General features: G+C 68.7%; 48 protein-coding genes (2 of these 48 cut by a window edge). 20 read left to right on the top strand and 28 right to left on the bottom strand.

Going from position 1 to position 57671, the window contains the following annotated elements; translation table 11 throughout:
• The 13 genes from U5N23_RS01260 to def form a co-directional block, all read right to left on the bottom strand.
• Positions 1-555, bottom strand: partial view of a class I SAM-dependent methyltransferase gene (locus U5N23_RS01260; RefSeq protein ID WP_322591060.1) — the 5' portion only. The gene continues 75 nt to the left of window position 1, outside the view; only the first 555 of its 630 coding nucleotides appear in the window; it begins with the start codon at positions 553-555; its stop codon lies off the left edge, out of view.
• Between the two features lie 88 nt (positions 556-643).
• Positions 644-1219 (bottom strand): hypothetical protein, encoded by a 576-nt coding sequence (locus tag U5N23_RS01255; protein WP_322591059.1) that lies wholly within the window; start codon positions 1217-1219, stop codon positions 644-646.
• Positions 1220-1340: 121 nt separating this feature from the next.
• The gene (locus U5N23_RS01250) at positions 1341-2093 is read right to left on the bottom strand and encodes a tyrosine-protein phosphatase (protein ID WP_322591058.1); all 753 of its coding nucleotides are present in this window, start codon (positions 2091-2093) and stop codon (positions 1341-1343) included.
• A 118-nt stretch (positions 2094-2211) separates the two neighbouring features.
• Positions 2212-3216 (bottom strand): succinylglutamate desuccinylase/aspartoacylase domain-containing protein, encoded by a 1005-nt coding sequence (locus tag U5N23_RS01245; RefSeq protein ID WP_322591057.1) that lies wholly within the window; start codon positions 3214-3216, stop codon positions 2212-2214.
• A gap of 5 nt (positions 3217-3221) precedes the next feature.
• On the bottom strand, positions 3222-4220 hold the full coding sequence (locus tag U5N23_RS01240) for a Bug family tripartite tricarboxylate transporter substrate binding protein (protein ID WP_322591056.1): 999 nt from the start codon (positions 4218-4220) through the stop codon (positions 3222-3224).
• Between the two features lie 109 nt (positions 4221-4329).
• Positions 4330-5226 carry a LysR family transcriptional regulator gene (locus U5N23_RS01235; RefSeq protein ID WP_322591055.1) on the bottom strand — a complete coding sequence of 299 codons (897 nt, stop codon included), beginning with the start codon at positions 5224-5226 and terminating at the stop codon, positions 4330-4332.
• 30 nt (positions 5227-5256) lie between these two features.
• Positions 5257-6081 carry an orotidine-5'-phosphate decarboxylase gene (gene pyrF / locus U5N23_RS01230; protein ID WP_322591054.1) on the bottom strand — a complete coding sequence of 275 codons (825 nt, stop codon included), beginning with the start codon at positions 6079-6081 and terminating at the stop codon, positions 5257-5259.
• A 135-nt stretch (positions 6082-6216) separates the two neighbouring features.
• On the bottom strand, positions 6217-7413 hold the full coding sequence (locus U5N23_RS01225) for a phosphoglycerate kinase (protein ID WP_322591053.1): 1197 nt from the start codon (positions 7411-7413) through the stop codon (positions 6217-6219).
• A gap of 75 nt (positions 7414-7488) precedes the next feature.
• Entirely contained in the window at positions 7489-7824 is a 336-nt protein-coding gene (locus tag U5N23_RS01220; protein WP_322591052.1) for an AzlD domain-containing protein, read from the bottom strand.
• On the bottom strand, positions 7821-8585 hold the full coding sequence (locus U5N23_RS01215; RefSeq protein WP_322591171.1) for an AzlC family ABC transporter permease: 765 nt from the start codon (positions 8583-8585) through the stop codon (positions 7821-7823). Before U5N23_RS01215 ends, U5N23_RS01220 begins: the two co-directional genes overlap by 4 nt.
• Positions 8586-8650: 65 nt before the next feature.
• Positions 8651-9646, bottom strand: a complete 996-nt coding sequence (gene fmt / locus U5N23_RS01210) for a methionyl-tRNA formyltransferase (protein ID WP_322591051.1) — start codon at positions 9644-9646, stop codon at positions 8651-8653.
• Between the two features lie 23 nt (positions 9647-9669).
• Positions 9670-10164, bottom strand: coding sequence for a hypothetical protein (locus tag U5N23_RS01205; protein WP_322591050.1), 495 nt, complete (start codon positions 10162-10164; stop codon positions 9670-9672).
• Entirely contained in the window at positions 10164-10670 is a 507-nt protein-coding gene (def, locus tag U5N23_RS01200; RefSeq protein ID WP_322591049.1) for a peptide deformylase, read from the bottom strand. Before def ends, U5N23_RS01205 begins: the two co-directional genes overlap by 1 nt.
• Before the next feature lie 200 nt (positions 10671-10870).
• Between def and U5N23_RS01195 the strand changes: the two genes are divergently transcribed.
• Both U5N23_RS01195 and dprA read left to right on the top strand, forming a co-directional pair.
• Complete coding sequence (locus U5N23_RS01195) at positions 10871-12097, top strand: LysM peptidoglycan-binding domain-containing protein (RefSeq protein ID WP_322591048.1); 1227 nt, start codon at positions 10871-10873, stop codon at positions 12095-12097.
• A gap of 94 nt (positions 12098-12191) precedes the next feature.
• Entirely contained in the window at positions 12192-13361 is a 1170-nt protein-coding gene (dprA, locus tag U5N23_RS01190) for a DNA-processing protein DprA (RefSeq protein WP_322591047.1), read from the top strand.
• 30 nt (positions 13362-13391) lie between these two features.
• Here the strand turns inward: dprA and U5N23_RS01185 are convergent, their stop codons facing one another.
• The 5 genes from U5N23_RS01185 to U5N23_RS01165 all read right to left on the bottom strand — a co-directional run bounded on the left by U5N23_RS01185 (position 13392) and on the right by U5N23_RS01165 (position 22940).
• Positions 13392-15773, bottom strand: a complete 2382-nt coding sequence (locus U5N23_RS01185) for a DUF1631 family protein (RefSeq protein ID WP_322591046.1) — start codon at positions 15771-15773, stop codon at positions 13392-13394.
• A gap of 17 nt (positions 15774-15790) precedes the next feature.
• The gene (gene secF, locus U5N23_RS01180; protein ID WP_322591045.1) at positions 15791-16744 is read right to left on the bottom strand and encodes a protein translocase subunit SecF; all 954 of its coding nucleotides are present in this window, start codon (positions 16742-16744) and stop codon (positions 15791-15793) included.
• Between the two features lie 12 nt (positions 16745-16756).
• Complete coding sequence (gene secD / locus U5N23_RS01175) at positions 16757-18643, bottom strand: protein translocase subunit SecD (protein ID WP_322591044.1); 1887 nt, start codon at positions 18641-18643, stop codon at positions 16757-16759.
• 84 nt (positions 18644-18727) lie between these two features.
• Positions 18728-19063, bottom strand: a complete 336-nt coding sequence (gene yajC / locus U5N23_RS01170) for a preprotein translocase subunit YajC (protein ID WP_057200655.1) — start codon at positions 19061-19063, stop codon at positions 18728-18730.
• 301 nt (positions 19064-19364) lie between these two features.
• Positions 19365-22940, bottom strand: a complete 3576-nt coding sequence (locus tag U5N23_RS01165; protein ID WP_322591043.1) for an indolepyruvate ferredoxin oxidoreductase family protein — start codon at positions 22938-22940, stop codon at positions 19365-19367.
• Positions 22941-23128: 188 nt separating this feature from the next.
• On the opposite strand from U5N23_RS01165, the gene U5N23_RS01160 reads away from it, so the two are divergent.
• Both U5N23_RS01160 and U5N23_RS01155 read left to right on the top strand, forming a co-directional pair.
• On the top strand, positions 23129-23614 hold the full coding sequence (locus U5N23_RS01160; RefSeq protein WP_322591042.1) for an Lrp/AsnC family transcriptional regulator: 486 nt from the start codon (positions 23129-23131) through the stop codon (positions 23612-23614).
• An 85-nt stretch (positions 23615-23699) separates the two neighbouring features.
• The gene (locus U5N23_RS01155) at positions 23700-25400 is read left to right on the top strand and encodes an MFS transporter (RefSeq protein WP_322591041.1); all 1701 of its coding nucleotides are present in this window, start codon (positions 23700-23702) and stop codon (positions 25398-25400) included.
• 120 nt (positions 25401-25520) lie between these two features.
• Here U5N23_RS01155 and U5N23_RS01150 read toward each other — a convergent pair whose 3' ends face one another.
• On the bottom strand, positions 25521-26747 hold the full coding sequence (locus tag U5N23_RS01150; protein WP_322591040.1) for a murein transglycosylase A: 1227 nt from the start codon (positions 26745-26747) through the stop codon (positions 25521-25523).
• On the opposite strand from U5N23_RS01150, the gene U5N23_RS01145 reads away from it, so the two are divergent.
• Positions 26680-26832 carry a hypothetical protein gene (locus tag U5N23_RS01145; RefSeq protein ID WP_322591039.1) on the top strand — a complete coding sequence of 51 codons (153 nt, stop codon included), beginning with the start codon at positions 26680-26682 and terminating at the stop codon, positions 26830-26832. The two genes, U5N23_RS01150 and U5N23_RS01145, sit on opposite strands and share 68 nt — an antisense overlap.
• A 9-nt stretch (positions 26833-26841) precedes the next feature.
• Here the strand turns inward: U5N23_RS01145 and U5N23_RS01140 are convergent, their stop codons facing one another.
• Genes U5N23_RS01140 through U5N23_RS01125 form a run of 4 tightly spaced genes read right to left on the bottom strand, consistent with a single transcriptional unit; the run spans position 26842 to position 34479 of the window.
• On the bottom strand, positions 26842-27471 hold the full coding sequence (locus U5N23_RS01140) for a response regulator transcription factor (protein WP_322591038.1): 630 nt from the start codon (positions 27469-27471) through the stop codon (positions 26842-26844).
• Positions 27471-29528 carry a two-component system sensor histidine kinase NtrB gene (locus U5N23_RS01135; protein WP_322591037.1) on the bottom strand — a complete coding sequence of 686 codons (2058 nt, stop codon included), beginning with the start codon at positions 29526-29528 and terminating at the stop codon, positions 27471-27473. Before U5N23_RS01135 ends, U5N23_RS01140 begins: the two co-directional genes overlap by 1 nt.
• A complete protein-coding gene (locus tag U5N23_RS01130; protein WP_322591036.1) occupies positions 29525-30340 on the bottom strand; it encodes a carbon-nitrogen hydrolase family protein in 816 nt (271 codons plus the stop codon). Before U5N23_RS01130 ends, U5N23_RS01135 begins: the two co-directional genes overlap by 4 nt.
• Positions 30337-34479, bottom strand: coding sequence for a YhdP family protein (locus U5N23_RS01125; RefSeq protein ID WP_322591035.1), 4143 nt, complete (start codon positions 34477-34479; stop codon positions 30337-30339). Before U5N23_RS01125 ends, U5N23_RS01130 begins: the two co-directional genes overlap by 4 nt.
• Positions 34480-34618: 139 nt before the next feature.
• Between U5N23_RS01125 and glnE the strand changes: the two genes are divergently transcribed.
• From glnE to U5N23_RS01050, 15 genes are all read left to right on the top strand, one after another.
• Positions 34619-37363, top strand: a complete 2745-nt coding sequence (gene glnE, locus U5N23_RS01120; protein ID WP_322591034.1) for a bifunctional [glutamate--ammonia ligase]-adenylyl-L-tyrosine phosphorylase/[glutamate--ammonia-ligase] adenylyltransferase — start codon at positions 34619-34621, stop codon at positions 37361-37363.
• 88 nt (positions 37364-37451) lie between these two features.
• Entirely contained in the window at positions 37452-38186 is a 735-nt protein-coding gene (locus U5N23_RS01115; protein ID WP_322591033.1) for a TetR/AcrR family transcriptional regulator, read from the top strand.
• On the top strand, positions 38183-39607 hold the full coding sequence (locus tag U5N23_RS01110) for an efflux transporter outer membrane subunit (RefSeq protein ID WP_322591032.1): 1425 nt from the start codon (positions 38183-38185) through the stop codon (positions 39605-39607). Before U5N23_RS01115 ends, U5N23_RS01110 begins: the two co-directional genes overlap by 4 nt.
• Positions 39608-39658: 51 nt before the next feature.
• A complete protein-coding gene (locus tag U5N23_RS01105) occupies positions 39659-40867 on the top strand; it encodes an efflux RND transporter periplasmic adaptor subunit (RefSeq protein WP_322591031.1) in 1209 nt (402 codons plus the stop codon).
• Between the two features lie 21 nt (positions 40868-40888).
• Complete coding sequence (locus U5N23_RS01100) at positions 40889-43999, top strand: efflux RND transporter permease subunit (RefSeq protein WP_322591030.1); 3111 nt, start codon at positions 40889-40891, stop codon at positions 43997-43999.
• A gap of 104 nt (positions 44000-44103) precedes the next feature.
• A complete protein-coding gene (locus U5N23_RS01095) occupies positions 44104-45312 on the top strand; it encodes a phosphohydrolase (RefSeq protein ID WP_322591029.1) in 1209 nt (402 codons plus the stop codon).
• Positions 45313-45560: 248 nt separating this feature from the next.
• Positions 45561-46142 carry a glutathione peroxidase gene (locus tag U5N23_RS01090; protein ID WP_322591028.1) on the top strand — a complete coding sequence of 194 codons (582 nt, stop codon included), beginning with the start codon at positions 45561-45563 and terminating at the stop codon, positions 46140-46142.
• A 244-nt stretch (positions 46143-46386) separates the two neighbouring features.
• Positions 46387-47697 carry an NAD(P)/FAD-dependent oxidoreductase gene (locus U5N23_RS01085; protein ID WP_322591027.1) on the top strand — a complete coding sequence of 437 codons (1311 nt, stop codon included), beginning with the start codon at positions 46387-46389 and terminating at the stop codon, positions 47695-47697.
• On the top strand, positions 47694-48479 hold the full coding sequence (locus tag U5N23_RS01080; RefSeq protein WP_322591026.1) for a DUF1365 domain-containing protein: 786 nt from the start codon (positions 47694-47696) through the stop codon (positions 48477-48479). The genes U5N23_RS01085 and U5N23_RS01080 overlap by 4 nt, the downstream gene beginning before the upstream one ends.
• Before the next feature lie 46 nt (positions 48480-48525).
• Positions 48526-49746, top strand: coding sequence for a cyclopropane-fatty-acyl-phospholipid synthase family protein (locus tag U5N23_RS01075; RefSeq protein ID WP_322591025.1), 1221 nt, complete (start codon positions 48526-48528; stop codon positions 49744-49746).
• A gap of 8 nt (positions 49747-49754) precedes the next feature.
• Positions 49755-50300: a chalcone isomerase family protein gene (locus U5N23_RS01070; RefSeq protein WP_322591024.1), complete on the top strand. Its 546-nt coding sequence runs from the start codon at positions 49755-49757 to the stop codon at positions 50298-50300.
• Positions 50297-51589 carry an MFS transporter gene (locus U5N23_RS01065; protein ID WP_322591023.1) on the top strand — a complete coding sequence of 431 codons (1293 nt, stop codon included), beginning with the start codon at positions 50297-50299 and terminating at the stop codon, positions 51587-51589. The genes U5N23_RS01070 and U5N23_RS01065 overlap by 4 nt, the downstream gene beginning before the upstream one ends.
• Positions 51589-52134, top strand: a complete 546-nt coding sequence (locus U5N23_RS01060) for a DUF3833 domain-containing protein (protein ID WP_416208557.1) — start codon at positions 51589-51591, stop codon at positions 52132-52134. The genes U5N23_RS01065 and U5N23_RS01060 overlap by 1 nt, the downstream gene beginning before the upstream one ends.
• Complete coding sequence (locus tag U5N23_RS01055; protein WP_322591021.1) at positions 52131-52913, top strand: SDR family NAD(P)-dependent oxidoreductase; 783 nt, start codon at positions 52131-52133, stop codon at positions 52911-52913. The genes U5N23_RS01060 and U5N23_RS01055 overlap by 4 nt, the downstream gene beginning before the upstream one ends.
• Before the next feature lie 5 nt (positions 52914-52918).
• Positions 52919-53374: a nuclear transport factor 2 family protein gene (locus U5N23_RS01050; RefSeq protein ID WP_322591020.1), complete on the top strand. Its 456-nt coding sequence runs from the start codon at positions 52919-52921 to the stop codon at positions 53372-53374.
• Positions 53375-53380: 6 nt separating this feature from the next.
• Here U5N23_RS01050 and U5N23_RS01045 read toward each other — a convergent pair whose 3' ends face one another.
• From U5N23_RS01045 to U5N23_RS01025, 5 genes are all read right to left on the bottom strand, one after another.
• Entirely contained in the window at positions 53381-54286 is a 906-nt protein-coding gene (locus U5N23_RS01045; protein WP_322591170.1) for a sugar phosphate isomerase/epimerase family protein, read from the bottom strand.
• Between the two features lie 14 nt (positions 54287-54300).
• Positions 54301-55194 (bottom strand): 4-hydroxyphenylpyruvate dioxygenase, encoded by an 894-nt coding sequence (locus U5N23_RS01040; protein ID WP_322591019.1) that lies wholly within the window; start codon positions 55192-55194, stop codon positions 54301-54303.
• A 29-nt stretch (positions 55195-55223) separates the two neighbouring features.
• Positions 55224-56084: a shikimate dehydrogenase gene (locus U5N23_RS01035; protein ID WP_322591018.1), complete on the bottom strand. Its 861-nt coding sequence runs from the start codon at positions 56082-56084 to the stop codon at positions 55224-55226.
• A gap of 106 nt (positions 56085-56190) precedes the next feature.
• Positions 56191-57195, bottom strand: coding sequence for a TRAP transporter substrate-binding protein (locus U5N23_RS01030; RefSeq protein ID WP_322591017.1), 1005 nt, complete (start codon positions 57193-57195; stop codon positions 56191-56193).
• 56 nt (positions 57196-57251) lie between these two features.
• A protein-coding gene (locus tag U5N23_RS01025) for a TRAP transporter large permease subunit (RefSeq protein WP_322591016.1) crosses the window boundary here: on the bottom strand, positions 57252-57671 show its 3' end. The gene runs 861 nt beyond the window's last position; 420 of the gene's 1281 nt are visible here — the last part of the coding sequence; its start codon lies beyond the right edge, outside the window; its stop codon occupies positions 57252-57254.

Raw genomic sequence — 57671 nt, 5'->3', positions numbered from 1 at the left:
CTCGGTGAAGCCTTCGGCCAGCGTGCGGCGGTACAGCTGCGCGGGGTGGCGGTACATGCGCGGGTCGGTCAGCGTCTCGTCCACGATGTCCTGCTCCCAGTCTTCACGCGTGACGGCCTCCACGTACAGGGCGCCGCGGCTGAGCCGGGCCAGGTTGCGCAGCGCCGTCTGCACGTCAGCTTCATTGAGGTAGGGCAGCACGCCCTGGCAGATCACCAGGTCGTACGGCGTGCGCGCCTTGTAATCGACCACCGAGCCCTGCTCCCAGCCGAAGCGGCCGCACAGGTACCCGCTGAATTCCACGCCGTGAAAAGTCGCCTGTGGGAAATGCCGGGCGATCACATCGCGCCACAGGCCGATGCCGCAGCCCACATCCAGCACACGTTTCACCGGCACGCGCAGGTACTGCAGGTAGCTGCAGACGAAGGCGCCGAGCCGCGCAGTATGCGCCGGGTCCACCACGCTGGTCTTCTTGTTGAAATAGAAGCGCTCGTAGTAGGCCGCGTCGAAGCCATCGGCACTGGCGCTCCGGCCCGCACTGCTTGCAGATGTCACTCACATTCCTTGTTCTGCGGATGGACCGCCCAGGGCGGGAGTATCGCCCACGGCCCGTGTGCCCATGGTCGCGGCGACCCTGGCCGCGTTACTTCGCTGGCGCGGGGGTCCACACGGGATTGAGCAGACGCTCCAGGCGCGCGTACGAGGCCTCGATGCTCTTGAGCGCCTTGTCGATGACCTGCTCATTCATCACGATCTTGGTGCCTTGCACATCGAAGCTCTTGCCCTTGGACACCGGCACCAGCGATTCGCGGAATGCCTTGTCCTTGGCCAGAACCGCATCGGCCGGCATGTTGCGGGCGCGGATCATCTCCAGGCGTACCTTGAGGGCCAGCTCGTAGCTCGGGTCAATCACGGGCTTGCGCTGCTTGATGCTCGCCTTGTAGCTGACCACGGTGGCACGCTCGAACTCGATGGAGTTTTTCAGCGCGGCGCTCAGCCGGTCCATGGATGCCTTGGCGCTTTCGCTGTCGGTGTCCTTGAGCCCGGCCCAGAACTCGCGGTGCATCTGCTCGGTCAGCACCGCATCGTCCTTGAACATCGAGACCATCATGGCCTGGCGCTGCGCATCGAGTTCTGCCGCCACGGCGACCTGGGGAAGGGCTGCACACGACAGGGCGGCGACCAAGCATGCGCGCAGCCATTGCTTGCGTAGGTTCATTCGGGGGATCTTTCGAAAGTCGGTCGATGGGGGAAAAGGCGTGGACTATGCCACCGCTGCAGTGGCTGCGACAGCGAATCAAGTATCCACGTGTAACCGATTCCCGCGCGGCCGATGGCCCTCACGCGGCAGGCTGCAAATACTGCCCCACCAGTTGCCGTTGCGCCGCCGCATCCACCCCGAGCACGTCCACCAGGTAGGCCTGCACGCCGCCATAGTCCTGGTCCACCATGTGCAGCGCCGCGTCAAGAAACTCCTCCTGCACGCGCCACAGCACGGTCAGCACCTCTTCGGGTGCGTGGCTGCCCATGCCGGCGGGGCGGCGGTAGAGGTTGTTGGTGAGCAGGTAGTCCAGCATCACTGTCTGGCGCGGCACGCCCAGGGCCAGCAGGATCAGCGCCGCAGCAAAGCCGGTGCGGTCCTTGCCGGCGGTGCAGTGGAACACCGTGGGCGCATCGCTGGCCAGCAACAGGCGGAACAGCTCGGCAAAGCGCGGTGCGTTCTCGTGCACGAAGCCGCGGTAGGTGTCCTGCATGAGGACCACTGCGTCCTGCGCAGTGAGGGCGCGGCCGGTGGCCTGCAGCTCCAGCGCGCGCTGAACCACCGTGGGCTCGATGACCAGCGGGTGGTAGGCCACGCCGGGGATGGCATAGGCGTACGCCGCGCCCTCGGCCTTGCCGCGAAAGTCGATGGCGCGGGTCACGCCCAGTTCGGCCAGCAGCGCCTGGTCCGCAGGGGTCAGGCCGGCCAGGTGGTCGGAGCGGAAGATGCGGCGCCATTTCACGGCCCGGCCGTCCTGCCCGGCGTAGCCGCCCAGGTCGCGGAAGTTGGTGGCGCCGGCCATGGGCAGGGAACGGGCGGGGTCTTGTTGCATCGCAGGTCGTACAGAAAGGGCAGGGGGATGTGTCCGAGCTTATCCGACACACCGGCCCCTTGCCTGTCGCGCAGGCAGTAGCCCTGCGGCTCTGGACCACGGCCTGGGAAGACCGCCGTTAAAGCGCGCGCCGTGTGGCGTAGCGCACCACCGTCACGCCTGCGCGTGCCTGGCGCACCGAGGGCATCACCAGCACGCAGTCGTCGTACGGCGTGGTGACGGGCACCCCATCGTTGTCGCCAATCACCGTACCGGCCTTCTCGATCACCTCCAGGCCCGTGTAAGGCTCCACGAAGCGGAAGGCGCTGCTGGTGGCCACCACCGGCCCGGTGACTTCGAGCGCCCACTGGCGCGGGGCGTCGGGCAGGCGCCAGCCGGGCAACTGATGTGCCAGCGCATCGGCATCGAGCACACCCGACTGTTCGAGAAAGCGCACGCACTGGTCCTGCGCCACGGCGCGGCTCGCCGGGTCGCCATGGAAGCCGCATTCGATGAGCAGGGAGCGGGTGTCGCCGCCCTGGCCCACGCCATCGCCATCCGCCAGGCCGAAACGCCCGTAGTCGCGCATGCGCACGCCGTCCTTGTGCCCGGCATCGACCACGATGTGCTCGGGCGAGCGCATGGCGCGCGCCAGTTGCAGGTTGCGCGGCTGGATGCCGGTGAGCAGCAGCGGCGCCGAGGGCTCGTGCATGGAGTGGATGTCCAGCAGCCAGTCGGCCTGGGCCACGAAGGGCCGCAGGGCCGCAGCGCGGAGGCGCTCGATGGTGTCGCCGGCGTCGATGCGCTCGTCGAGCCATTGGCGGTTGAGGTCTTCGTCGGTAAAGCGCGAGGCATCGTGGCTCAGAGCGTCGAAGCGGTCGAAGGCCGTGAGGTTGCAGAACGCCAGCGTGAGCTTGCCGCGTGCGGGGCGCAGCCCCGCCTCCAGCAGGCCCTTGAGCGCCCAGGCACCGCACAGCTCGTTGCCATGCACCAGCGCGCTGACCATCACGTGGCGGCCGCTCTGGCCCGAGTCGAAGTGCCAGACGCCTTCGGTACCGGTGTTGCCCGCGCGCGAGGCGCTGATGTCGGGCGCGGGCAGCGCAAAGACCAGGGGCTGCGGGGATATCGTCACTGCAGTGGTCATGCCCGTCATTCCTCGATCTTGGCGAACTCGACGATCTTCTTGTACTTGGCCACCTCGGCCGCCAGGTACTGGTCCATGTTCACCGTGGTGGCGGCCACGGTGGAGCCGCTGGCCTCCATCTTCTTGCGGAAGTCGGGTGACTGCAGCGTGTCGTTGAGCGCCTTCTTGATCTTGTCGAACACCGGCTTGGGCAGGTTGGCCGGGCCCAGCAGCGCGAACCACACGCCGATGTCCACGTTCTTGAACTGCGGCGATTCGGCCAGGGCCGGGATGTCAGGGGTGGTGGACGAACGCTTGGCCTCGGTGGTGCCCAGGGCCACGACCTTGCCGCTCTTGATGTGCGGCAGGCCGCTGGAGAGCACGAAGACCCCGAATTCGAGGTTGTTGCCCAGCAGGTCGTTGGTGAGCGGTGCCACGCCGCGGTAGGGGATGTGTGTCATGAACAGCTTGCCCTGCTCCTTGACCATCTCGCCGGCCAGGTGCAGCGAGGTGCCCACGCCCGAGCTGCCGTAGCTGTACTTGCCAGGGCTCTTGGCGACCTTCTGCGTGAATTCGGCCAGGTTCTTCACGCCCGCGCCGGGCGACGCCACCAGCACCAGAGGCTGCGAGGCCACGAGGCCGATGGCCGTGAAGTCCTTGACGTCGTACTTGACCTTCTTGGTCACGAGCTTGTTGATCGCGATTTCGTTGCTGGCACCCACGAGCAGCGTGTAGCCGTCGGGCGCGGCATTGGCCACCTTCTGGGCACCGATGGCGCCGCCCGCACCGCCGATGTTCTCGATCACGACCGGCACGCCAAGCTTCAGGCCCAGCTCCTGCGCCACGGCGCGCCCCGTGAGGTCGGTGCTGCCGCCTGGCGGATAGCCCACGACGATGGTGATGGGCTTGGAGGGGTAGGCGTCCTGCGCCAGGGCGGGCACGGCGGCAAAACAGGAGGCCAGGGCGCACAGCAGTGCGGTGCGGCGAGCGAAGCGGGCGGTGTTTTTCACAATGGAACTCCTCATCGGGGTGGGGTCTGGGCTGGGTGTGTCAGCCATTGTGAGAACGCGCGGGGGCCCTATCGGTGCCGAAATGGCACCAGGTTGTGCCGATTTGGCCGACCTTGGACCGGGCTCAGCGCTGTGCAAACCCCTGCCAGAACGCTTCGGCCAGGGGCGTCAGGCGGCGCTTGGGGCGGTACAGGCGCACATCGAAGCGCACCTCCATGCGCGCATCGCCTGCCAGCGCCAGGCGCTGGGCCTTGCAGTCGGCATGCACCAGCGACCATGGCAGCCAGGCCACCCCCACCCCGCGCAGGGTGTACTCGTACAGGGCATCGGGCGAATCGCATTCCACCACGCGCTGCAGGCGCGGCGCATGGGGGTGGTTGGCCAGGTGGTCCTCCACCAGCCGGCCCAGCGCGAGCTGGGGCGCATAGGCCAGGTAGGCCGCCGCAGGACCTTCCGGGTCGAAGCGGTGCTGCGGCTGGCCCTGGGTGGTGGCGCGCGACACGGGCACCAGCCGGTCGCTGGCCACCGTCACGTGGCTGAACTGCCGGGCATCGAGCCGCACGGCCAGCGCGGTGTGGTGGTAAACCAGAGAGAAGTCGGCCTCGCTGCGCTCGAGCTGGGCCACCGTCTCGGCCAGGGAGCCGGTGCGGATGCACAGCTCGCTGGCGTGCAGTGCGCGCGGCAACCGCACCAGCCAGTCGGCCAGCAGGGTGCGCGCCAGGGTGCGGCCCGTGACGATGGTCACGGTGCGCGCGGTGCGCCCGGCCATGCTCTGCATTTCTTCGTGCGACTGGGCCAGGCTGCGCGCCATCTGGCCCGCCGTCTCCAGAAAGCGCTTGCCGGCGGCCGTGAGCGTCACCGGGCCACCGCCCTTTTCCACCAGGGGCGTACCGGCCCATTCTTCCAGCGCCCGGATGCGCCGCCCGAAGGCCGGGTGGGTGACATGCCGCAGCTCGGCCGCGCGTGTGAAGCTGCGCTCCTGCGCGAGCACGATGAAGTCCTCCAGCCACTTCAGTTGCATCGGGGCTTGCCGGACGGGTGGGGGAAGGCGTCAGCCCCGTGCGGCTTCCAGCACCGCCCGGGTGCGTTGCGCTTCGGCGCGCGCCGCAGCGGCAAAGTCCTCACCGCCCGAGGCATAGAGGATGGAGCGCGACGAGTTGACGATGATCGGCCCGCCCTCGCGCAGACCGGCGCGCACGGTGGCCACGGCATCACCGCCCTGGGCACCGACGCCCGGGATCAGCAGCGGCAGTGTGGGTGCGATGGAGCGCACGCGCTCGATCTCCTGCGGGTAGGTGGCGCCCACCACCAGCCCGAGCTGGCCGTTGCGGTTCCAGGGCCCCTGGGCCAGTCGCGCCACGTGCTCGTACAGCAAGGGCTCGCCCTCGACGCTGGACAGGCGCTGGATCTGCAGGTCGTCGCCCCCGGGATTGGAGGTGCGGCACAGCAGGAAGGCGCCCTTGCCGTGGTAGGCGAGGTAGGGTTCGATGGAATCGAAGCCCATGAAGGGCGAGAGCGTGACGGCGTCGGCGCCATAGCGCTCGAACGCCTCCTTGGCGTACTGCTCGGCCGTGGAACCGATGTCGCCGCGCTTGGCGTCCAGAATGACCGGGACATGCGGCGCGTTGGCGCGCATGTGCTGCATCAGGCGTTCGAGCTGAACTTCGGCGCTGTGCGCGGCGAAGTAGGCGATCTGGGGCTTGAAGGCGCAGGCCAGGTCGGCCGTGGCATCGACGATGGCGGCACAGAAATCGTAGATCTTGCGCGGATCGCCCTGGAGCGCTGCAGGGAAACGGGTGGGCTCGGGGTCCAGGCCCACGCACAGCATGGAGTTGTTCTGTGCGGACGCGTCGCGCAGCATGTCTAGAAAGGTCATGGGACGCGATTTTAGGCGGGCCGGGACACGAAAGCCGTGGGCCGGCCACTGCCACCTACGGAGGGAACCCGCACGGACGTAAAAAAGGCCGTCGAAACGGCCCTATTTCAGAGGGGCAAAATGTAACCAAAATGGTTATTTTGCAACCGCACGTTTTTCCAATATCTCGAAAGCCGGCAGCGTTTTGCCCTCCAGCACTTCCAGAAACGCGCCCCCGCCGGTGGAGATATAGCCGACCTGTTTCTCGATGCCGTATTTGGCGATGGCCGCCAGAGTATCTCCACCGCCGGCAATGCTGAATGCAGGCGATTCGGCAATGGCGGCCGCAATCGCGCGCGTGCCATTTTCAAAGGCGGCGAATTCGAACACGCCGACCGGCCCGTTCCAGACGATGGAGCCGGCCGACTTGAGCTGGCCGGCCAGGCGGGCCGCCGTTTCGGGTCCGATGTCCAGGATCAGGTCATCGGCGCCGACGTCAGCGGCCGCCTTGACGGTGGCCGGGGCGTCGGCGGAGAAGGCCGTGGCCGTGACCACGTCGGTGGGGATCGGCACGTCGGCACCGCGGGCCTTCATGGCGGCCATCACGGCGCGCGCCTCGTCCACCAGATCGGGCTCGGCCAGGCTCTTGCCGATGGGCAGGCCGGCGGCCAGCATGAAGGTGTTGGCGATGCCGCCGCCCACGATGAGCTGGTCGACCTTGTCGGCCAGGCTCTTCAGGATGGTGAGCTTGCTCGATACCTTGGAGCCGGCGACGATGGCCACCAGCGGGCGCTGCGGCTGGGCCAGGGCCTTGGTCAGTGCGTCGATCTCGGCCGACAGCAAGGGGCCGGCGCAGGCGACGGGCGCAAACTGGGCGATGCCGTAGGTCGTGCCCTCGGCGCGGTGGGCGGTGCCGAAGGCATCGTTGACGAAGATGTCGCACAGGGCGGCCATCTTGCGCGCCAGCGCTTCCTGGTTCTTCTTCTCGCCCACGTTCAGGCGGCAGTTCTCCAGCAGCACGATCTGGCCCGGGGCCACGCTGACGCCGTCGACCCAGTTGGAGACCAGGGGCACCTCGCGGCCCAGCAGTTCGCCCAGGCGCACGGCCACGGGAGCCAGGGTGTCCCCGGGCTTGAACTCGCCTTCGGTGGGGCGGCCCAGGTGGCTGGTGACCATCACGGCAGCGCCTGCGTCCAGGGCCATCTGGATGCAGGGGATGGAGGCGCGGATGCGCGTGTCTTCGGTGATGGCGCCACTGTCGTCCTGCGGCACGTTCAGGTCGGCACGGATGAAGACGCGCTGGCCTTGGGCCTTGCCCTGGGCGCACAGATCGGAGAAGCGAAGGATGTTCATGAAAGAAGGGTTCCTGGATGGGGCACTGAGGGCCGCCATTTTAAAGGGCCCCGCCCTTGCCCTCTCCAGGGCGGCTTACCAGCCCCAGCCGATGTGCAGCGGCAGGTACACGGCCATGCCCACCACGATGGTGCCCAGGATGCCGCGCTTCCAGAAGTAGTAGGCACTCGCCAGCAGCACGGCTGGCAGGCGTGCGTCCTGTAAGGTGTCGAGCAATTCCCCCTGGGTCATGAGGATCTCGGGCGCGATCACTGCCGTGAGCGCGGCCAGCGGCGCGTACTTGAGGCCGCGCTTGAGCCAGTCGGGCAGGGGCAGCTCGCGCTCGGGGATCATGAAGAAGGCGCGCGACACCACGGTGATGATGGCCAGCCCGAGGATGGCGATGGTGGTCTCGATCCAGTGGCCGCTCATGGGTGGCGCTCCTCGCGCAGGGGCACCACGTCACCATCCTTCATGTGCTGGCGCTCCTCGGGTGGCATCACGCTGTTGGCGGGCACCAGCAGCATCTCGGGGTGGCGGTCCTTGCGGCGCCGGTCGACCGCTTCCATCATCAGGCCCACGGCCACGGCAGCCGCAATGGCCACCAGGATGTTGAGCTTGAGCGGCAAGGCGAACGCGGCCACGGCGGCCGTGGCCGCCACGCCCGTGGCCAGCCAGGTGGCCCGGTCGAACAGCAGAGACAGCAGCACACCCAGCAGCGCCAGCACGCCGGCAAAGCCCAGGCCCCAGGACAGCGGCACGGCATTGGCCAGCAGGATGCCGGCGATCGATGGCACCTGCCAGGCGATCCAGTTGGTGGTGGCCGCCCCCCAGAAGTAAGGCATCTGCTCGGGCTGGGGCCTGGGTTCTGGGAAGCGCTTCATGAAGGCCACGTAGATCACGTCGCCGCTGAAGTAGCCGATGGCCAGGCGCTCGCGCAGGGGCCGGTGGGCAAAATAGCTGCGCCACATGCTGCTGAAGATGACGAAGCGCAGGTTGACGCACGAGGCGGTGAGCCAGATCACCCACAGCGGCGCGCCCACGGTGAGCAGCGGGATCACGGCCAGTTGGGCGCTGCCGGCATAGACCACCAGCGACATGAACAGCGCCAGCGACACGGACATGCCACTCTTGACCATGGCCACGCCGGTGACCAGGCCCCAGGCCGCAATGCCCAGGGAGGTGCCCGCCATGTCCACGGCGGCCAGGCGGAAATGGGGGTCGCGGACGGTGCGCGAGACTTTCTGCGCCAGGGTGCTCATGGCGCACCGCTGGCGCTGGGCGCCGCCGCAGCCCCCAGCACCGTACCGGGTTGCAGCTCGTCGAAGCCACGCAGGAAATCGGCGGTCGCCAGGCGCTTGCCGCCTGCGCGCTGCAGGGTGGTCAGGCGCAGGCAGCCCATACCGCAGGCCACAATGACACCGGAGGCATCGGCGGCCAGGACCTGCCCGGGCACGGCACCTGCGGGTGCATCCATCGCCTCGGGCGACGCACCCCACAGCTTGATCGTTTCTGCCCCCAGCAGGGTGCTGGCACCGGGAAAGGGATCGAAGGCACGGATGCGCTGGCCGATGGCCTGGGCCGGCAGCGACCAGTCGACGCTGCTCTCGGCCTTTTCGATCTTGTGCGCATAGGTCACCCCCTCGGCAGGCTGCACCACAGGGGTCAGGCCACCGCAGGCGGCCATCTCCAGCGCTTCCACGATCATCCGTCCACCCAGGTCCGCGAGCCGGTCATGCAGCGCAGCGGTGGTGTCGGTGGCGGAAATGGCCGTGCGTTCGGTGAGCAGCATGTCACCCGTGTCCAGCCCGGCATCCATCTGCATGATGGTGACGCCGGTCTCGGCATCCCCGGCCTCGATGGCGCGGTGGATGGGCGCCGCACCACGCCAGCGCGGCAGCAGGCTGGCATGGATGTTCAGGCAGCCCAGGCGCGGCAGGTCCAGCACCCACTGCGGCAGGATCAGGCCGTAGGCAGCCACCACCATGGCGTCGGCCCGGGCGGCCAGAAGGGCCTCGCGCGCTGCTGCCGCATCTTCGGGGTACTTGCCATCCAGGCGCAGGCTCCTGGGCTGCGCCACGGCAATGCCATGGTCCAGGGCGCACTGCTTGACGGGGGAGGCCTGCAGCTTCATGCCCCGACCGGCAGGGCGGTCAGGCTGGGTCAGGACCAGGGGGACGGTGAAGCCGGCCTTCAGCAAGCGCTCCAGGGCCACGCGGGCGAACTCGGGCGTGCCGGCAAAAATGACGTTCATGGGGCTTTCTGCAACACAGACGATCAGTCTCGTCCTTTGTCGGTATTGGGGATGTCGTCGGTGAAGCCGATGCGGCGCACCACGCCGACAGGATCGAGGTGCACGTGGGCGAAGCGCGGATCCGACCCCTGCTTGAAGCGGTAGGTCCAGATGTCGCCGTTCCAGAAGGTCACGCGCTCCACGCGCAGCGGCGGGCCAAAGGTGCGCTGCAGGTCGGCCCGGGTCCATTGGTCCTGCGGGATGCTCTCCAGCCGGATCTGGGTCAGGACCTGCTCGGTGCGCACCAGGCGGCCAGCGGCGTCGAAATCGAGGTTGTAGACCTCGGTGCCGGCGGGCAGCTGGGAATACAGCAAGCGCTCGCCCTGCGGCAGGGCGTGCACAGCGGTAGGTGGCCCCAGGTGCGCCACGACCTGGGCGCGCGGCGTGCCCAGAGGCTCGCGCGAGGGCACGGCACAAGCGGCCAGGCCCGCCACCAGCGCCAGCGCAGCGGCGCAGCGCAGGAGGCGGGGTGGACGCATCAGCGGGTCTCCCGCTGCTGCTTGACCATCTTGGTCTTGATGCGGTTGCGCTTGAGGGGCGACAGGTATTCGACGAAGACCTTGCCCAGCAGGTGGTCCATCTCGTGCTGGATGCAGACCGCCAGCAGGCCTTCGGCCTCGATGGTGCGCGACTGGCCCTCGGCATCGAGGGCCTTCACGTGCACGGCATCGTGGCGCTCGACCCCGTCGTAGATGCCGGGCACCGAGAGGCAGCCCTCGTCGTTGACGTGCTTTTCGGCACTGGCCCAGACGATTTCGGGGTTGATGAGCACCATGGGCTCGTTGCGCCCTTCGGAAACGTCGATCACGATCAGGCGCTCATGCACATCGACCTGGGTGGCTGCCAGGCCGATGCCGTTGGCGTCGTACATGGTGGCCAGCATGTCGGAGACCAGGGTCTTCAGGCGGGCATCCACGGCCTCGACCGGCCGGGCGACCTTGTGAAGCCGGGGGTCCGGGTAACAGAGAATGGGGAGAATTGCCATGGAATCGGGTAATAGATGTCGCTATTTTCGCCACTTTTGCCCCATGCTGCAGATACTCAACTCAATAATCGTTGCCGAATCAAGGGCTTGAGCAGAGAATCTAAGAAGGTTTGTAACGTATTCGTCCGGCTGCTTGCATGTGCAACACAGCCAGGACGCCAGTGAGGGGGCGTTTCACAATGCATCAGAAAAGGATCCACATGACGGCATTCACCAGCGCGCGGCTAACCGCCCTGGGCGCCCTGACCGTGGCCGCAGGCGCTTTACTCGTCGCACCGGCCCAGGCGCAAAATCACCCCATTTCCGGCCAGCAGCGCGCCACGGCGCAGGAAGTGTCACAGCGCGGCATTCCCGTGGCCGACCTGGCACCCGATGCACCCGATGTGTACGTGGTCAAGCGTGGCGACACGCTGTGGGGCATTTCCGGCCTGTACCTCAAGAGCGCCTGGCGCTGGCCCGAGCTGTGGGGCATGAACCTGCAGGCCCTGCCCAACCCGCACCTGATCTTCCCGGGCCAGACGCTGTACCTGGACAAGGACGGCGGCTACGCCCGCCTGCGCACCACGGCCCCCGGCAGCTCCGGCTCGTCCGGCACCGTCCGCGTGTCTCCCAGCACGCGCAGCGACAGCCTGTCCAGCACGGCACTGCCGACCCTCAAGCCGCACCTGATCGAACCCTTCCTCGTGGAGCCGATGGTGGTCGACGCCAGCGTGCTGCAGCGCGCACCCCGCGTGATTGCCACCCAGGAAGAGCGCGTGCTGATGGCCAGCGGTGACCGCGCTTACGTGCGCGGCGATGCCGCCACGCCCCTGACCAGGGAGCCGGGCGAGCCGCGCCAGTTCCGCGTATTCCGCGATGCGGTCGCCCTCAAGGATCCCATGACGGGTGAAGTGCTGGGCTACGAGGCGCAGTACCTGGGCAAGGCCGAACTGGTGCGCGGCGAGAACTTCGAGAAGTCCTCCGACGGCAAGGGCGGCATCCAGACCGACTACGTGCCTGCCACGGTGGACCTGACGGGTGCCAAGGAAGAGATCCGCGCTGGCGACCGGTTGCTGCCCGCACCTGCGCGCGAATTCATCAGCTACGTGCCCCGTGCTCCCCAGAGCGGCACCGAGGCCCGCGTGATTTCCATCTACGGCAGCTCGGCCTCCGGTACCTCGGCAGGCGCGGCTGGTCAGAACCAGGTGGTGGCCATCAACCTGGGTACCCGCAATGGCATCGAGGCCGGCCATGTGATGCGCCTGGTGACCAAGGGCGACGTGATCAAGGACAAGACCGACCCCAAGCTCCCGATGATCAAGCTGCCCAGCGAAAGCAACGGCCTGGCCATGGTGTTCCGCACCTTCGACCGGGTGTCGTACGCGCTGATCCTGGAGATCCGCACCGGCGTGCGCGTGGGCGACCGGCTGGTCAGCCCGCAGGATTGAGCTGAACGGCACACCCCTCCCTCCCCACCCGGGTGCGATCGCCCGGTACACGGGAGGAGGGCGCCGCACCCGTGAAGCCATCCAGGCCATGCCCATGGACCACGATGAGTTGCAGGCCTGGCTCAGGCTGACGCTGTCGCGCGGCGTGGGCAATGCCGCAGCGCGCCTTCTGCTGGCCCGCTTCGGCCTGCCGCAAGCCATCTTCGAACAGTCGGAAGCGGCTCTGATGGAGTGCGTGACCCCGGCCCAGGCCAAGGCCTTGCGCGCCATCCCGCCCACCCTGGCCGACCTGGTGGAAACCACCTGGGAATGGCTGCAGGATGCGCCCGAGCCCGGGGCTGCATCGCGGACGCTGCTCACACTGGGCGACGCCGGCTATCCCCGCACCCTGCTGAACACCGACGATCCCCCGCTGGTGCTGTACCTGATGGGTCCTGCGGCACGCCTGTCGTCCGAGCAGCCACTGGGCGAACGGCCTTGCCTGGCCGTGGTGGGCAGCCGCAATCCGACAGCCCAGGGCGCGGAACATGCCTGGCAATTCGCCAAGGCCTTGCACGGTGCCGGCCTCACCATCGTCTCCGGCCTGGCGCTGGGGGTGGATGCGGCGGCCCATGGAGGGGCACTGGAGAGCGCCGGCCTGGACGAAGACCAGCCAGCGACCATCGCCGTGGTGGGGACCGGCCTGGACCGGGTCTACCCGGCAGCCAACCGGGCGCTGGCACACCACATCGCCCGGCAGGGACTGCTGGTGAGCGAGTACCCACTGGGCACACCACCGCTGGCACCCAACTTCCCCAAGCGCAACCGCATCATTTCCGGGCTTTCGCAGGGCACGCTGGTGGTCGAGGCGGCCCTCGCCTCGGGCTCGCTGATCACCGCCCGGCTGGCGGCGGAGCAGGGCCGCGAGGTGTTCGCCATCCCGGGCTCCATCCACTCGCCCCAGTCGCGCGGCTGCCACGCACTCATCCGCCAGGGCGCCAAGCTGGTGGAGTCCGCCCAGGACGTGCTGGAGGAATTGAGCCTGCCCGCTGCGGCCACCGCCCCGGCGACCGCTTCGGGCCCGCCAGGCCTGGGCCGCGGGCAGTCGCGGCAGGACAGTCCCCTGCTGCAGGCCCTGGGCTATGACCCCATGGGCCTGGATGCCCTGCTGGCCCGCACCGGCATGGATGCGGCAGGCCTGCAGGTGCAACTGCTGGAACTGGAGCTGTCGGGCGATGTGGCCCGCTTGCCGGGCGGCTTGTTTCAGCGCATGGGCACCGCCTGACCCCAGCGCCGAAGCGGCGGGGCAGACTGATCAGCCCAGCAGGCGTTCCGGATTGGCGTCGAGCTTGGCCAGCGCGTCGCGCGTGGCGCGGGTGGTGATGCCTTCCTCGTCCTGCGCCACGAGCAGGCCCGCCTGCAGGTAGGCGGCCAGGCGCCGCAGCTGGATCAGGTAGCTGCTGCCGTCCACCGCAGCGAACAGGTGCAGCTGCTTGCGCTGGCTCTGCCAGGCGTACTGGACCTGGGCCGACGAGCCGTTGTGGTCGAGCGTGTACCAGGTGCCGGGCTTGAGCTCCTGCGCCCAGACGACCATGCCTTCGTCCACGGGGGCGCCGTTGTCGGCCACCACGTGGATCGACGAGGCATCGATGCCCAGCATCATCTCGATGTTGTCGGCATTGAGCGGCATGTCGCCCAGCGTGGCGTCGTTGATGAAATCCTCGAGGTTGGCCAGGCGCTTGGCCATGGCGTCGATGTGCGCCTGCGGGATCGATGCGGTCTTGGACAGGAAGGCATCGGCCAGCGTGTCGGTCAGCGTCTTGATCAGCGCGTCCTGCGGCGCATCGTGGATGCCCATCAGCGCCAGGCCCTGGCGCAGGCGCTGCAGCAGCCCGGGCAGGTTCTGGATCACCTGCGCGCGGTCGCTGCGGTTGGGCTTGGCGCTGGCGGCCCAGACCAGGTCGGCGGCCGTGCGTTTCAGGGTGATGGTGTCGGCATGCTGGGCGCCATCGCGCACGGCTGACAGGGCCAGCACCTCGGCCCAGGTCTTGAACAGGAACTCGCGGATCTCGTCGCGCACCGGCATGTCCTTGAGCATGGTGCGCAGCTCGATGGTGTACTGGATGGCCAGGGTTTCCTTCTGCTCCACCTGCTGGGCCACACTGACCAGGCGCGAGGTGGCCTGCTTCTCGGTGAGGAACTTGGACAGGAATTTCTCGAACTCGTCGTAGACCAGCTGGAACACGCGGCGGCCGGTTTCCGGGTACTGCTCGATCACCTGCACCACCCGGCGGATTTCGGCCTCCAGGGCGCTGCCGTTGATGCTGGTGGAGTCGAAGCCCATCACGCAGGCGCCCATGCGGTCGATCAACTGGCGCGCGGGGTGGTCCAGGTTGCTGAAGAACTCGGGCTCGGCCAGCGCCACGCGCAGCACCGGCACCTGCAGGCGCGCGAACCACACGCGCACGGCGGGCGGGATGCGGTCTTCGGCCAGGATGCTCTGGAACATCAGGGCCACCACCTCGATGATGGCTTTTTCGCCGGCAGTGGAGGCCTTGTTCTTGAACTCGGTGGAGCGCTCGCGCACGGCACCGGCCAGCTGCACCACGGCCGCCGGGCTGTAGTCTTCCATCAGCGTGGCGACACCGCTGTAGTAGGTGTCCGCCTGCACGCGCTGGGCCGACAAGGCATGCGCCAGGGCCGCCGAAGCCGGAGGCGCCTTGACCATGTCGAAGCCCGTGGCCGGCTGCGTGAGCAGCCGGCGCAACTGGCCCATGACGCCCTGCGCGCGCTGGCGCGCGCGGATCAGCGGCGTCATGCCGGTCGCAAAGCCCATGCCCATGCCGCCAGGGGGCATGGGGTAGCCCTGGCCTTGCGGCATGCGGGCCTGCATGTGCTGGGGATGCATCTGTTGCGGGTACATGCCTGCCGCAGCCGCCTGGCGGCCGGCCGCTATCGCCTCGCGCGACTGGGCCAGCGCCTGCGATGCCAGGCCACCGGCACCGGAATCGCCGCCGCCTGCGCCGCCACCGCCCCCGGTGCGCTTCACGCGCGAGCGCAGGTCGGAGGGCACGGCCACGCCCTGCTCCACATAGAAGGCATTCACGGCCTGGTACTGCTTTTGCAGCACATTCGCCAGTTCGCGCTGCAAGGGGTCCACCACGGTGAGCAGGTCGGTGCGTGGCAGCCCGGCCTCCACCCACTGCTGCACCAGCAGCAGGCAGATGGTTTCGGGGCGCAGGATGTCGCTGCTGTCGATCTCCTGCCCCTCCAGCGACTGGGTGCGCTGGCGCAGTGCATCGAAATGCTGGCCCGCCTGCTCGGCCACGGTCAGCGCCATGCGCGAGGCCACGATCTTGTTTTCCACCACGTCGTCGCTGAGCAGCTCGAACGACAGGTTGTTGCCACCGCCCGCCGCGGTCAGGCCCGACCGCGCGCTGGTGTGGGGCGCCAACGCCTCCTGCCATGCATGGCTGGTGGCCGATACCCACTTGGCATGGTGCTGCTGGTAGAGCATCCAGGTGTCGCGCCGGGACTGCATCTCGCGCGCCGTACCGGTCTGCGCGATCAACACGCCCAGGAAGTCAGCGATGGTCTTGTCGACCTCCGCCAGCCCTGCGCAGATCCCCTCGACGAACCGCTGGCGCGCCAGGCGTGCCAGGCGGCGCTGCGGTGAGGGGGCCGGGGAGTTTTGCATGCGCCAATGTTAGCGGTTCAGACGGTGGCCCCAGCGTTGGGATCGTTGGGGTCGCCGTCCTTTTTGGTAGTGGTCTTGATCAGGTCTTCGCGCTTGACGCCCAGCCACATGGCGATTGCCGCAGCCACGAACACCGACGAGTAGATACCGAACAGGATACCAATGGTCAGCGCGAGTGCAAAGTAATGAAGGCTCGGACCGCCGAAGAAGAACATCGACAGCACCATCGCCTCGGTGGAGGCGTGGGTGATGATGGTGCGGCTCATGGTGCTGGTGATGGCGTGGTCGATCACCTCGTGCGTCGTCATCTTGCGGTACTTGCGGAAGGCCTCGCGGATCCGGTCGAAGATCACGACCGATTCGTTGACCGAATAGCCGAGCACGGCCAGCACGGCCGCCAGCACCGACAGCGAGAACTCCCACTGGAAGAACGCGAAGAACCCCAGGATGATCACCACATCGTGCAGGTTGGCGATGATGGCCGCCACCCCGAACTTCCACTCGAAGCGCAAGGCCAGGTAGATCATGATGCCCACCACCACCATCCCGAGCGCCATGAGCCCGCCGTGCACGAGTTCCTCGCCGACCTGCGGGCCGACGAATTCGGTGCGGCGCAGCGTCACCTCGGCATCGGCTGCCTTGAGGGCCGCCAGAACGCCCTCGCTCTGTTGCGCGGACGTCACACCCTTTTGCACGGGCAGGCGGATCATCACATCGCGGGCGGAGCCGAAGGTCTGCACCTGCACGTCCGGGTAGCCCAGCGCCGACACCGTCTCGCGCACCTTGGCGAGCTCGGCCGGCTGGCTGTAGGCCACTTCCATGACCGTGCCGCCGGTGAACTCCACCGACAGGTGCAGCCCGCGCGTGAGCAGGAAGAACACGGCCAGCGCGAAAGTGATGAAGGAGATCGCGTTGAAGATCAACGCGTGCTTCATGAAGGGGATGTCTTTTTTGATGCGGAAGAATTCCATGGCCGTTTCCCCTTAGTTCGTTTTGGCCACAGCGGTATCGGCGTCCGGCTTCCAGATCTGGCCGATCGATACGCTCTTGAGCTTCTTCTGGCGCCCGTACCACAGGTTCACCAGGCCGCGCGAGAAGAACACGGCCGAGAACATGCTGGTCAGGATGCCGATGCAGTGCACCACGGCAAAGCCGCGCACCGGGCCGGAGCCGAAGGCGAGCAGGGCCAGGCCGGCGATCAGGGTGGTCACGTTGGAATCGAGAATCGTCTCCCAGGCGCGCTCATACCCCGTATTGATCGCTGCCTGCGGCGACATGCCGGCGCGCAGCTCCTCGCGGATGCGCTCATTGATCAGCACGTTGGAGTCGATGGCCACGCCAATGGCCAGCGCCATGGCCGCAATGCCGGGCAGCGTGAGCGTGGCCTGCAGCATGGACAACACGGCCATCAGCAGCAGCACGTTGACCCCCAGCGCAATGCTGGAGAAGACACCGAACAGCAGGTAGTAAAAACACATGAAGGCCGCGATGGCTGCCAGGCCCCAGACCACGCTGTTGATGCCGCGCTCGATGTTGTCGGCGCCCAGGCTCGGGCCGATGGTGTATTCCTCGATGATCTCCATGGGCGCGGCCAGCGAACCGGCGCGCAGCAGCAGCGCCGTGTCGTTGGCTTCGGCCGTGGTCATGCGGCCCGAGATCTGCACCCGGCCGCCGCCGATTTCGCTGCGGATCACGGGGGCCGTCACCACTTCGCCCTTGCCCTTTTCGAAGAGCACGATGGCCATGCGCTTGCCGATGTTCTCGCGCGTGATGTCGCGGAAGATGCGCGAGCCCTTGGCGTCCAGCGTGAGGTTCACGGTGGGCTCCTGGGTCTGGCCGTCGAAACCAGGCTGGGCATCGGTCAGGTTTTCGCCGGTCAGAATGACCTGCTTCTTGACCACCACGGGCTGGCCGTTGCGCTCGGGGTAGCGCTCGGAGCCGAACGGCACCGGGCCCCGGCCCGATTCGGCGGCGCGGGCCTCGGTGCCCTCGTCGACCATGCGCACTTCCAGCGTGGCGGTTCGGCCCAGAATGTCCTTGGCCTTGGCCGTGTCCTGCACGCCGGGCAGTTGCACCACGATGCGGTCCAGCCCCTGCTGCTGGATCACGGGCTCGGCCACACCCAGTTCGTTGATCCGGTTGTGCAACGTGACCATGTTCTGCTTGAGCGCCTGCTCCTGCACACGGCGCGTGGCCTCGGGCTTGATGGTGGCGCGCAGCTTGAATTCGCTGCCGTCCGGCACGCTGGTGCTCGCCAGGTCGGGGAACTGGTCGCTGATGAGGTTGCGCGCCGCCGTGAGCGTGGCTTCGTCGCGCAGGCGCACTTCGACGGTCTGGCCATCGCGGCTGATGCCGCCGTGGCGGATGCTCTTGTCGCGCAGCAGGGTGCGCAGGTCGCCGGCATACGACTCGGCCTTCTTGGTCAACGCGGCCTGCATGTCCACCTGCAGCATGAAGTGCACGCCACCGCGCAGGTCCAGGCCCAGGTACATGGGCATGGCATGGATCGTGGTCAGCCACTTGGGGGACAGCGAGAACATGTTCAGCGCCACCACGTAGGAGACGTCGGACTCATTGGGAACCAGGGCCTTCTGGATCGCGTCCTTCGCTTTGCCCTGGGTCTCCACCGAATCGAGCTGCGCCCGCACGGAATTGCCTTCCAGGCTCACCGACACCGGCGTGATGTTGGCCGCCTTGAGCGCCTCTTGCACGCGCTCCAGCACGGAGGTATCCACCTTCACGGCAGAGGGTTTGGCGGACGACACCTGCACCGCAGGCGCCTCGCCGAAGAAATTGGGCAGGGTGTACAGGGTCCCCACCAGCAGCACGATCACCAGGATCGCGTACTTCCACACCGGATATCGGTTCATGATCGCGCTCTTGCCTCTTGGAAAGCTTCAGGGGGCGCCGCCCTTGCAGGCCGGAACACCCCGGATACAGGGGGCTTGAAGGCCTTACTTGACCGAGCCCTTGGGCAGGACCTGCACCACGGCGCTGCGCTGCAGTTGCACTTCCACACCGCTGGCGATCTCGATGTGCAGGAAGCCTTCGGACAGGCGCGTGACCTTGCCCACGATGCCACCGGCCGTCGCCACTTCATCGCCCTTGGCAATGGCGTCGATCATGGCGCGGTGCTCCTTCTGCTTCTTCATCTGGGGGCGGATCATGACGAAGTACAGCACCACGAACATCAACACCAGCGGCAGCATGCCGGTGAGCGAGGACATCATGTCACCACCGCCCGCAGCGGCGGCGGGAGCGGTCTGGGCAAAAGCGGAAGAAATAAACACGGACGAAACTCCACAACGGATGGTCAAAACACACTGAAAACCGCCTGCAGCGAGCGCCAAGGCGCGCGCTGGGCGCAACAGGACATTGTATGCGGCCCCTTGCCACGCCCCCAAGGGGTATGACCCAAGCCGGCAGCGGGTGTTTGTTGCCTGCCACCGCCCTGCCGGGCACCGCTGCCGCAAGCTCCAGCACAATGCCACTTTTGGCAAGCCAGCACTGGGGTTGAAGCTACATTCCTGATAGCAAAAAGCCCGCGCAAGCGCGGGCTCTGCGAGAAAGATGCGGCCAGGCCGCCCAACTTCAAGCGGCCTGGCGCTCGGCCCGCACCGCTCCCCCCTGGCGCCATTGGGCCATCAGGCCGTCCCACTTGGGACGGGCCGCAGCCAGGTGGCGCTCCTTCACATGGCCGTAACCGCGGATCTCTTCAGGGATGCGCGCAATCTCCACGGCCAGCGCCAGGTTGTCGGCGCTGAGGCCCTGCAGCAGTTCGTCGATGCAGGTGCGGTATTCCACGATCAGCGCACGCTCCATGCGGCGCTCCTCGGTCTTGCCGAACACATCGAACGCCGTACCGCGCAGACCCTTGAGCTTGGCCAGCACACCGAAGGCGCTGCGCATCCACGGGCCGAAGGGCTGCTTGACCAGTTCGCCGCGGTCGTTCTTCTTCGCCGTCAGGGGCGGTGCCAGGTGGTGCACCAGCTTGTAGTCGCCTTCGAACATGTTCGCGATCTTGTCCGTGAAGGCCTTGTCGGTGTGCAGGCGCGCCACCTCGTACTCGTCCTTGTAGGCCATGAGCTTGAACAGGTAGCGGGCCACGGCCTCCGACAGGCGGGTGCCGGCACCCAGCTTGCCCTCGGCGGCCCGCACCTTCTCCACAAAGGCCGTGTACTCGGAGGCGTAGGCGGCGTTCTGGTAGCCCGTGAGGAAGTCCACGCGCCTGGACAACATCTCGGTGATGGACGGCTTCTTGACGAACTCGATCACCTGCGCGGCCTGGAACAGCGACTGCACGGCCTGGAGGTCATGGGCGCAGCGGCGGCCCCATTCGAACGCAGCCTTGTTGTTGTCCACCTGCACGCCGTTGAGTTCCATGGCGCGCATCAGCGAGGCGAACGTCAGCGGCACGCGGCCCTTCTGCCAGGCATAGCCCAGCATCAGCGGGTTGGTGTAGATGCTGTCGCCCAGCAGTTGGGTGGCCACCTGCTCGGCATCGAAGCTGCCCACACCGCCAGCGCCCACGGCGGCCGCAATGGCGCTGTCGCAGTTGGCACCGGGGAACTGCCAGTTGGGGTTGGTCACGAAGGCCGCCGTGGGCGTGCCATGGGTGTTGAGCGCCACGAAGGTGCGGCCCGGCTGCATCACGGCCAGGGTGTACTTGTGCGCCGCGACGATGGAATCGCAGCCGATCACCAGGTCGGCCTTGGCGGTGTCGACCTTGGTGGTGTAGATGGCCTCGGGGCGGTTGGCGATCTGGATGTGGCTCCAGGTGGCGCCGCCCTTCTGGGCCAGGCCACCGGCGTCCTGGGTGATGACGCCCTTGCCGTCCAGGTGCGCGGCCATGCCCAGCAGCGAGCCGATGGTGATCACGCCCGTGCCGCCCACGCCGCCGACCACGATGCCCCAGGCCGCTTCGGCCACGGGCAGGACGGGATCCGGGATGGCTGGCAGGCTGGCCAGGTCGCCCTTCTTTTCCTTCTTCGGCTTCTTGAGCTTGCCGCCCTCCACCGTGACGAAGCTCGGGCAGAAGCCATTCACGCAGGAGTAGTCCTTGTTGCAGGTGCTCTGGTTGATGCGGCGCTTGCGGCCGAACTCCGTCTCCACCGGCTCCACGCTCAGGCAGTTGGACTTGGTCGAGCAGTCGCCGCAGCCCTCGCACACCAGGTCGTTGATGACCACGGTCTTGTCGGGGGTGGCCAGGGTGCCGCGCTTCCTGCGGCGGCGCTTTTCGGTGGCGCAGGTCTGGTCGTAGATGATGACCGTGCAGCCCTTGATCTCGCGGAACTGGCGCTGCAGCGTGTCGAGTTCGTCACGGTGGTGCACCGTCACGCCCTCCGCGAGGGCCACGCCGTCGTACTTCTGCGGCTCATCGGTGACGATGATGAGCTTGACCACGCCCTCGGACTTGAGGCTGTTCATGATCTGCAGCACCGAGTGGCCCTCGGGCCGCTCGCCCACCTGCTGGCCGCCGGTCATGGCCACGGCGTCGTTGTAGAGCACCTTGTAGGTGATGCTGGTGCCTGCGGCAATGCTCTGGCGAATGGCCAGCAGCCCGCTGTGGAAGTAGGTGCCATCGCCCAGGTTGGCGAACACGTGCTGGTCGGTGGTGAACGGTGCCTGGCCCACCCAGGTCACGCCTTCGCCGCCCATCTGCGTGAAGGTGGAGGTGTTGCGGTCGGGCATCCAGTTGGCCATGTAATGGCAGCCGATGCCGGCCACGGCGCGTGAGCCCTCGGGCACGCGGGTGCTGGTGTTGTGCGGGCAGCCGCTGCAGAACCAGGGAGCGCGCTCGCCCGTGTCCACCTTGAGTTCGGTCATCGCGCGCTCGCTCGCCTCGATGACGGCGATGCGCGAATCCATGCGCGCGATGATGTCGCTCGACACGCCCAGTTTCTTCAGGCGCTTGGCAATGGCCTTGGCGATGATGGCCGGCGTCAGGTCGGCCTTGGCGCGCAGCAGCCAGTTCTGGCTCGGGTTGGGCATGGACCATTCGCCGCCCGTCGCGTCACCCTCGGGCTCGTCGAACTTGCCCAGCACGTTGGGGCGCACGTCCGAGCGCCAGTTGTACAGCTCTTCCTTGAGCTGGTATTCGATGACCTGGCGCTTTTCCTCGACCACCAGGATCTCCTGCAGGCCCTGGGCGAAGTCGCGCGTGATGGTGGCTTCGAGCGGCCAGACCACGTTGACCTTGTGCACGCGGATGCCGAGCTGGCGGCAGGTGGCGTCATCGAGGCCCAGGTCCACCAGGGCCTGGCGTGTGTCGTTGTAGGCCTTGCCGCTGGCGATGATGCCGAAGCGGTCGTTCGGGCCTTCGATGACGTTGTAGTTGAGCTTGTTGGCGCGCACATAGGCCAGGGCCGCGTACCACTTGTAGTCCATGAGGCGCGCTTCCTGCTCCAGCGGCGCGTCGGGCCAGCGGATGTGCAGGCCGCCGGGCGGCATCACGAAGTCCTCGGGCACCACGATCTTCACGCGGTCCGGGTCCACCGAGATGCTGCTCGACGACTCCACCACTTCCTGGATGGTCTTCATGCCCGACCACACGCCCGAGAACCGGCTCATGGCAAAGGCGTGCAGGCCCATGTCCAGGATTTCCTGCACGCTGCTGGGGAAGAACACCGGCGTGCCGCAGGCCTTGAAGATGTGGTCGCTCTGGTGCGCGGCCGTGCTGCTCTTGCTGATGTGGTCGTCACCGGCAATCGCGATCACGCCGCCGTGCTTGGCCGTGCCGGCCATGTTGGCGTGCTTGAACACGTCCGAGCAGCGGTCCACGCCCGGGCCCTTGCCGTACCAGATGCCGAAGACACCGTCGAACTTCTTGCTCTGCGGGTACAGGTCCAGCTGCTGCGTGCCCCAGACGGCCGTGGCGCCGAGTTCCTCGTTCACGCCGGGCTGGAAGACGATGTTGTTCGCCGCCAGGTGCTTCTTGGCGGCCCACAGGGACTGGTCGTAGGTGCCCAGGGGGGAGCCCCGGTAGCCGCTGATGAAGCCGGCCGTGTTGAGCCCTGCCATCGCATCGCGCTGGCGCTGCAGCATGGGCAGGCGAACCAGGGCCTGCACCCCGCTCATGAAAGCACGCCCGCTATCTAAGGCGTATTTGTCATCCAAGGTGACCGTCTCGAGGGCCTTGCGGATGTGCTCGGGCAGTGGGGCGTTCATGGCTATGTCTCCAATGGCTTTTTTGTGGGGTACGCCTCTTGTGAAGGCGGTGTTCACGGCCGCGCCGCACGTTTAGTGCAGCGCCTCCAATGTGAGATAAGTGTATGCCTGCTCCGCTGATAAGTCTTTGCGTTGTGTGCCGCGTTTGGGCTATTCTGAGAAAGAATCTTTCTCCACATGGCCATTTCGTGAACACTCTCGACAAATTCGACATTGCCATCCTCAACGAGCTGCAGACCGATGCCCGGCTGACCAATGCCGAGCTGGCCCAGCGCGTGGGCCTGTCGGCCGCGCCCTGCTGGCGCCGCGTGCGCGCGCTGGAGGAAGAAGGCTTCATCAAGGGCTACCGCGCCGAGATCGACCGCAACAAGATCGGGCTGGGGGTGCTGGCCTTCGTGCGGCTCGATGCCGACCGCAGCACCGGCAACCTCACGCGCGAGATGGAGGATGCGATCGCCCAGATCCCTGAGGTCGTGGCCTGCCACTACATCAGTGGCACCGGCACCTTCGAACTGCAGGTCGTGGCGCGCGACCTGGAGAGCTTTTCGCAGTTCGCGCGCAACGTGCTGCTGAACCTGCCCAACGTGAAAGACATGCACACCAGCTTTTCGCTGGGCGAGGTCAAGGCCAGCGGCGCCTTGCCGCTCACGCATCTGGCCCGCCCTCGGGGCTGACGCAGCCACCCATGCCCGAGCGCGGGCCTGGGTTGTCGGACGACCCGCCGGCACCCGGCGCGTGTCCAGCGCACAATAGGGGTGCATGCCACCATTGCCGTCCCACGAAAGCACGCGCAGCGTCGCACCCGAACCCGCCCCCACCAGCGCGAGGGCCGGCACCGCGCAGGGAACCGAAGAAAGCGCTGCCGCCCAGCCCGGGCCGACCGCCGAGCAGCGGGCCTCGCTGTCCACCCTGGCGCCGCTTTCGGTGCCGGTGTTTCGCATGCTCTGGCTGACCTGGGTGGCGGCCAATACCTGCATGTGGATGAACGACGTGGCAGCCGCCTGGCTGATGACCTCGCTCACCACCTCGCCCATCCTGGTGGCGCTGGTGCAGTCCGCCTCCACCCTCCCCGTCTTCCTGCTGGGCCTGCCCAGTGGCGCACTGGCCGACATCCTGGACCGGCGGCGCTACTTCATGGCCACCCAGTTCTGGGTGGCGGCCGTGGCGATGGTGCTGTGCGTGGCCGTGCTGGCCGGCGGCATGACGGCGCCGCTGCTGCTGGCGCTGACCTTTGCCAACGGCATCGGGCTGGCGATGCGCTGGCCCGTGTTCTCTGCCATCGTGCCCGAACTGGTCAGCCGCGCCCACCTGCCTGCGGCCCTGGCCCTCAATGGCATCGCCATGAACGCCTCGCGCATCATCGGCCCGCTGGTGGCCGGCGCCATCATCGCCAGCGCCGGCAGCGCCTGGGTCTTCGTGCTCAACGCCGTGTTGTCGCTGGGCTCGGGCCTGGTGATCATGCGCTGGAAGCGCGACCACGTGCCCAGCCCCCTCGGCCGCGAACGGCTGCCCAGCGCCATGCGCGTGGGCCTGCAGTTCGTGCGCCAGTCGCCGCGCATGCGTGCCGTGCTCTGGCGCATCTCCATCTTCTTCCTGCACGCCACCGCCCTGCTGGCCATGCTGCCCTTGCTGGCCAAGGGCCTGGAGGGCGGCGGCGCCGGCACCTTCACGCTGCTGCTGGCATCCATGGGGGCGGGCGCCATCGTGGCCGCCATGTTCCTGCCGCGCCTGCGCCAGGCCATGCCGCGCGATGTGCTGGTGCTGCGCGGCACCCTGCTGCAGGCGGCGGCCACCGCCGTGATGGCCGTGGCCCCCAATGTCTACGTAGCCGTGCCCGCGATGCTCGTGGGCGGCATGGCCTGGATCACCACGGCCAACTCGCTCAGCGTGTCGGCCCAGCTGGCGCTGCCCAACTGGGTGCGGGCGCGCGGCATGTCTATCTACCAGATGGCCATCATGGGCTCGACCGCCCTGGGCGCGGCCGTGTGGGGCCAGGTGGCCACGGTCACCAGCGTGCACACCAGCCTCGGGCTGGCCGCCGTCACGGGCACGCTGGCCATGGTGCTGGTGCAACGCCTGGTGGCCGACCGCAGCATCGAGGAGGACCTGAGCCCGTCCCAGGCCTTCAAGGCCCCAGTGGCGCCCACCCCGCCCGAACGCGGGCATGTGGTGGTCACCATCGAGTACTTCATCGACCCCGCGCGCGCCACCGACTTCCGCGCGCTGATGCAGGAAAGCCGCCGCAGCCGCCTGCGCCAGGGCGCGCTTTCATGGCAGCTGCAGCACGACATCGCCGACCCGGCGCGCTACGTGGAGCAGATCGAGGACGAATCCTGGACCGAGCACCTGCGCCGCTTCGACCGCGTCACCGCCTCCGACGTGGCGCTGCGCGAGCGCAAGCTGGCCTTCCACCTCGGCGACGCCCCACCCGTGGTCTCGCGCTTCGTGGTGGAGCGCTGAGCCCCGCCCGCAACCGTCAACACTGGCGCGCGAAAAGTCAGTGCCCCCGCGCAAGGGCCGCCTCGCCGCGCCCGGGGCGTCCCCCTCAGGGGGAAGGCGCCGAAGGCGACTCAGGGGGAGTCATTTCGGCCAGAGCACCCACAGGCGCAGCCCCTGCTTGAGCCGCCCGGCGATGTCGCCCGCCTCCTGCCCCCAGCCCGTGAAGTAGTCGGCCCGCACGGCGCCCAGGATGGCGCTGCCCGTGTCCTGCGCCAGCACCAGGCGGCTCAGTTGCACCTGCGGCCCGGTGGAGGCCAGCCACACCGGCGTGCCGTAGGGAATGCTCTGGCGGTCCACCGCGATCGAGCGGCCCGGCGTGAGCGCCACGCCCTGCGCGCCCTTGGGGCCGAAGCCGGCCTCCATGCCGTCGAGCGTCTCTTCGCGGAAGAACACGTAGCGCGGATTGGCCCACAGCAGCTCGTTGGTGCGCTGCGGGTTCTGCGCCAGCCAGGCGCGGATGCCCGGCCAGGTGGCATCGCGCGTGGCGCCCTGGTCCAGCAGCCAGCGGCCCACGCTCTGGTAGGGCTGGTCGTTGGTGCCGGCATAGGCCACGCGCACCAGGGTCACCGAGCCATCGGGCTCGGCCACGCGCAGGCGGCCCGAGCCCTGGATGTGCAGCACCATCGATTCCACCGGATCGCGCAGCCAGGCGATGGCACGCCCCTGCAGCGCGGCCTGCGCCTCGGGCAGGGTGTCGATCTGCTGGCGCGTGTACCAGGGCTTGCGCGCACCATGCCCTGCCGGCAGCCGATACACCGGCACATTGAAGCCGTTGCCGGGCTGGCGCGCCGCGTCGATCATGGGTTCGTAGTACGCGGTGAGCAGGCCCTCGGGGTTGCCCTCGGGCGACTCCACGCGGTAGGGCTGCAGGCGCGCCACCATCCAGGCGCGCTGCTCCTCGGGGGTGGCGATGCTCAGCTGGCGCACCTCGCCGCACAGCAGCATGAACTGCGGGGCCGGGCGCTCGCAGCTCTTGATCCAGGCGTTCCAGGCCTCGTGCAGCGCGTCGTTGGCAAAGCCGGGCAGTTCAGCCCAGCGCACCGGGATCCAGCGGCTCTTGGGCTGGGCCATGGCGGGCGGCAGCGGGCCATTGTCTCCGGGCACGAACACGGCGCCAGGCACGGGTGGGGGCAGGATGGCCCCAGGCGAAGAGGGGCTTGTGGGGGCAGGCCGGGAGGCACAGGCGGCCAGCGTTCCTACAATCAGCGCCGTCATCACAAGGCGCAGGAGTGTCAATTTCATGGGGCTGATTTTGCTTGAAGCGCTGCTCGCGCTGGTGGTGCTGGTGGCCATCGTCTGGTGGACCATGTTCTCGGGGCGCCGCGGGGGCGAACTCAAGGCCCCGGAAGCGGAGGAAGGCAAGGACGCCAGCGCGCCGACACCCAAGGACTGAACGCGGGGATCAATGCCCCAGGCGCAGCAGGTTGGCCAACTCCACTGCAGACTTGACCTGCATCTTGTCGAACACCCGCGCGCGGTGCACTTCCACCGTGCGCACGCTGATGTCGAGCTGGTCGGCAATGAGCTTGTTGGGCAAGCCTGCCACCACCAGGTCCATCACGTCGCGCTCGCGCTCGGTCAGGTCGGCCAGGCGCACCTGCAGGTCGCTGCGCTCGCGCAGCGCGGCCAGGTGGTCGGCCGACTGTGCCAGCGCCTGCTCGATGCGGTCTACCAGCACATTGTCGGAAAACGGCTTTTCGCAGAAGTCGAAGGCGCCGCGCTTGACCGCATCGACGGCCGTGGGCACATCGGCATGGCCAGTGAGAAAGATCACCGGCATGGTCGCCAGGTCGCCGCGCACGATCAACAGATCGAACAGCGCCAGGCCGCTCATGCCGGGCATGCGCACGTCCAGCAGCAGGCAGCACGGATGGCGCTGCGCCGGGCGCGATTGCAGCGCGGCATCGAAGGCTTCGGCGCTGTCGAAGGACTCGCTGGGCAGGCGGCGCGAGCGCAGCAGCCAGGCCAGCGCTTCGCGCACGCCCGCATCGTCATCGACGATGTACACGGTGGCATTGGAGACGGGTTCCATCAGGAGGCGGTAGAAGAAGAGGCAGGAGGTTGGTGCACGGGCAGCGTGAAGGTGAATACCGTACCACGCGGTTCGTTGGCCGCAAAACCGAGGAAACCGCCATGCTGCTCGATGACCGTGCGGCACAGGCTCAGGCCCAGCCCCATGCCCTCGGCCCGCGTGGTGAAGAAGGGGGTGAACAGGCGCTCGGCCACCTCGGGCTCGATGCCGGCGCCCAGGTCGGCCACGCAAAATTCGATCCAGGCCTGGTGCGCGTTCGATGCGGCGCGGCGCGCACGGATCTCCAGCACCCGTTTGGAGATGCCCAGCACATCCATGGCCTGCATGGCATTGCGTGCCAGGTTGAGCAGCACCTGCTCGACCATGGTGCGGTCGCACAGGGCAGCGGGCAGGTCCGGCTCCACCAGGGTGTGCACGCGCACGCCGATCTTGCGCGCCTGCAGGCTCACCAGCGGCATGATGGCGTCGAGCAGTTGCTGCGCCGTGACGGCCTCGCGCGCCTGGTCGCGGCGGCGCACGAAGTCGTGCACGCTCTTGATCACCTTGCCCGCACGCTCGGCCTGCCGCCCGATCTGCTGCATGGCCATGCGCACATCCTGCAGGCTCTCGGGCGTCGGCAGCAGCTCGCCCGCGCCTGCGGGCGCCTCCAGCAGGTTCATCGAGCCCGTGGCATAGCTCGATATCGCGGCCAGCGGCTGGTTGAGTTCGTGGCTGAGCAGCGAAGCCATCTCGCCCACGGTGGCCAGGCGCGCGGTGGCCTGCAGGCGCTCCTGCGAGGCGCGCGAGAGTTCCTCGATGCGGCGCTGCTCGCTCATGTCCAGAAAGGCGCTCATCCACCCGGTGTGCAGCCCCTGGGCATTGATCAGCGGCGCCTCGATGATCAGCACCGGAAAGCGCGTGCCATCCTTGCGCATGAACTCCGACTCGAAGCCTTCGCGCGGCGGCATGTAGCCGGCAAAGCGGATGGCCTGGCGCTGCTGGTACTCCTCCACGCGCTCCGGGGGCCAGTAAGGCGCCGATGCGCTCAGGCCGAGCAGTTCCTGCGGCGTGAAGCCCACCATGTCGCAGAACGCCGGGTTGACGTAGGTGATGCGGCCTTCCAGGTCACGTGCACGCAGTCCCGTGACCAGCGAGTCCTCCATGGCCTTGCGAAACGCCAGCGCATCCCCCAGGTCGCGCTCGGCGCGCAGGCGACGGCGGTTGTCGCGCACCAGCACCACCATCACCGTGACCAGCGCGATGGACATGGCCGTAACCAGCGCCGTGAGCACGTTCGGGAACAGGCTCGGGGCACTGTGCCAGGTGTCCATGCGCAGCACCAGGGTGGCGCCGGGCAGGTCCAGCAGGTGCGTGGCAGTGAACATGCGCGAGCCACGGCGCGCCGCGCCCAGTACCGCCAGGCGCGTGCCATCGGCTTCCGTGAAGGAGGCCTCCTGGCTGCGCGTCAGGCCGTGCCCCACCAGGTCTTCGAGCATGGCGTTGAGCGCATAGGTGGCCACCAGGAAGCCGGTGGCGCGCCCGCCCGAAGTGATGGGCAGGCACAGCTCCATCATCTCCGAGCCCAGCCCGTCGCCATGCGGCTGGAAGTAGCTGCTGGAGTACGCCGGCCCGCTCAGCCGGCGCGCATTGGCGCAGGCCAGCGAGGCGTCCGAGTGCGCGCTCTCGCGTGTACCCCGGTCCCAGTACACGGGGCGGTAGGGTGTCTGCACCTGCGAGCGCAGCCGCATGCCGGTGTCACGCCACTCCAGGCGCACCAGCTCGCGGTGGCCGCGCAGCAGCTCGGAGGCATTCACCTCCCAGGCCAGGATGCCTGGGTCGTCGGCATGCAGGGCCTGCAGGCTCTGCAGGTTGCGCGTGAGGGCCACGCGCACGTCCGAGACGGCATCGGCCGTGTCGCGCTCGAGCCGGCTTTGCACCTGGCTGGCCTCGTAGCGCCCGGCCAGCCAGACCACGGTGACCAGCATGGCCACCACCAGCGCCACCAGCAGCGTCCACAGCGACCAGCGGCGCCAGGCACCGCGCCAGCGCTGCCACAGGGTTCGGCGCGGCTTGCTCACAGCACGCGGTGGCCCAGGGCAGGCAGCTGGCTGCGCACCTCGCGCAGGCGGGCCTTGGCCAGCGTGCCCACGGCGACGCCGACACCTTCTTCACGCACGGCGGCAATGCTGCCCCAGGGATCCACCAGCATGCTGTGGCCCCAGGTGCGCCGGCCGTTCTCGTGCACACCGCCCTGGGCCGGGGCCAGCACGTAGGCCAGGTTCTCGATGGCGCGGGCGCGCAGCAGCACCTCCCAGTGCGCCTGGCCGGTGGTGTGGGTGAAGGCACTGGGCACCAGCAGCAGGTCGGCACCGGCCTGGGCATGGGCGCGGTACAGCTCGGGAAAGCGCAGGTCGTAGCACACGCTCAGGCCCACGCGCCACAGCTCGCCCTCGCGCGAGCGCAGGTCGAACTGCACGACCTCGTCGCCGGGCTCGATCACCCGGCTCTCGTGGAACTGGTCCTGGCCGTTGTCGAAGTGGAACAGGTGGATCTTGTCGTAGCGCGCGACGCAGGCGCCTTCGGGGTTGAAGGCCAGCGTGGTGTTGCGCACGCGCACGGCATCGTTGCCACGCAGCGGCAGGGTTCCGCCCACCACCCACAGGCCGAGCTCGCGCGCCGCCCGTGCCAGAAAGTCCTGGATGGGCCCCTCGCCATGCGACTCCTTGAGCGCCAGCTTGTCCGTGTCCTGCCGGCCCATGATGCAGAAGTATTCGGGCAGCACGGCCAGCTCGGCGCCGCCCCGCGCCGCCTGCTCCAGCAGGGTCCGGGCGGCGGCGAGGTTGTCATCCAGGTGGGTGCCGGAAACCATCTGCAGGGCAGCGACTTTCATGAGGACTCTCCGGTTCGGGGGGCAGGGGGTGGCGGGCCGGTGTCCGCTGCATTGCCCGACAGGCGCGTGCGCCGGGGCACGCGCACCACGCGCGGATCGGACCAGGAGCCATCGATGCGGAACTCCTGCGTCGCCGCCTCGATGAGCGGGCCGCGCAGGAACACCTGGGCCAGGAAGCTGCCCAGGCCGATCACCGGGTTGATGGCCGTAGCCACCAGCGAGGCCGTCATGGCATTGATCTCGGGCACCACCACGACGCGCAGGTCCTGCGTCTCGCGGTCGATGTCGGCGCTGCCCTCCATGAGCACCGCAGCGTTCACGCCCTTCATCTGCAGGTTGTTGGTGGTGGCCACGCCCTGCTCGATGCGCAGATCGCCGCGCACGAAGTCGAAGGCGAAGCCTTCGCTGAACACGTCGCGGAAGTCGAGCGACAGGCGCCGCGGCAGCGACTGCAGGCTGAGCACGCTGAGCAGCTTGGCCAGGCCCGGATCGGCCTTGAGGAACTGGCCGGCCTCAATGTTCACATTGATCAGCCCCGTCATCGAGCGGTAGTCGGGACTGAAGGGCGCGCCCACCCAGGCCACCTGGCCTTCCATGCGGCCCTTGCCGCGCCGCAGCACGCCCGGCATGGCAAAGCGCGCCAGCAGGTCGCCCGAATCGCGGATGTCGAGCCGGAAATTGAGCACCGTGCGCCGCTCGCCGGCGCCACTCCCCGCCATCCGCGCCTGGTTGAGCAGGGCCCAGTTGCCGCTGGCCGTCAGGCTGCCTTCGGGGGACGTGATGTTGAACTTGGACAGGCGCCATTCGCGTGGCGTGGTGTCGCTGCCGCGGTTCTGGGCCTCGATCTCCACCCGGCCGAGCTTGCGGCCACGCAGCTCGAAATCGTCGACCACGATGTCCAGCGCGGGCAGCGAGCCCGGCTGTTCCTCCAGCAGCGCCTCGACCTGGTTGGCGTCGCTCTGCGGCATGTTCAGGCGTGACAGGCGGGCATACAGCCGCCCGTTGCCGGAGTCGCCGCCACCGCCTTCGCGGAACTCCACGAAGCCGCTGAGCTCGCTCGCATCGATGTTGCCCTTCCAGACGGGGCCCTCGCGCTGGCCGCCCGCCACCACGTTGTGCAAGGTGCGCCCCTGGGCCGACAGCTCCCGGGCGCGCAGCGCCACCGTGGTGGGCAGGTAGTCCTGCGTGGTCCTGGCCAGCGCGCCGCCCGGCGTCGACGGTGCGGCCGGGCTGCCGGCCGGGGGCGGCGGGCTCAGCAGATTCTCCCAGGCATCGATGTCCAGTCTGGCCAACTGGAGGTTGGCCGCCACCCCCTCGGCCGGCATGGGCGCCGACTCCCCCGGTGCCAGCCCCACGCCGATGGCGCCGCGCAGCACGCGCGGCTGGGCGCCGCCCACGTCGCGGTGGTAGGTGGCCGAGCCCAGGGCGCCCAGGTCCACCGTGATCTGGTCGCGCAGCGGCGGCGGGGTGGCTGCGGCGGTGACGGTGCCGGTCAGCGATTCGCGCGCCAGCGAGTTGTCGTAGCGCAGCGGCAGGCTGGCCTCGGCCGTCTTGCCCAGTGGTGCCGGCAAGGCCAGCGCCATGCCTTGCAGGCTGGTCGTCACCTGCACCTCGGGCACGCCGCGGCGAAAGGCCAGGGCCAGCGTGTAGGGCGCGCTGCCCGTGGCCCGGCCGGCCAGTTGCGACAGCAGCCCCATCTGCGGCGCCTGCTGCAGCCCCTCGGCCGTGGCCGTGCCCTGGGCACGCAGCTGGATGGCCGCCTCCGTGGCCGGGGCATTGGCGGCCAGGGCGCGCATGCCGCCTTCCAGGCGCACCTCCCCACCCAGGGCCCGGGCCTGCACGCCGACGAGCGAAAACCCCGTCTCGCTGAACTGCACTGCGCCGCGCGCACGGCCGAGCATCGGCGTGTCGGGGGTGATGCGCACGTCGTTGCCCGCCAAAGTGACGCTGCCCTGCACCCGGGACTTGTCGATGTTGCTGATGGGCAGGGTCAGCTTGAGCTGAAAGTCGGCATTGCCCGTGCCGCTGGCCTGCGCCAGGGCATTGCCCGTCATGCGCGAGAGCGGCGAGTTGTTCACCACGCTGAGCAGTTCGGACAGCGGCCCGCGCGCATCGGCATTCACGCCCACCACGGTGTGCGACAGATCGGGGATGGAGGCATCCACGCGCGAGACGCGCACCCCGGGCGTGCCCGCAAAGCTGCCACTGGCGCCGCGCACCTGCATGGACGAGCGTTCGAAGATCAACTCGCCCTGCAGCTGCGTCAGCGCCGGCCAGCGCAGGGGGTCGCTCGGGTGCAGCTGGGGTGGCACGAAGGCATAGGTCACGTCCTTGACGCGCGCGGCGATGCGGAACTCGCCCTGGCGCGGGTCGTTGAACGGCATGTCGTGCAGATCGCCCCGCACCTTGAAATCGACCCCGCTGGCCGTACCAGCGACCACCGCGTCGCGCACATAGCGGCGGGCATCCTCGCCGACGGACAGCGGCAGGTAGCGGTACACGCGCGTGCCATCGGCCCGCGTGAGCTTGCCCGACAGGTCCAGCACGCCGGGAAAGCGCGACCGGCTCGGCCCTTTCGCCGGATCGGAGGTGTGCCAGGCCGCCCGCGCCTCGCCCTGCGCATCGGCATTGGCGAACTTCACATCGCTGGCCTGCACCGCGATGCGCTCACCCTCCAGTTGCCAGCGCAGCTCGGCACTCAGGCGGTCCAGCGGCAGCAACGGGTCTTCGAACACACCGGGCAACAGCAGGGCGCCGGATTCGATGGCGAGCTGGGCCTTGCCGCCGGCCTGCGTCATGTCCAGGTCCACCGTGGCGCCGCGCAGTCCCAGACTCTGGGCGGCCCCGTTGTTCAACTCCCCTGCCAGCGCCAGGCCCTGGATGCGGCCGCGCACCTGGTACTGCTGCAGTGCATCGAGCGACCCCTTCCAGGTGGCCTGGATCTCGTCCACCAGCCCCTTGGGTGCGTACTGGCGCACGGCATCGTGGGCCGTGGCGCCCAGGGGCAGGCGGCTGGCGATCTGCGCCAGGGCCGCCAGCTCGAGCCGGTCGGCGCGGAAATCGCCCTGTGCGGGCGCCTTGGCCGTGGCATCGGTGTACACCAGCTTCACGTTGCCCCCGGGCCAGCGCAGGCCGTCGTCGGTGGTGAACTGCAGGCCTTGCGTGGAGAACTCGAAGCCCCCCTTGAGTTGTCGCCCCCCCAGGCGCCCGGCGATGGAGGGCAGCGCCAGCGGCTCCAGCTGCGGGCCCAGGGTGGCGTTCACGTCGGCCAATGCCAGGTCGGCCGTGCCGCCCACGATCTGGCCGCTCTTCACATCGGCCCAGGCCCTGAGGGCCCCGCGCCCCTGGGCCACGTCCACCCCCAGGTCGGCATGGTGGCGCAGCCGGGACACATCCACCCGCGCGAAGTCGGCGTAGACCTGGCCGTTCCAGTGCTGCCAGTTGCCGTCGCGCACACGCAGCAGCGGCGCGCGGAACAGGCCGACCAGGGTGAAGCGGTCGCCCCAGTCGGGCGGCGGCGTGGCGTCCACACGCATGCGGTGGCTCCAGTTGCCGTTGCGCACCACCAGGTTGACCTCGGTGAGCGCCAGTTGCGGCGCGTCGCGCATCTCGTCGGTCCAGCGCAGGGTGCCGCCCTTGATGAGCACCTCGCCCTGGGAGAAGAACCAGTCGGCCGCGCTGCTGCTGTCGCCGCCGCTGTCCTTCATGGCCAGGCCGGCCACGGTGATCCGGCCATCGCTGGCGCGGCGGATGTCCAGATCCGGCTTCTCTATATAGAGCTGCTCGAAGCCGAAGTTCAGCAGCGAGCGCGGCGACAGGGCCACCACCACGCGCGGCAGGCGCAGGGCCTCGCGGCCGGCGCTGTCCAGCAGCGCCACATCCACCAGCTCCACGGAGGGGATCAGCCCCTCGGAACGGGCGCTCAGGGCGCCGATGCGCACGGGAACCCCTAGCGCCCGTGCGGCATGGGCCTCCAGCTCTGGGCGGAACTCGCCGATTCGCGGCACAATCCAGCCATGAAGGGCCCCCCAGGCGATGGTCAGCAGCAGCCAGAAGGCGAGCAGCAACCCCAGTGACCACCGTGCAAAGCCTGCCACTGTCTTGAGCAGGCGTGAGGGGTGCGGGGTGGGATCGATCATGGTGGGATTAATGTGGCAGGAATTATGACCCGCGGTTTCCTTGTGGGTTCAATGAGAACCAGTGTCCTTGTGTGTGCGGCAGCATGCGGCCCCACGCCGGCAGCCGGCAGCGGCACCCGCCCATCCCATGGCAGCCACCATGCCCATGCCCTGTAACGACCCCTTCCAGGACGGCGAGCCGCTGGCCGGGCATTCGCGCTTCCTGCAGCGCCTGCACCGGCGCTACGGCAGCGATTTGACCCTGCTGCCCGGCGGGGCACCCCGGCGCGCCGCGATGGAGGCGGTCTGCGACGCCCTGCTGGCACGCGGCAACGACACCGGCACGGCCCTGCGCGTGCTGCGGCAGTTGGTCATGGAACGCCTGATCCAGCTCGACTGTGATGGCCAGGCACCGCTGTCCGACATCACCTGCGCCGTCACCGAGCTGGCCGAACTGGCCCTGGACCGGGCCTGCCGGCAGGCCCGCCAGGAGCTCGATGCGCGCCACGGCGCGCCCCAGGGACCCGAAGGCCAGGCCGTGCAGCTGTGGATCATCGGCATGGGCAAGCTCGGCGCGCGCGAACTCAATGTATCGAGCGACATCGACCTTATCTACGTCTACGAGCACGATGGCGAGACCGCCGGCACGCCGGACGGCCGCGGCCGGATCTCCAACCACGAGTACTTTGCGCGTGCGGTCAAGGCCATCTACAGCCTGGTGGGCGATACCACGGAACATGGCTTCGTGTTCCGCGTGGACCTGGCCCTCCGCCCCAACGGCAACTCGGGCCCTGCGGCCGTCTCCCTGGCGGCGCTGGAGGAATACCTGCAGGTACAGGGCCGCGAATGGGAGCGCTTTGCCTGGCTCAAGAGCCGGGTGGTGGCACCGCGCGACTGCATTGCCAGCACCGAGGTGCAGGCGCTGCGCGGCGTGGTGCTGCCCTTCGTATTCCGCCGCTACCTGGATTACAGCGTGTTCGACGCGTTGCGCCTGCTGCACAGCCAGATCCGCGACCACGCGGCCAAGCGCAGCGCAGGCCACCCCGAGCGCGCCAACGACGTCAAGCTCTCGCGCGGCGGCATCCGCGAGATCGAATTCACGGTGCAGCTCTTGCAGGTGGTGCGCGGCGGCCAGTTCCCCGAGCTGCGCCGCCGCCCCACGCTCGATGCCCTGCAACGCCTGGCCCATGCCGGCCTGATGCCGCAGCAGACCGCCGACGCCCTGGCACGGGCCTATGTCTTCCTGCGCCGGGTGGAGCACCGCATCCAGTACCTTGACGACCAGCAGACCCATGTGCTGCCCACGCGCGACGACGACCTGGCCTGGATCGCCCGCACCATGGGCTACCCCGACTGCTGCGCCTTTCTGCACGAGCTCGACGCCCACCGCGAACTGGTGGCGCAGGAGTTCGACACCCTGCTGGGCGGCAACGGCAAGAAGCAGTGCAGCAAGGGCGGCTGCGGCGGCCCGCGCGCGGCCGCGCCCCCGCCACCCGAGCTGGAGGGGCTGCTGGAACAGCTACCCCCCGGTTTCCGCGAGCGCGTGGCCGAATGGCGCAACCACCCGCGCGTGCAGGGCCTGCGCGATGAAACCCGCGCGCGCCTGTTCCGCCTGGTGCAGCGCACGGCCCAGTGGCTCACCGAGGGCCGGGTGACCGAAGAGGCCGCCGTGCGCATGGCCAACTGGCTCGAACCCCTGCTGCGCCGCGACAGCTACCTGGCCCTGCTGCTGGAGCGCCCCTCGGTGCACGAACAGATGCTGCACCTGCTGGGCGCCGCGCGCTGGCCGGCGCGCTACCTGCTGCAGCACCCGGGCGTGATCGACGAACTGGTGGGCGACGCCCTGCTGGCCGAGCGTTTCTCGGTGGCCGATTTCGAGCGCGAGCTGGCCATGCGCCTGGCCTCGATCACCTCCACCGGCGAGGACGACGACGAGACCCTGCTGAACCTGCTGCGCCGCGCCCAGCATGCCGAGACCTTCCGCACGCTGGCGCGTGACGTGGAACACCGCATCACCGTCGAGCAGGTGGCCGACGACCTGAGCGCCTTGGCCGACAGCGTGCTGCGCGTCACCGCCCAGTGGTGCTGGAGCCGCCTCAAGACGCGCCACCGCGAGGAGCCGCAATTCGCGGTGATCGGCTACGGCAAGCTCGGCGGCAAGGAGCTGGGCTACGGCAGCGACCTGGATATCGTGTTCGTCTTCGACGACGACGACGAGCGCGCCCCCGAGGTGTATGCCGCGTTCGTGCGCAAGCTGATCAACTGGCTCACGGTGAAGACCGGCGAGGGCGACCTGTACGAGATCGACACCGCGCTGCGGCCCAACGGTAGCTCGGGCCTGCTGGTCACGCGCTTCGAGGCCTATGCCAACTACCAGGAGCGGCGCGGCAGCAACACCGCCTGGACCTGGGAGCACCAGGCCATGACGCGCGCCCGCTTCGTGATGGGCAGCCCCGCACTGCAAGCCCGCTTCGACGCCGTGCGCACGGCCGTGATCACCTCGGCGCGCGACCCGCTCGCGCTGCGCGATGAGATCGTGGCCATGCGCGAGAAGGTGCGCCAGGCCCACCCCACGCGCGACGGGCAGTTCGACGTCAAGCACAGCGCAGGCGGCATGGTGGACGCCGAATTCGCCGTGCAGTACCTGGTGCTCTCGCAATCGGCGGCGCACCCCGAGCTGGTGGCCAACGTGGGCAACATCGCCCTGCTGCAGCGCGCCGAGCAGGTCGGCCTGCTGCCGGCCGGCGTAGGCCACGCGGCCGCAGACGCCTACCGCGAACTGCGCCGTGTGCAGCACCGGGCACGCCTGGACGAGGCCCCGACCCAGGTCACGCCCCCGGCCCTGCAGGCCGAGCGCGACGCGGTGCTGGCGCTGTGGGCGGCAGTGTTCGGCAGCGGGCGCTGATCGACCGTTCCTGGCCGGCGGCGGCCTGTTGCCGATTGTCACGCTAATTTAAACACTTGTTTGAAGTATGGTGGTTTAATCCACCGCCATGCACCCTGCCCCGCCCATTTCCGAGCCCGCTGCCAAGCGCGCAGCGCGCCCTGCCCGTGCCGCACGCAGCGATGGCGACGACACGCGCGCCCGCCTGCTGCAGGCCGCGCTGCGGCTGTTTTCCGAGCATGGCTTTGCCCGCACCTCGGTGCGTGCCATTGCCGTCGCGGCGGGCACCAACGTGGCCGCCATTGGCTACCATTTCGGTGACAAGGCGCAGCTGTACACGGCCACGTTCTACGAGCCCTTTGGCAGCGGCAGCGACCTGATCGAGGTGTTTGCCGCGCCCGGGCTCAGCCTGCAACAGGCCCTGCAGCACTACTTCACAGGGCTGCTGGAGCCGCTCAAGCACGACGACCTGGTCCGGCAAGCCACCCGCCTGCATGTGCGCGAACTGCTGGAGCCCACCCACGTCTGGCCCGAGCTGATCGAGCGCGAATGCAAGGCCCCGCACATGGCGCTGGCGCGACTGCTGTGCCAGCACATGGGCGTGCCCGCCATCGACGACGACATGCATCGCCTGGCCTTCTCGATCGGCGGCCTGGTCATGCTGCTGTGGACCCAGCGCGACGCCATCGAGGCCATCGCCCCCCAACTCGCAGGCCCCGCCACCGCGGACGCCTGGGCCGAACGCCTGACCGGCTATGCCATGTCCATGATCCAGGGCGAAGTGGCACGCCGCCAGGCACTGCGCGACAAGCGCGGACACAACAACAAGGAGGAAGAGGAATGACATGGTTTGTTCGAACCCTGGGCGTGTGCGGCGTGCTGCTGCTGGGCGCCTGCAGCACCGCACGGCCGCCCCAGGCGGTCGCGGTGCAGGCGCCTGCGGGCTGGGCAGCGCCGCTGCCGCACGGCGGCCAGATGGCCGACCTGGCACAGTGGTGGCGCCAGTGGAATGATCCGGCCCTGGTGCCGCTGATCGAGGCCGCGCAGGGCATCAGCCCCAACGTGGCACAGGCCCGCTCGCGCCTGCTGCAGGCGCGCGCCACGCAGACCACGGCGCGCGCGGCCCTGCTGCCCACGCTCGATGCCCAGGCAACGAGCAGCCGCGGCGCCAACGCACAGATCGGTGGCCTGGCCACCACCAGCCAGGCCGGCCTGCAGGCCGCCTGGGAAGTGGACCTGTTCGGCGCCAACGCCGCCACGCGCGACGCGGCCAGCGCACGCCTGGCCGGCGCCCAGGCCCTGTGGCACGAGGCGCGCGTGAGCGTGGCGGCCGAGGTGGCGCTGCAGACCAGCAGCCTGCGCACCTGCCTGCAGCAGCTCGATGTGGCCGAGCGCGACGCGCGCTCGCGCGGCGAGACCTCGCGCCTGTCGGACCTGAGCGAGCGCGCCGGCTTCACCGCCCCGGCCACCGCCGCCCTGGCGCGCGCCAGCGCCGCCGAGGCCACGGCCCGCGCATCGCAGCAGCGCATGCAGTGCGACGTGGAGTTCAAGACCCTGGTGGCCCTCACGGGCCAGGACGAGGCGGCGCTGCGCCAGCTGATCACGGCCACGCCCGTGGTCCCCGCGCCCGACAGCCTGTTCGCCATTGCGGCCCTGCCAGCGCAGGTGATCTCCCAGCGCCCCGATGTCTACAACGCCGAGCGCGAGGTCGCCGCCGCCAGTGCCGAGGTCGGCAACGCCCAGGCCCAGCGCTACCCGCGCCTGTCGCTCAGCGGCAATATCGGCAAGGCCTGGGTCCGCACGGGCGGCAGCACGACCGATGTGGACGCCTGGACCCTGGGCCCGCTGGCGCTGAGCCTGCCCCTGTTCGATGGCGGGCGCCGCGCCGCTCAGGTCGATGCGGCCCGCGCGCGCTACGACGAATCGGTGGCGCTGTACCGCGCCCGCATCCGCCAGGCCGTAAGCGAGGTGGAGCAGGCCCTTGTGCGCCTGCAGAGCACGACCGAGCGCAACACCAGCGCCCGCGCCGCAGCCGACGGCTACCGCATCTCGTTCGAGGCCACCGACGCGCGCTGGCGCGGCGGCCTGGCCAGCCTGGTGGAGCTGGAGGACGCACGCCGCACGGCGCTGGCCGCACAGAACGCGCTGCTGGCCCTGCAGCACGAGCGCCAGTCCGCCTGGATAGCGCTGTACCGCGCAGCCGGCGGCGGCTGGGACAGCACGGCCCCCGACCTGGCCGAGACCGCCCAGGCCGGCACCCGCTGACCTCGGCACCCCTTATTTCCCTGACACCTTCCGCATGAACGGACCCCTTTCATGAACCAGTTCAAACTCTCCGCTTCCACGCTGGCCATCGTTGCTGCCTGCGTCCTGGCTGCCACCGGCGCCCTGGTGTTCTCGGGCGCATCGCGCGCGGCCGACGAGCCCAAGGCGAACCAGCCGCGCCCTGCGCTCACGGTCACGACCGCCCAGCCCCAGCGCATCGCCGTGCCCCTGCGCCTGGCCGCCAACGGCAATGTCGCCGCCTGGCAGGAGGCCATCATCGGCGCCGAAAGCAATGGCCTGCGCCTGACCGACGTGCGCGTGAACGTGGGCGACGTGGTCAAGCGCGGCCAGGTGCTGGCCACCTTCTCGGCCGAGACCACCCAGGCCGAGGTGGCCCAGGGCCGCGCCAGCGTGCTCGAAGCCCAGGCCACGGCCGCCGAGGCCGCTGCCAATGCCGAGCGCGCGCGCTCGCTGCAGGCCTCGGGCGCCTTGAGCCAGCAGCAGATCCAGCAGTACACCACGGCCGAGAAGACCGCCCAGGCACGCGTGGAAGCGGCCCAGGCCCAGCTCAATGCGCAACAGTTGCGCCTGAAATACACCCAGGTGGTGGCGCCCGACAGCGGCATCATCTCGGCCCGCAGCGCCACCGTGGGTGCGGTCGTGGGCGCCGGCACCGAGCTGTTCCGCATGGTGCGCAAGGGCCGCCTGGAGTGGCGCGCCGAAGTCACCTCGACCGAGCTGGCACGCATCCAGCCCGGCTCCAAGGTCAGCGTGACGGCCGCCAGCGGCACCACCGTGCAGGGCACGGTGCGCATGGTCGGCCCGACGGTCGACCCCCAGACCCGCAATGCCCTGGTCTATGTGGACCTGCCCGCCACGGCGATGGACACGCCGACCGATGCCAAGACCTCGCTCTCGGCCATCCTGCCCGGCATGTTCGCGCGCGGCGAGTTTGCCCTGGGCAGCAGCGATGCCCTGACCGTGCCACAGGAAGCCCTGGTGGTGCGTGATGGTTTCTCGTACGTGTTCGCGCTGGGCAGCGACCAGCGCGTGCAGCAGCGCAAGATCCAGACCGGTCGGCGCGTGGCCGACCGGGTGGAAGTGCTCTCGGGCCTGGAGCCGACCACCGCCATTGCCGTGCGCGGTGCCGGCTTCCTCAACGATGGCGATCTGGTACGCGTGTCCAACACCGCGCCGGTCGGGGTGCAGGGCAGCGCGACCGTGCCCACCGCGGCCGCCCCGGCTTCGGCCGCCAAGTAAGAAGAGCGAGGAGCATTCACCATGAATGTGTCTACCTGGTCGATCAAGAACCCCATACCGGCGCTGATGCTGTTCGTGCTGCTGACCTTCGGCGGCCTGCTGTCGTTCAACGGCATGAAGGTGCAGAACTTCCCCGACATCGACCTGCCCACCATCTCGGTGACCGTGTCGCTGCCCGGCGCCTCACCCGCGCAGCTCGAAAACGATGTGGCGCGCAAGATCGAAGGCTCGATCGCCACGCTGCAGGACCTCAAGCACATCTACACCAAGGTGCAGGACGGCGGCGCCACCATCACGGCCGAGTTCCGCCTGGAGAAACCCACGCAGGAGGCGCTCGATGACGTGCGCTCGGCCGTGGCGCGCGTGCGCGGCGACCTGCCCGGCGACGTGCGCGACCCCATCGTGACCAAGATGGACTTGGCCGCCCAGCCGGTGCTGGCCTTCACCATCGCCTCGCGCCGCATGGACGACGAGGCCCTGTCCTGGTTCGTCGACAACGACATCGCCAAGAAGCTGCTGGCCGTGCGCGGCGTGGGTGCGGTGAACCGCGTGGGCGGTGTCGACCGCCAGGTGCATGTGGCGCTCGACCCCATCAAGCTGCAGGCGCTGGGCGCCACCGCGGCCGACGTGTCGCGCCAGCTGCGCCTGGTGCAGACCGAAAGCGCGGGCGGGCGCACCGACCTGGGCGGCAGCGAGCAGCCCGTGCGCACCCTGGCCACCGTGCAGTCGGCCCAGGAGCTCGCGGGCCTCACGCTGTCCCTGTCCGACGGCCGCCATGTGCGCCTGGACCAGTTGGCCACGGTGTCCGACACCTTTGCCGATCCGCGCGCCATGGCCCTGCTCAACGGCAAGCCCGTGGTCGGCTTCGAGGTGGCGCGCAGCAAGGGCGCCAGCGAGGTCGAAGTGGGCGGCGCCGTGCAGGCGGCCCTGACCGAGATGCGCGCCCAGCACCCGGACCTGGAGATCACCGAGGCCTTCAACTTCGTGACGCCCGTGCAGGAGGAATACGACGGCTCCATGCACCTGCTGTACGAAGGTGCGCTGCTGGCGGTGCTGGTGGTCTGGCTGTTCCTGCGCGACTGGCGCGCGACCTTCGTCTCGGCCGTGGCGCTGCCGCTGTCGGTGATCCCGGCCTTCATCGGCATGTACCTGCTGGGCTTTTCCATCAACGTGATCACGCTGCTGGCGCTGTCGCTGGTGGTCGGCATCCTGGTGGACGATGCCATCGTGGAAGTGGAGAACATCGTGCGCCACCTGCGCATGGGCAAGACGCCCTACCAGGCGGCCATGGAGGCGGCCGACGAGATCGGCCTGGCCGTGGTGGCCACCACCTTCACGCTGATCGCGGTGTTTCTGCCCACGGCCTTCATGAGCGGCATCGCCGGCAAGTTCTTCAAGCAGTTCGGCTGGACGGCGGCGCTGGCGGTGTTCGCCAGCCTGGTGGTGGCGCGGGTGCTGACCCCGATGATGGCCGCCTATATCTTGAAGCCCATCGTGGGCGAGCACAAGGACCCGCGCTGGATGGGCTGGTACCTGCGCTGGGCGGCCTGGTGCATCCGGCACCGCTGGATCACCTTCATCGCCACGGGGGCCTTCTTCATCGGCTCGCTGGCGCTGATACCGCTCTTGCCCACGGGCTTCATCCCGCCGGACGACAACTCCCAGACCCAGGTCTACCTGGAGCTGCCGCCCGGCGCCACGCTGGCCCAGACCCGCGTGGTGGCCGAGGACGCGCGCCAGCGCGTGGCGGCGGTGAACCACGTCAAGAGCGTCTACACCACCATCGGCGGCGGCTCGGCGGGCTCCGATCCCTTCATGGGCAGCGCCAATGCCGAGACGCGCAAGGCCACGCTCACCATCCTGCTGGCCGACCGGGGTGACCGGCCGCGCAAGCAGGGCATCGAGAACCAGATCCGCGCCGCGCTGGAAAGCCTGCCCGGCGTGCGCAGCAAGGTGGGCCTGGGCGGCTCGGGCGAGAAGTACGTGCTGGTGCTCACGGGCGACGACCCGCAGGCGCTGCAGACCGCGGCCCTCGCCGTCGAGAAGGACCTGCGCACCATCCCCGGCCTGGGCAGCGTGTCCTCCACCGCCAGCCTGATCCGCTCGGAAATCGCCGTGCGCCCCGACTTCGCGCGCGCCGCCGACCTGGGCGTGACCAGCAGCGCCATCGCCGAGACCTTGCGCATCGCCACCGTGGGCGACTACGACGTGTCGCTGCCCAAGCTCAACCTGGCCTCGCGCCAGGTGCCCATCGTCGTCAAGCTGCAGGACGATGCGCGCAAGGATCTGTCGCTGCTCGAACGCCTGGCCGTGCCCGGTGCCAAGGGCCCGGTGATGCTCGGCCAGGTGGCCACGCTGGAGTTCAGCGGCGGCCCGGCCGTGGTGGACCGCTACGACCGCGCGCGCAACGTGAACTTCGAGATCGAGCTCTCGGGCCTGCCGCTGGGCGACGTGACCAAGGCCGTGGATGCGCTGCCGTCCATCAAGAACCTGCCGCCCGGCGTGCGCCAGGTCACCATCGGCGACGCCGAGGTGATGGGCGAGCTGTTCGCCAGCTTCGGCCTGGCCATGCTCACCGGCGTGCTGTGCATCTACATCGTGCTGGTGCTGCTGTTCAAGGACTTTCTGCACCCCGTGACCATCCTGGCGGCGCTGCCGCTGTCGCTGGGCGGGGCCTTCGTGGGCCTCTTGATCGCGCAGAAGAGCTTCTCGATGCCCTCGCTGATCGGGCTCATCATGCTCATGGGCATTGCCACCAAGAACTCCATCCTGCTGGTGGAGTACGCCATCCTGGCGCGGCGCGAGCATGGCATGACGCGCTTCGAGGCGCTGATCGACGCCTGCCACAAGCGCGCACGGCCCATCATCATGACCACCCTGGCCATGGGCGCGGGCATGCTGCCGATCGCCGTGGGCTTCGGCGCGGCGGATGCGAGCTTCCGCTCGCCGATGGCCGTGGCGGTGATCGGCGGGCTGATCACCTCGACCTTCCTGAGCCTGCTGGTGATCCCGGCCGTGTTCACCGGCGTGGACGATGTGGGCCAGTGGTTCGGCCGCATGCTGCGGCGCCTGCGCGGCCTGCCGCCCAAGGCAGCGGCGCCCAGGCCGCAGGAAGCGCCGGCGATTCCTTGACGGCGGGGCCGAAGGCCGACCCCGCATCCGTGCAAAAAGGGCGCCAACCACCCGGGTTTGCGCCCTTTAACGGTGCCGGCATGGCGGGATAATGGCGTACCGCTATGAACCTCGTCAGCATCAACGTCGACTCCATCCCACTCGGCCACCCCCTGCCATTCGCCTTGCGGGGTGCCGACGGCGCGCTGCTGGCCCAGAAGGGCTTCGTGGTGCACTCGCAGGATGAACTGGGCACCATGCTCGCCCGGGGCCGGCAGCTGTGCGTGGACGTGGAAGAATCCGGTGAGAGCTACCGCGCCTACGTCGCCCAGCTGCAGCGCATGCTGCGCCAGGACACCAACCTCGGGCAACTGGCCTCCATCAAGATGACCGCCGGTGCCCAGGCCTCCCCGCGCGAGCGCGATGCCCCCCCCTATGTGGTGGACTGGCCCGCCCTGCAGGAGCGCGCGACCCGGCTGCTGCGCTCCCCCCATGCGGCTGATTTTCCGGACCGCTTCCAGCCCCTGCATGCGGAGCTGGCGCGCAACTGCGAGCAGGCACCCGACGCCACGCTGCTGGCGCTGATCTACCTGTCGGCGCAGGAGACGCGCATGTACAGCGGCACCCACGCCATGCTGGTGGCCTGCGTCTGCATGGTGGTGGCCCGGGAGATGCTGCGCTGGCCCCCGGCCCAGGTCCAGGTGGTGGGCCAGGCGGCCCTGTCCATGAACATCGCCATGACCGAATTGCAGGATCAGCTGGCCCAGCAGACCCAGCCCCTGACCTCGGTCCAGATCACCGCCGTGGAAGACCACGCGGCCCGCTCCGAAGCCCTGCTGCGCGAACTGGGCGTGCACAGCGAGCTCTGGCTGGAGGCCGTGCGCCACCACCACCACCGCACCCCAGGCGCGTTCGGCCAGAAGAGCCCCGGCCTGCAGATGGCCCGGCTGATCCAGCGGGCCGACGTCTTCGGTGCCCGGCTGGCGCCGCGCGCCGCCCGCTCGCCCATGCCGGTGACCGCCGCCATGCAGGCCAGCTACTACGACGAGGAACAGAAGGTCGACGAGGCCGGTGCCGCCCTGGTCAAGGCCCTGGGCATCTACCCGCCGGGCGCCTTCGTGAAGCTCGCCAGCCAGGAGGTGGCGGTGGTGCTGCGCCGTGGCGCCAGCGGCACCACGCCGCGCGTGGCCGTGGTCACCAACCGGCTGGGCATGCCCACCGGTGAGCTGATCCCCCGCGACACCTCCCAGCCCCAGTGGAAGATCGTCGGCGTGGTGGCGCACAAGGACGTGCGCGTCAAGCTCTCGCTCAACCGGTTGCTGCCGCTGGTTTGAGCACCCGGCGTCCACGGGACCGTGGACGCCTCCCTTTTTTCCCCAGGGTTTCCGACACCCTGCGGTCGCACTCGCGCATCCGCCACGCCTTCGGCTGCGTACTCCCCCTGTATCTGAGCATTCGCCCCGTTTGGGGGTGATCCGGCGCACTGCAGCCAACCGCAACCAATCAGTACAAATAAAAACTTATGTGGACAAAATATGATTCATTGGTTAAATTGGCCCTCAGCAACACGGGAGGTTCGCTCATGATCCAGTTTTCGCGCCTTTTGGCCCTGGCCCCGGTGGCGGCCCTGCTGTGGCTCGGCGCAGTGCCGTCGGCCTTCGCTGCGCCACCAGAGTCCTGCCCGGCCACGCTGCAGCACACCTACCTGCGGCTGCAGGACGAGAAGCCGCAATCGCTGTGCCAGTACAGCGGCAAGGTCGTATTGGTGGTCAACACCGCCAGCTTCTGTGGTTTCACGGGGCAGTACAAGGGCCTGGAAGACCTCTATGCCCGCTACAAGGACAAGGGGCTGGTGGTGCTGGGCTTTCCCAGCAACGACTTCTCGCAGGAAAGCGGCAGCAACCAGCAGATCGCGGATTTCTGCGAAAACACCTTCGGCGTGAAGTTCCCGATGTTCGCCAAGAGCGTGGTGACCGGCGCCGAGGCCTCACCCCTGTTCCGCCAGTTGGCCCAGATGTCCGGCCCACCGCGCTGGAACTTCCACAAATACCTGCTGGGCCGCGACGGCAAGCTCGTGGACAGCTACACCAGCCTCACGGCACCGGACAGCAAAAGCCTGGTCCGTGCGGTCGAACAACAGTTGGCGCTCCCACCAGCCCGGTGAAACGCATGTTTTCTTTACATTTCTTCAAAAAAATGCCGCACAAGCCCTGGAACTTCTGCGGAACGCCCTTACTCTACCGAAAGCAAGGACGTGTTGAGCGTCAGACCGTTTTAACGTTGCGAAGCCTTTCGGTCCCACGGGTTCCGACTGTTCTCCTGGAGCGCTTCTCCTCCCTCCCTCTCTTATTCGTTTCGGGACGCTTCGCAACTTTTTTATTCAGCCTGCCGGCCAGAGGGAGCCGGCCATGAAGATCGCCATCGTCGGCTCCGGCATCTCCGGCCTGGCAGCGGCCCACCGGCTGCGCGGGCAGGCCGACATCACCCTCTACGAAGCCGGCAGCTATTTTGGCGGCCACACCCACACGGTGGACGTGGCCCTGCCGGGCCCCGAAGGCGACGCCGTGCACTGCGGCGTCGACACGGGTTTCCTGGTCTTCAACGAGCGCACCTACCCGAACCTGATCCGCCTGCTGGCCGAGCTGGGCGTGGAGACCGCTCGGTCCGACATGTCGTTTTCCGTGCAGGTGCCACAGGCACTGGGCGGCGGGCGCACGCTCGAGTGGAGCGGCACGGACCTGTCCACCGTGTTCGCCCAGCGCAGTAACCTCGTGAACCCGCGCTTCCTGGGCATGCTCTACGACCTGCTGCGCTTCAACCGGCTGTGCACGCGCCTGGCCGAGGCCCAGGCCGATGCCGCGCTCATGCAGCCCCTGGGTGACTTTCTCAAGGAACACCGCTTCGGCGATGCCTTCCGCGACTGGTATTTCCTGCCCATGCTGGGCTGCATCTGGAGCTGCCCGACGGACCAGATGCTGCAGTTCCCGGTGGCCACCATGATCCGGTTTTGCCACAACCACGGCCTGATCCAGGTGAGCAACCGCCCCCAGTGGTGGACAGTGGCGGGCGGCGCGCGCCACTATGTGGACAAGATCGTGGCAGGCATCGAGGACAAGCGCCTGGCCACCCCCGTGCACCGCATTGAACGCGATGCTGCGGGCGTGCGCGTGGTGACCACCGGCAACACCGAGCGCTTCGACCAGGTGGTGCTGGCCACCCATTCGGACCAGTCGCTGGCGCTGCTGGCGCAGCCCACGCTGCAGGAGCGCGCCGTGCTCGGTGCCATCCGCTACCAGGCCAACCGCGCCGTGCTGCACACCGACACCTCGGTGCTGCCCGAACGCCGCGCCGCCTGGGCCGCCTGGAACTACGAGCGCGCCCCGGACCGCAGCCGTGAATCGGCCCGCGTGTGCCTGCACTACCTGATCAACCAGCTGCAGCCCGTGCCGTTCACGCAGCCGGTCGTCGTCTCGCTCAACCCGGTGGGCGAGATCGCCCCCGGCAAAGTGATCGGCAGCTACGACTACGCCCACCCGGTCTTCGACCTGGCGGCCATCCGTGCACAAAAGGGTGTCGCGCAGCTCCAGGGCCGCGAGCGCACCTGGTTCTGCGGTGCCTGGACGGGCTATGGCTTCCATGAAGACGGGCTGAAGTCCGGCCTGGCCGTGGCCGAGCACCTGCTGGCACGCATGCCGGCGCCCCTGGCGGAGGCGGCATGACGGCGGCCCCACGCGCCGCCGAGCCGCTGCTGGGCTTCGGCCAGGTGCGCCACACGCGGCTGCGCCCCGCGCGGCATGCCTTTGCCTACCCCACCTTCTTCCTGATGCTGCCTCTGCGCACACTGCGCACACAGGCGCCGGGCCTGCTGGCCGTGAACCGGCGCGCAGCCATCAGCTTCCACGACACAGACCATGGCGATGGCCGCGGCCCCGCGCAGGGCGGGGCACTCGCCTGGGTGGACGAACTGCTGCTCGCCGAGGGCATCGCGGACGCCACGGGCGAGGTCTGGCTGCACTGCTATCCGCGCGTGCTGGGCTACACCTTCAAGCCCGTGAGCTTCTGGTACTGCCACCGCCCGGACGGCAGCCTGCGCGCCATCGTGGTCGAGGTCAACAACACCTTTGGCGAGCGCCACTGCTACCTGCTGGATGCGCCGCGCTACGGGGCCGAGCAGCACGCGCGCAAGGTGTTCCATGTCTCGCCGTTCTGCGACATCAGCGGCGGCTACCGCTTTCGCTTCCTGCGCACCGAGCAGGGCGGGCAGGAGCGCACCGTGGTGCGCATCGACCATGACGACGCCCAGGGCCCGCTGCTGCAGACCAGCGTGTGCGGCACCCTCGCGCCCATCACGCGCGAATCGCTGCGCCACGCGCTGTGGGGCTACCCGGCGATGACGCTGGCGCTGATCGGGCGCATCCACTGGCAGGCCCTCAGGCTGTGGGCCAAGCGGGTGCGCTTTCACCGCAAGCCCGAAGCGCCCGCCTCCATCGTGACCCGTTGAGCCCCGGCACGCAACACACCACAACCCCTCTTCCATCCGGCCCGCCATGAACAGCACCACCCTCGCACCCACCCTGCCACGGGGCACCCCCGCTGCCGCCCGCACGGCCCTGCGCCTGATGCAGCGCCTGCAGCACGGCAGCCTCACGGTGCAACTGCCCGACGGCACGCTGCAGCACTTCGGCAGCCACCAGGGCGATGGGCCGGCCGCAGCCATCACGCTGCGCAACTGGAACGTCTGCAAGGCGGCGCTCAAGTCCGGAGACATCGGCTTTGCCGAGAGCTACATCGCGGGCGACTGGACCACGCCGAACCTCACGGATCTGCTGCGGGTCTTCATCGCCAACCGCCAGCAGGTGGAGGGCGTGATCTACGGCACCTGGGCCGGCCGGCTGCTGTACCGCATCAAGCACCTGCTCAACCGCAACACGCGCGCCAACAGCCAGAAGAACATCCACGCCCACTACGACCTGGGCAATGCCTTCTACACGCTGTGGCTGGACGACACGATGAACTACTCGTCGGCCTGGTTCGAGGGCGATGCCGGCGGCGACATGCGCACCGCCCAGCATGCCAAGGTGCGCCGCGCCCTGCGCATGGCGGGCGTGCAAGCGGGCGACCGGGTGCTCGAGATCGGCTGCGGCTGGGGCGCTCTGGCCGAGATGGCCACCACCGAGTTCGGCGCCTCGCTGACCGGCGTGACGCTGTCGACCGAGCAGCTGGAATTCGCGCGCCGGCGCATGGACGCGGGCGGCGTCGCCGACCGGGCCGACCTGCGCCTGCAGGACTACCGCGACATCGCCGACGGCCCCTACGACGCCGTCTGCTCCATCGAGATGATCGAGGCCGTGGGCCGCGAATACTGGCCGACCTATTTCCAGGCCGTGCGGCGCCTGCTCAAGCCCGGCGGCAAGGCCTGCATCCAGAGCATCGTGATCGACGATGGCCTGTTCGAGCGCTACATCAGTTCCACCGACTTCATCCAGCAGTACATCTTTCCGGGTGGCTGCCTGCCCTGCCCGCGCGAGTTCCGCCGCGAGGCCGAGGCCGCCGGCCTGCGCGTGGTGGACGAGTTCGCGTTCGGCCAGGACTACGCCGAGACCCTCAGGCGCTGGCGCGAGCGCTTCCTGGCCCAGCGTGCGCAGATCCTGCAGCTCGGCTTCGACCAGCGCTTCCTGCACATCTGGGAGTTCTACCTGGCCTATTGCGAAGCGGCCTTCGCCATGGCCAACATCAACCTCGTGCAGTACACCCTGGTGCGCGACTGAGCATGGCCATGAAGCACGCCCCCGCGCTCACCCTGGCCCTGGCCTTGCTCTGTCCCGGCCTGGCGCTGGCCCAGGCCCCGCCCACGGGGCCGCTCAGCGGCCTGCGCCAGGCGGGCCAGGGTACGCTACGCTTCCTGGGCTTCGAAATCTACAGCGCCCAGCTGTGGGTGAGCCCCGGCTTTGACGCCAGCGACTACACCGCACAGCCCCTGGTGCTCCAGCTCACGTACCAGCGTGATTTCACGGCCGAAGCGATTGCCGAACGCTCGATCCAGGAGATGCGGCGCGTGGGCCGCTTCACCCCCGCCCAGGCCACACGCTGGCAGCAGGCTCTGCAAGCCGCCCTGCCCGACGTGAAGGCCGGCGACCAGCTCACCGGGATCTACCAGCCCGGGGCAGGCGCGGTGTTCCAGATGGGTGGGCAGGTGCTGGGCGAGGTCAAGGACCCCGAATTTTCGCGCCTGTTCTTCGGCATCTGGCTGTCGCCCCGCACCTCCGAGCCGGCATTGCGCCAGACGCTGATCGGTGCCTCCTCTGCTGCGGGGACGCCGTGACCGCCGCTGCAGCGCTGTCCTGGCGCCAGGGGCTGGCCTATGGCCTGCTCGGGCTGCCGCTGGCGTTCGTGGCGCTGCCGCTGTACGTGCTGCTGCCCAACCACTACGCGCGCGAGTTCGGCATGCCCCTGGCCACGCTGGGCGGCGTGCTGCTGGCCGCGCGGCTGTTCGATGCCGTGTCGGACCCGCTGCTCGGCCGCTGGGCCGACCGCTTGTTCGAGCGCTCCCCCCTGGCGGTTCTGTCCACCGGGGCGGTATCGGCCGTGGTGCTGGCCGTCGGACTCACCGCACTGTTCTTCCCCCGGGTGCAAGGCCAGGGCGCGCTCGCCGCCTGGGCGCTGGCCTGCTTGCTGGTCAGCTACCTGGCCTACAGCCAGCTCGGCATTGCCCACCAGTCCTGGGGGGCGCGCCTGGGCGGCGACGAGCTGCAGCGCAGCCGCATCGTCGCCTGGCGCGAAGGCGCCGCCCTGGCCGGCGTGGTGCTCGCCTCGCTGCTGCCGGCATTGTTGGGCCTGCCGGTGATGCTGGGCGTGTTTGCGGCCGCCCTGGTGCTGGGCTGGCTCGCGTGGCTGCGCGCACCCCGGCCTGCGCCGGCTGCGTCCCACACCACGGACCGTGCGGACCTGTGGCGGCCCTGGACGCGCCCCGCATTCCGGCGCCTGCTCGCAGTGTTCGTGCTGAGCGGCATCGCCAGCGCCATACCTGCCACGCTGGTGCTGTTCTTCATCCAGGACCGGCTGCAGGCGCCGCCAGGCCAGGAGCCGATGTTCCTGGCCGCGTATTTCCTTTGCGCGGCGCTGTCGATCCCGCTGTGGCTGCGGGCCGTGGCGCGCTGGGGCCTGGCCCGCACCTGGCTGGCGGGCATGCTGCTGGCCGTTGCGGCGTTTGCCTGGACGGCTGCGCTCGGCGCGGGCGACAGCCTGCCCTTCCTCGTGGTGTGCGCGCTCTCGGGCGTGGCCCTGGGCACGGACCTCGCCCTGCCCAGCGCCCTGCTGGCCGGCGTGGTGGCGGCCGAAGGCGACAGCGGCCAGCACGAAGGCGCCTACTTCGGCTGGTGGAACTTTGCCACCAAGCTCAACCTGGCGCTGGCTGCGGGCCTGGTCCTGCCCCTGCTCGACGGGCTGGGCTACACCCCCGGCACGCGCAGTGCCGAAAGCCTGCACACCCTCACCCTGGCCTACGCCGTGCTGCCCTGCGCCCTGAAGCTGGTGGCCGCAGCAGCGCTGTACCTGTTGATCCTGCGGCGGCCTGTCGCCGCAGCCCTTCCATCCCTCCAAGGCGAACCATGATGCAGCGACGCTTGCTACTCCTTTCGGCCGCAGCCGTGGCCGCCCCCGTGGCGCTGTCCGGTTGCGCGGGCCAGAACCTGGTCGACTACGCGGCCGAAAAGCCGGTGCTCGACCTGGCGCAGTATTTCAATGGCGTGATCGACGCGCACGGCATGTTCCAGGACCGCAGCGGCAAGGTGGTCAAACGCTTCACCGTGGTCATGCACTGCCAGTGGACGGGCAACCAGGGCGTGCTCGACGAAGCCTTCACCTACTCGGACGGCAGCACGGAACGGCGCATCTGGCGCCTCACGCGCGAAGCCGATGGACGCTACACCGGCACGGCCGGCGACGTGATCGGCCAGGCCGTGGGCCAGGTGCGCGGCAACGCCTTCCGCTGGAACTACACCCTGGCCCTGCCCGTGGACGGCACCGTCTACCACGTGGACCTGGACGACTGGATGTACCTCATGGACGAGCGCGTGATGCTCAACCGCGCCACCATGAGCAAGTTCGGCGTGCGTCTGGGCGAGATCACGCTGTCATTCACCAAGCGCCTGCCATGAGCCTCAACCCCCGCCTGCGCGACTGGCAGGGCCGCCGGGCCTGGCTGGTGGGCGCCTCCAGCGGCATCGGCCGGGCCACGGCCTCGGCCCTGCATGCGCGCGGGGCCGAGGTCATCGTCTCGGCCCGCAGCGAAGCGGCGCTCAATGCGTTCGCCGTGCAGCACCCCGGCAGCGTCGCGCTGCCACTGGACACCGCCGTACCCGACGCCGTGAAGGCGGCCGCAGCCCAGGTGCTGGCGGGTGGACCGCTGGACCTGGTGTGCTACTGCGCAGGCACCTACCACCACATGCGTGCCACGGAGTTCGACCTGCCCGTGATGCTGCGCCACGAACAGGTGAACTACACGGGCGTGCTGCACCTGCTGGCCGCCGTGCTGCCGGACATGCTGGCCGCTGCGCACTCGGGCCGCCCCGGGCATGTGAGCCTGGTCAGCAGTGTGGCGGGCTTTCGCGGGCTGCCCAAGAGCCTGGCCTACGGCCCGACCAAGGCGGCACTGATCAACCTGGCCGAGGCGCTGTACCTGGATCTGCATGGCCTGGGCATGGGTGTGAGCGTGGTCAACCCGGGCTTCGTGGCGACGCCGCTCACCGAGGGCAACGACTTTCGCATGCCGGCGCTGATCACGCCCGAAGAGGCGGCCACGGCCATCCTCAAGGGCTGGGGGCAGGGCGCGTTCGACATCCACTTCCCCAAGCGCTTCACGCGCGTGATGAAGATGCTGCGCGTGCTGCCGTATGGGTGGTATTTTCCGGCCATCCGCAAGTTCACCGGACTTTGAGCCCCATGCCGCCGCCAGACACCCCCCCATCCACCGAAGACGCCGTCACCCGCCTGATCGCCTTCTTCGAGACCCTGGCTCCGGCCGACGTGGCGGCACTGGGCCGCCTGTATGCGGCCGATGCGCGCTTCAAGGACCCGTTCAACGAGGTACAGGGCCTGCCCGCCATCCGGCACATCTTCGAGCACATGTTCGTGGCGCTGGAGCAGCCGCGCTTCGTGGTCACCGGCCGCGTGGTGCAGGGGCCGCAGTGCTTCCTGACCTGGGAGTTCCTGTTCGCCTTCCGCAATTTCCACAAGGGCGTGGCGCAGACGGTGCGCGGCGCCTCGCACCTGGTGTTCGACGACCAGGGCCTGGTCACGCTGCACCGCGACTACTGGGACGCGGCCGAGGAGCTGTACGAAAAGCTGCCCGTGGTGGGTGGACTGATGCGCTGGCTCAAGCAACGCGCCAACAGCTGAAGCCGGTCACGCGCGGTCCCGCAGGCGCAAGTGGCCGGGCAGGGGCACGGCGCGCTGCAGCACCCCTTCGGCCAGCCACACGGCACTGTTCCAGGCCCGGCCGGCCACATAGGGCAAAGGCAGTTGCTGGTAGTCGTCGTTGAAGACCTCGAAGCTGTAGTCGCCCCGGTAACCCATGCCGTCGAGCTTGCGCACCAGCTCGACCAGTGCCTGGCTGTGCACGCCTTCGCCCGGGAACACGCGAAAGTGCCGCGCCGTGTCGATGCGCTCCTGCACCGTGCGCGTCTCCTGCCACATGAAGTCCGACAGCTGCACCAGGTAGATGCGCTCGGGGTCCACGCCCTCCAGGGCTTCGAGCGGCGTGCTGGTGGCGAACTGGTGGTAGGAGTCGATGGCCAGGCCGAGGTTGGGGCAGTCGGCCAGCTGTACTGCGGCCCAGGCCTGGTGCACCTCGTTGATGTGCCGGCCCCAGGACAGACCCTCGAATGCGATGCGGATACCGTGCGGCAGCGCCAGCATGGCCAGCTTGCGCAGGTCGCGGGCGATCACCTCCGGGTCGTCCGTGGCATGCAGCGAGGTGGAGCTGCAGGCCAGCAGCACCCGGGTGCCCAGCGCGCGCGCCATGAGGATCATCTGCTGGGCGATGCCCACCTTGTAGCTGTGCAGGTGGCCCGACAGCCCCTCGAAATCGCGCAGCACCTGGAAGCCCGTGACGCGCAGGCCGCTGCTGCGCACGGCCTGCACGGCGGCGTCGATGCCCTGCGGGTGGCCGACCAGGTCGCGTGCGGCCAGCATGATCTGGCCAAAGCCCGCAGCCTTCACGGCGGCCAGCTTGGCCTCCAGCGGACCGGCGAGGCTGATGGTGTCCATGCCGAAATCGGCGACGTTGCGTTGCATGGCCTGGGCGCGCATGGGGAGACCCGTTTTCATCGCGGATCGAGCACCAGCTCGAAGCTGGCCCCCCCGGCCTCGGCGCGGGTCAGCGCCCCGCGCACCTCGCTGTGCACGCCCGTGGGCGACTCGACGAAATCCACCCCCTGTGCACGCAACGCCGCCACCGTGGCCAGCACGTCGCCGGTGCCGAAGGCCACGCGCTGCAGCAGCTCGCCAGGGTCGGCATCGAGCGCATCGATCAGCGGCTCGATGAGCTGCCAGTACAGGGTGCCGCAGGGGCTGGCGAGGATGCGCCCTTGCGTGAGCACGCCGAAGTTCTGCTCGGGCGGCAGCTCGGCAAAGCCGAACAGCTCGCCATAGAAGGCGGTCCAGTCGGCCAGCCGATCGAGGCCGATGTACTGCACCAGGCCGAACAGGTGCAGGCCGTGCTGTGCGGGAGGGCGCGGCTCCACCGTTGGAATCGGCACGAAATCGACGTCGTAGATCGAGAACTCGCGGTGCCGGTCGACGAAGTAGATGCGGCTGGTGCCCACGCCGTGGATGGCCGGGATGTTGAGCTCCATGACCTCGACCTCGGTGTGCACGGCCCAGGCGCCGAGCTCCAGCACGCGCCGGTAGGCGGCCGCAGCATTGCCGACGCGAAAAGCGATGGCGGACAGCACCGGAGCGTCGCCCGGCGCGGGAAGGTGGGCAACTGCGGCCTCGCCCTGGTGGGCGTTGACGATGATGTTCATGCCGCCCTGGCGGTACAGCAGCACCTCGCGCGAGCGGTGGCGCGCCACGGGCTTGAAGCCCATGCGCTCCAGCGCCTGGCCCAGGGCCTGCGGGCGGGCCGTGGCGTATTCGATGAACTCCACACCCTGCAGGCCCAGGGGGTTGGGCAGGGTGCCCAGGGATTCACGGTCGGCCGTCATTGGTGTGTTCATCGGCTGAACTCCTTCGGAGATGCACCAGGTCAGCGCCTGGTGACCAGTTGGCGGAAATGCGCATCCATGCGCGCAGGATCGGGCGCCACGCCGGTGAACAGTTCGAACGCCCCGACCGCCTGGCCCACGGCCATGCCGCCGCCGTCCGAAACGCGGCAGCCCAGGGCGCGCGCGGCCTGGACCAGGGCGGTCTCCAGCGGGAAGTACACCACCTCGGACACCCACATCGCAGGGCGCAACAGGCCCACATCCAGCGACAGGCCCGGCAGCTTGTCCATGCCCGTGGGCGTTGCATGGATCAGCCCCGTGGCCTGGGCCATGGCAGTGGCAATGTCACTGGCCTGGGCCCTCGCGCCGTAGAGTGCGTTGACATCGGCCGCCAGTTGCGCAGCGCGTTCGGGCTGCGCATCCACGATGGCCAGGCGCTGTGCACCCAGCCGCAGCACGGCATGGGCAATGGCGGCACCGGCACCGCCCGCGCCCAGCAGCACCACATGGGCCAGATCGGCCTCTGGCAATGCACGCTGGAAACCCCAGGCCCAGCCGGAGCCATCGGTGTTGTGCCCCACCAGCCGGCCATCCTGCACCACCACGGTGTTCACGGCGCCCATGGCCCGGGCCTCTTCGGACAGGCCGTCCAGGTGGGCGATCACGGCCTGCTTGCAGGGATAGGTCACATTGCAGCCGGCATAGCCCATGATGCGGGCGGCCGAGAGCAAGGTGGGCAGTTGTTCGGGCGAGGAGGCGGACCGGTCCAGATCGATCAGTTGGTAGTGCAGGCGCATGCCATGGTGCCGTGCTTCCTCTTCGTGCAGCGCGGGCGACAGCGATTGTTGGATGCCTGCACCGATCAGCCCGATCAGTACCTTGCGGGGGCTCGTGGAAGACATGGTGGGCATGAGAGAGGTGACCGGGGTATCGAGGAGCGGAAAGCTGATGGGATGCGTGCCTGGGTGCACTGCCGAGGCGGATGCCGCCACGGCAGTGCGGGTTCGGTTACTTGCTGCCGCGCAGCTTGGCCAGCGTGGCGTAGACCTCCTGCACCGTCTCGGCGCCGACCTTGTCGCTGTGCTTTTCGACCACGGGCTTGACCTTGGCGCGCAGCTTGTCGACCTCGGCGGGCGAGAACTCGGTGACCTGCATGCCCGCCTTCTTGAGCTCCTCCAGCGCCACGTCGGCCTGGGAGCGCGAGACACTGCGCTGGAAGGTGGTGGCCTCGGCCATGGCTTCGGTCACGGCCTTCTGGTCCGCAGGGTTCAGGCTGTCCCAGAACTTCTTGCTGACGATGACGGCCTGGGGGTTGTACATGTGGCGCGTGATCGTGAGGTGCTTTTGCACCTCGGCGAACTTGGACGAGAGGATGGTCGAGAACGGGTTCTCCTGGCCGTCCACCGCCTTTTGCTCCATGGCGGTGTAGAGCTCGGGGAAGGGCATGGGCACGGCGTTGGCGCCCAGTGCGTTGAACATGTCGATGTAGATCGGCGACTGGATCACGCGGATCTTGAGGCCCGCGATGTCCTCGGCCTTGGTGATGGGCTTCTTGCTGTTGGTGAGGTTGCGAAAACCCAGTTCCCAGTAGCCCAGGCCCACCAGGTTCTTGGCCACGAGCTTGTCGAGCAGCTTCTTGCCGAAGGGGCCGTCGGTCACGGCATCGGCTTCCTGCGGCGAGGCGAACAGGAAGGGGAAGTCGTAGATGCCGAATTCCTTGGCCTGGGCCGAGAGGATGCCGGCGTTGAGCACCGTCATCTCCACCGTGCCGCCCTGCAGCGCCGACACGGTCTGCAGGTCACCACCCAGCGTGCCGCCGGGGAAGAGCTTGACCGCGATGCGGCCATTGGTCTTGGCGGCCACAAGGTCGGCGAACTTCTGTGCGCCCTGGGCCTGCGGGTGCTCTTTCTGGTTCTGGAAGGCGAACTTGATGGTGCGCTCCTGCGCGTGGGCGCCGGACAGCAGCGATGCAGCGACCAGGGCCGTGGCCAGCAGTGTCTTCACGAGGGTCATGATGAAAGTCTCCTTGATGTAGTGGGTAGCGGAACGGAACGACGACGGTGAAAGTTTCAGCCGGTGAGCCAACGCAACGGCACCATGACGATGGAGGGGAACACCACCAGCAGGAACATCACGAAGAGTTGGGCCAGCATGAAGGGCAGCACACCCCGCGTGACCTGGTCCATGGAGATGCGCCCCACCCCGGCCACGACGTTGAGCACCGTGCCCACCGGCGGCGTGATCAGCCCGATGGCGTTGTTGATGATGAACAGCACGCCAAAGTACACGGGGTCGATGCCGGCGGCCTTGACCACCGGCATCAGCACCGGGGTCAGGATGAGGATGGTGGGCGTCATGTCCATCGCCGTGCCCACCACCATCACCAGCACCATGATGGCCACCAGCAGCAGCGTCGGGTTGCCCATGAAGGGCTCCAGCATGCCGATGACCTTGGTGGGCAGGTCGGCCACTGTGATCAGCCAGGCCGA

This window comes from Acidovorax sp. (genome assembly GCF_034519795.1).
In the GTDB taxonomy this organism is placed as follows: Bacteria; Pseudomonadota; Gammaproteobacteria; order Burkholderiales; family Burkholderiaceae_C; genus Acidovorax.
The sequence above is the reverse complement of the archived record's forward strand: the minus strand, read 5'-3'. Positions and strand labels throughout refer to the sequence as shown.

Excerpts from the sequence above, each read along its gene's own strand:
- U5N23_RS01255 (WP_322591059.1), bottom strand. The coding sequence starts at position 1,219 with ATGAACCTACGCAAGCAATGGCTGCGCGCATGCTTGGTCGCCGCCCTG.
- U5N23_RS01250 (WP_322591058.1), bottom strand. The coding sequence starts at position 2,093 with ATGCAACAAGACCCCGCCCGTTCCCTGCCCATGGCCGGCGCCACCAAC.
- U5N23_RS01245 (WP_322591057.1), bottom strand. The coding sequence starts at position 3,216 with ATGACCACTGCAGTGACGATATCCCCGCAGCCCCTGGTCTTTGCGCTG.
- U5N23_RS01240 (WP_322591056.1), bottom strand. The coding sequence starts at position 4,220 with ATGAGGAGTTCCATTGTGAAAAACACCGCCCGCTTCGCTCGCCGCACC.
- U5N23_RS01235 (WP_322591055.1), bottom strand. The coding sequence starts at position 5,226 with ATGCAACTGAAGTGGCTGGAGGACTTCATCGTGCTCGCGCAGGAGCGC.
- pyrF (WP_322591054.1), bottom strand. The coding sequence starts at position 6,081 with ATGACCTTTCTAGACATGCTGCGCGACGCGTCCGCACAGAACAACTCC.
- U5N23_RS01225 (WP_322591053.1), bottom strand. The coding sequence starts at position 7,413 with ATGAACATCCTTCGCTTCTCCGATCTGTGCGCCCAGGGCAAGGCCCAA.
- U5N23_RS01220 (WP_322591052.1), bottom strand. The coding sequence starts at position 7,824 with ATGAGCGGCCACTGGATCGAGACCACCATCGCCATCCTCGGGCTGGCC.
- U5N23_RS01215 (WP_322591171.1), bottom strand. The coding sequence starts at position 8,585 with ATGGCGGGCACCTCCCTGGGCATTGCGGCCTGGGGCCTGGTCACCGGC.
- fmt (WP_322591051.1), bottom strand. The coding sequence starts at position 9,646 with ATGAACGTCATTTTTGCCGGCACGCCCGAGTTCGCCCGCGTGGCCCTG.
- U5N23_RS01205 (WP_322591050.1), bottom strand. The coding sequence starts at position 10,164 with ATGCGTCCACCCCGCCTCCTGCGCTGCGCCGCTGCGCTGGCGCTGGTG.
- def (WP_322591049.1), bottom strand. The coding sequence starts at position 10,670 with ATGGCAATTCTCCCCATTCTCTGTTACCCGGACCCCCGGCTTCACAAG.
- U5N23_RS01195 (WP_322591048.1), top strand. The coding sequence starts at position 10,871 with ATGACGGCATTCACCAGCGCGCGGCTAACCGCCCTGGGCGCCCTGACC.
- dprA (WP_322591047.1), top strand. The coding sequence starts at position 12,192 with ATGGACCACGATGAGTTGCAGGCCTGGCTCAGGCTGACGCTGTCGCGC.
- U5N23_RS01185 (WP_322591046.1), bottom strand. The coding sequence starts at position 15,773 with ATGCAAAACTCCCCGGCCCCCTCACCGCAGCGCCGCCTGGCACGCCTG.
- secF (WP_322591045.1), bottom strand. The coding sequence starts at position 16,744 with ATGGAATTCTTCCGCATCAAAAAAGACATCCCCTTCATGAAGCACGCG.
- secD (WP_322591044.1), bottom strand. The coding sequence starts at position 18,643 with ATGAACCGATATCCGGTGTGGAAGTACGCGATCCTGGTGATCGTGCTG.
- U5N23_RS01165 (WP_322591043.1), bottom strand. The coding sequence starts at position 22,940 with ATGAACGCCCCACTGCCCGAGCACATCCGCAAGGCCCTCGAGACGGTC.
- U5N23_RS01155 (WP_322591041.1), top strand. The coding sequence starts at position 23,700 with ATGCCACCATTGCCGTCCCACGAAAGCACGCGCAGCGTCGCACCCGAA.
- U5N23_RS01145 (WP_322591039.1), top strand. The coding sequence starts at position 26,680 with ATGGGGCTGATTTTGCTTGAAGCGCTGCTCGCGCTGGTGGTGCTGGTG.
- U5N23_RS01150 (WP_322591040.1), bottom strand. The coding sequence starts at position 26,747 with ATGGTCCACCAGACGATGGCCACCAGCACCACCAGCGCGAGCAGCGCT.
- U5N23_RS01140 (WP_322591038.1), bottom strand. The coding sequence starts at position 27,471 with ATGGAACCCGTCTCCAATGCCACCGTGTACATCGTCGATGACGATGCG.
- U5N23_RS01130 (WP_322591036.1), bottom strand. The coding sequence starts at position 30,340 with ATGAAAGTCGCTGCCCTGCAGATGGTTTCCGGCACCCACCTGGATGAC.
- U5N23_RS01125 (WP_322591035.1), bottom strand. The coding sequence starts at position 34,479 with ATGATCGATCCCACCCCGCACCCCTCACGCCTGCTCAAGACAGTGGCA.
- glnE (WP_322591034.1), top strand. The coding sequence starts at position 34,619 with ATGCCCATGCCCTGTAACGACCCCTTCCAGGACGGCGAGCCGCTGGCC.
- U5N23_RS01115 (WP_322591033.1), top strand. The coding sequence starts at position 37,452 with ATGCACCCTGCCCCGCCCATTTCCGAGCCCGCTGCCAAGCGCGCAGCG.
- U5N23_RS01110 (WP_322591032.1), top strand. The coding sequence starts at position 38,183 with ATGACATGGTTTGTTCGAACCCTGGGCGTGTGCGGCGTGCTGCTGCTG.
- U5N23_RS01105 (WP_322591031.1), top strand. The coding sequence starts at position 39,659 with ATGAACCAGTTCAAACTCTCCGCTTCCACGCTGGCCATCGTTGCTGCC.
- U5N23_RS01100 (WP_322591030.1), top strand. The coding sequence starts at position 40,889 with ATGAATGTGTCTACCTGGTCGATCAAGAACCCCATACCGGCGCTGATG.
- U5N23_RS01095 (WP_322591029.1), top strand. The coding sequence starts at position 44,104 with ATGAACCTCGTCAGCATCAACGTCGACTCCATCCCACTCGGCCACCCC.
- U5N23_RS01090 (WP_322591028.1), top strand. The coding sequence starts at position 45,561 with ATGATCCAGTTTTCGCGCCTTTTGGCCCTGGCCCCGGTGGCGGCCCTG.
- U5N23_RS01085 (WP_322591027.1), top strand. The coding sequence starts at position 46,387 with ATGAAGATCGCCATCGTCGGCTCCGGCATCTCCGGCCTGGCAGCGGCC.
- U5N23_RS01080 (WP_322591026.1), top strand. The coding sequence starts at position 47,694 with ATGACGGCGGCCCCACGCGCCGCCGAGCCGCTGCTGGGCTTCGGCCAG.
- U5N23_RS01075 (WP_322591025.1), top strand. The coding sequence starts at position 48,526 with ATGAACAGCACCACCCTCGCACCCACCCTGCCACGGGGCACCCCCGCT.
- U5N23_RS01070 (WP_322591024.1), top strand. The coding sequence starts at position 49,755 with ATGAAGCACGCCCCCGCGCTCACCCTGGCCCTGGCCTTGCTCTGTCCC.
- U5N23_RS01060 (WP_416208557.1), top strand. The coding sequence starts at position 51,589 with ATGCAGCGACGCTTGCTACTCCTTTCGGCCGCAGCCGTGGCCGCCCCC.
- U5N23_RS01055 (WP_322591021.1), top strand. The coding sequence starts at position 52,131 with ATGAGCCTCAACCCCCGCCTGCGCGACTGGCAGGGCCGCCGGGCCTGG.
- U5N23_RS01050 (WP_322591020.1), top strand. The coding sequence starts at position 52,919 with ATGCCGCCGCCAGACACCCCCCCATCCACCGAAGACGCCGTCACCCGC.
- U5N23_RS01045 (WP_322591170.1), bottom strand. The coding sequence starts at position 54,286 with ATGCGCGCCCAGGCCATGCAACGCAACGTCGCCGATTTCGGCATGGAC.
- U5N23_RS01040 (WP_322591019.1), bottom strand. The coding sequence starts at position 55,194 with ATGAACACACCAATGACGGCCGACCGTGAATCCCTGGGCACCCTGCCC.
- U5N23_RS01035 (WP_322591018.1), bottom strand. The coding sequence starts at position 56,084 with ATGTCTTCCACGAGCCCCCGCAAGGTACTGATCGGGCTGATCGGTGCA.
- U5N23_RS01030 (WP_322591017.1), bottom strand. The coding sequence starts at position 57,195 with ATGACCCTCGTGAAGACACTGCTGGCCACGGCCCTGGTCGCTGCATCG.